We start from the raw sequence: 56,563 nt of genomic DNA, 5'->3' as shown, positions 1-56,563 counted from the left end.
GCCGACGCGACTGAGCCGGAGGTGGAAGTCGCCGGGCGCGATGAGGATCTCGCCGGGACGCACCTCCTCACCGTCGGCCGCTTCCCGCACGGTGAGCGCGGAGAGCTTGTCGAGGCGTTGGGCCAGCATCGCGGTGAACACGGGAGGCATGTGCTGGACGACCAGTACCGGCACTCCGAGGTCGGCGGGAAGACGAGGAAGGAGGCGGGCAAGGGCGTCGGGTCCGCCGGTGGAGCAGCCGATGAGGAGCGCACTGACCGGCTGCACGGCATGCGGCTGACGCTCCCGGCGAACGATGGGGCGCGAGGTGCCCGGGGTGAGCTTCCGCATGCCGGCCAGGGCCCGGATCCGCGGCACCAGCTGGTCGCGGATCGCGGCGATGCCGTCGGCGATCTGGCCGGTGTTGGAGGGCTTGGTGACGTAGTCCGACGCCCCCCGCGACAACGCGTCCAGGGTCGCGGTCGCCCCGCGTTCGGTCAGGGTCGAGAACATGATCACCGGCAACCGGGCGTGCTTCTCCCGGATCTGCGTGAGCGCGCCGAGGCCGTCGAGGTTCGGCATCTCGATGTCGAGGGTGACGACGTCGGGCTTGAGCTCATCGACCATGCGGACGGCTTCCACGCCGTCCTTCGCCACGCCGGCCACTTCGATGTCCGGGGCCTGACTGAGCGCAGTGGTGACCAGTCGTCGTACCAATGCCGAGTCGTCCACCACGAGCACCCTGATCTGAGTCACGGCCAAGGCATCGGCCACACATGGCTCGTCATGAGATCTCAGGAACCGCAGTTCCCCGCCGAAGAACCGGACATGACCACGCCCACCGCCTTCACGTCTGTCTCCGCGCTCATCCGGCGCGAGACGTCGATGGTGTACGACGAGGGCAAGGAGTATCTCGTCGAGGCGCGCCTTGCTCCCCTGGCCGCAGCGAAGGGCCTCACCCTCGAGGCGTACGTCGCCCGGCTGGCCTTCGAACCCGACGAACGCCGCAAGGTGATCGACGCGCTCACGATCAACGAGACCAGTTGGTTCCGCGACCACACGCCCTACCAGGCGTTCACGGACGAGATCCTGCCCACGCTCCTCGAACGCCGGTCGACGACCCGGAAACTGCGGATCTGGAGCGCGGCGTGCTCGAGCGGCCAGGAGGCCTACTCGATCGCCATGCTGCTCGACCAGCACCTGCCGGCCGGGTGGGAGTACGAGATCGTCGCCACCGACATCGCAACGACGATGCTCGAGCGGGTGAAGGCCGGCCGGTACAGCCAGGTCGAGGTCAACCGTGGCCTCCCCGCGACCAGCCTGGTCCGCTACTTCACCCGTGTCGGTCGCGAGTGGGAGATCGCCGAACGACTGCGCCAACGGATCACCGTCCGCCACCTCAACCTCGCGGCGCCGTACGTCGGCCTCGGGACGTTCGACATGATCTGGCTGCGCAACGTCCTCATCTACTTCGATGCCCCGACGAAGCAGGACATCCTGCGCCGGATGCTGCCGATGCTCGCCCTCGACGGCTACCTGTTGCTCGGTTCGACCGAGACCACGCTCGACCTGCCGGAGGATCTCGCCGCTGCCTGGCGGCGCGAACCGATCGGCCGGGTGCAGGTGCATCGACGCGCCGGCGCACCCCCACCCAGCACCGCACCCGCTGTTTCGACCACTCCCCTGACCATGACAGGAGCCTGATCGTGCACGCCATGATCATCGACGACTCCCGCGCCATGCGGAGCATCCTGCGCCGCATCCTGGCCGGGCTCGACTTCGAGACCTCCGAGGCCATCCACGGCCAGGACGCCCTCGACCAGCTGCGGTCCGGCCCGGTGCCCGACCTGTGCCTGGTCGACTGGAACATGCCCGTGATGGACGGCTACACGTTCATCACCACCGTTCGTGCGAACCCCGAGTGGCGCGATGTCACGCTGATGATGGTGACCACCGAGAGCGAGCAGCGGCAGATCGTGCGCGCCCTCGCCGCGGGTGCCCACGAGTACGTCATCAAGCCGTTCACGCCGGATGCGATCGTCGAGAAGCTCGAGATCCTCGGCCTGCTCACCGCGGGCTCCACTGCGACGTACGGAGCCCTGACGTGAACGTGCTGAGTTTCTTCGACCCCTCCGCTGCCGACGTCGAGGCACCCGACCTCGACGACGTCCGTTCGGTGACCGAGGACATGTGGATGGCGCTCCTCGGCGAGGGCGAGGCCCTCGTGACCCGCCCGGTGCCAGCCGGATCCCCGTTCGACGCCGCCGGTGCGTGGTCCGCAGCCGTCACCGTGACCGGTGGCTGGCAGGGCGTGGTCACCCTCGAACTCGACGAGGCCATTGCCCGCGAGGTGACCGCCCGGATGCTCGCCATCCCGTCCGTGCACGACGTCCACGACGGCGACGTCGCCGACGCCGTCGGTGAGCTCGTCAACATGGTCGGCGGGAGCATCAAGAGCCTGATGCCCGGGCCCAGCACGCTTTCCCTCCCCTCGGTCGCCGCCGGTCGCGCCGCGTTCGCCAGCGACGTCCGCGAGGTCTGTCGCGTCGACGTCGCCTGGCACGACGGCCCCGTCCGCGTCTGCGTCCACGTCCCCGGCGCCTGAGCGCCCTCCCTGCCCCCACTGGAAGGTCCCGATGAAGATCCTGATCGCTGACGACAGCCGCGTGATGCGGCAGATCGTGATCCGCACCCTGCGCCAGGCCGGCCACGGTGGCCACGACATCGTCGAAGCCGAGAACGGCCGCCAGGCACTCGAGATGGTGCAGACCGAGTCCCCCGACCTGGTCCTGTCGGACTGGAACATGCCCGAGATGAACGGGATCGACTGCCTCGACGCCCTGCGCGCAGCGGGTTCGACCGTCGCGTTCGGGTTCGTCACCTCCGAGGGGTCCGAGGAGATGCGCCAGCGTGCCGCAACCTCTGGTGCCGCCTTCCTCATTGCCAAGCCGTTCACCCCGGAGGCGTTCGACGACGCCCTCCGCACCGTGATCTGAGGTCGCCGTGGTCATTCACCTGCCCCAGCCCAAGCAACTCAAGGACCTGCTCGCCGATCTGCTCGGCCGCGACGTCACCCTGAGTCCCACGACGCCCTTCGCCCCGGCACCCGACACCGCCGCCTCGATCGCCGTGTACGTCGACGACCAGCTCCGGATCAGTGCGCTGATCCTGTGCGACCTGGCCTTCTCGGCCCACGCCAGTGCGGCCATCGGGCTGATCCCCGTCGGTGGCGCCCAGGCCGCGATCGACGACCGCAAGATCACCGATGCGATGGCGGAGAACCTTTATGAGGTGCTCAACATCGCCGCCTCCATGTTCAACGTCGCGGGCGCCGATCACCTGCGCCTGCACGCGCTCCACCCCGCCGGTCCCCCGCTCGACCCGCAACTGCGGATCAGCGCGCTGACCCTGGGTCGCCGCGAGGACCTCGCGGTCGACATCGCCGGGTACGGATCGGGAGCGGTCTCCGTCGTACTCCTCTGACGGCTCCTCTGACGGATCGTCGGACGGGGTTGATCGAACGGTCGGGATAGTCGGGATCAAGTCCCAGCGATCCGGACTCAGGTCGTTCAACGCTCAACCGATGATCCCCGTGAGCACGGAATGCTCAACCCCGCCGAAGGACCGGCACCGACCGTCGCACTCTTCCTGACTTGCTCGATCAGCCAGGAGCGGTGCCTCTCGAGGAGAACCTCGTGTCCTTCGCAGCCACCGACGCCATCGGCTTCGTGTTGCACTCGGCGATCAACGGCCTGTCCACGCGGCAGGAAGTCATCGCGGACAACATCGCGAACGTCGACACCCCTGGGTTCCGCGCCCGCGCCGCCGACTTCGAGTCGACGCTGTCGCGCGCCATCGAGCGTGGCAAGGCCACTGACGTCGGTGTCACCGTCTCTGCGACCGACACCCCCGTCGGCGCCAACGGCAACAACGTCGACCTCCGCAAGGAGTCGATCGCGGCCATCCAGACGCAGTACGAGTACGAGGTCATGGGCCGCGCCATCAGCGACCGGGCCACCCGGATGTCCCTCATGTCGGGCGGTAACGGCTGATGGGCGCGTTCGACACCCTGCGCATCGCGAACACCTCGCTCGGTGCCCACCAGGTCTGGCTCGACGCGCTCGCCGGCAACATCGCGAACGCCAACACCGTCAAGGGCACCGACGACGACGCCTTCCAGGCCAAGTACGTCGTCATGGACCCGCGCGCGGACGGCGGTGTGGACGTCGAGGGCTTCGCCCAGTCCAGCGCCGAGGGCCGGCTGGTCCACAACCCGTCGCACCCGCTCGCCGACGAGGAGGGCTACGTCCGGATGCCCGACATGGACATGGCCTCGCAGATGAGCCAGCTGGTCATGGCGCAGCGCGGCTACCAGGCCTCCGTGCAGGTCACGAAGTCCGCGCAGGACACCTACACCGCAGCCCTGCAGATCGGCCGGTGACCACGATGAGCATCTCTCCGATCAGCTTCCCGCAGATCCCGAACCTGCCCGGCGTCGACGGCATGACGTCGATCGCGAACGCAGCGCCCACCGCCGGCACCTCCGGCGTTGCGGGTCCCACCGGGCCCTCGGGCACCGACACCGAGTTCGGCTCGATGGTCCTCGACGGACTCGACCGGCTCGAGGGGCTGACCGACAAGGCCGACAACCTCGCCGTCCAGGCCGCGACCGGGAAGCTCGAGAACATCCACGACTACACGATCGCCGCCAGCGAGGCCTCGGTCGCCAGCCAGATGACGGTTGCGCTCCGCAACAAGGCCGTCGAGGCGTTCAACGAGATCATGCGGATGCAGGTCTGAGGACATCGAGATGCAACAGAAACTGAACCGCTTCCTGTCGCGCGGATCCGACGCCTTCGCGTCCTTCACGGCCGGCCAGAAGGCCGTCGCCGTCGTCGGTACGGCCGCGCTCCTCATCGCCGCCTTCATGGTGTTCCGCTGGGTGTCCGCCCCGAGCTACTCGCCGCTCTACTCGAACCTCTCGGGCGAGGACGCCAGCGCCGTCATCGAGGAACTCGACGCGTCCGGCATCCCCTACGAGATCTCCGGCGGAGGCGGCACCATCTCGGTGCCCCGCGCGGACGTCTACGGCACCCGGATCACGTTGTCCGGCAAGGGTCTGCCCACCAGTAGCGACTCGGGCTACAGCCTGCTCGACGGCCAGAGCCTGTCGACCTCGGAGTCGCAGGAGCAGACCAACTTCAAGCGCGCGATGGAGGGTGAGCTCAGCAAGACCATCGAGGCGATCGACGGCGTCGACACCGCGGTCGTCCACCTGGCGCTGCCCGAGAAGCAGGTCTTCAGCGACGAGCAGGACCCCGCCACTGCGTCGGTCCTCGTCGACACCAAGGCCGGCGTGACCCTCGACGACGAGCAGGTCCAGGCGGTCGTCCACCTGGTTGCCTCCAGCATCGACGGCCTCGAGCCGAAGAAGGTCACCGTCGCCGACTCGACCGGCAAGGTCCTCACCACCGAGGGCACCGAGGCCGGCTCCGGCGCCGCCACGTCCCGCACCAAGCAGGTGCAGGCCTTCCAGAAGTCCCTGCAGGGCGAGATCCAGGCCGTGCTCGACCGCGTCGTCGGCGTCGGCAACTCCAAGACCGCCGTCACCGCCGACCTCGACTTCGACAAGTCGGTCACCGACTCCCTGAAGTTCGACGTCCCCGAGGGGACCCCGGCCCTGTCCGAGTCGAAGACCAACGAGACCTACTCCGGTGCCGCAGGCGGCACCGACGGAACGGGCGGCGTCGTCGGACCCGACGGCCAGATGGACCCCGCTGCGGCCGGTGCCGACGGGGACTCGTCGTACAAGAACGGCAGCGAGACGCGCGACAACGCCGTCGACAAGACCGTCGAACACCGCGAGACCGCACCCGGCTCGGTCAACAGCCTGCACGTCGCTGTCGTCCTGGACGCCACTGCGGCAGCGGCCATCCAACCCGAAGTCATCAAGGACCTGATCAGCAGCGCGATCGGCATCAAGGCGACGCGCGGCGACACGATCGAGGTCTCCGCTCTTCCGTTCGACCGCAGCGCCGACGAGGCCGCAGCGAAGGAGATCGCGGCAGCGCAGAAGGCCGACGCAGCCGAGGCGAAGAACGCACTCCTGCGCAACGTCGGGATCGGCGGTGGCATCGCGCTCATGGTGCTGCTGGCCTGGTTCCAGGCACGACGCCGGGCCCGCGCTCGCGAGGACGCGACGTCGTACGTCGTCGAACAGCTCAAGCTCGACGCCGCCAGCCGGATGCCGCAGATCGACAGCCCCGCGGTCGCCGTACTCGAGGCAGCGGAGGCGAGCGAGGAGGACGGCTTGCGTGACGACCTGATCGCCCTCGTGGAGAAGCAGCCCGAGGACGTGGCGTCGCTGCTCCGTGGCTGGCTCGTGGAGCCGCGGTCATGACGATGCTCGCCAGCGGCAGTGCCGTGACCGGACTGGGTGTCCGCAAGGCCGCGATCCTGCTCATCCAGATGGGCAAGGACCGCGCCGCCCAGGTGATGTCCCACCTCAGCGACGCCGAGGTCGAGGGCATCTCCGCCGAGATCGCCCGCCTCGACTCGGTGTCCGCCGCCGAGACCGGTCTGGTGCTGTCGGAGTTCCACGACCTCGCAACGGCACACGCCCACATCACGCAGGGCGGGTTCAACTTCGCCAAGCAGCTCCTCGAGCAGTCGCTCGGTCCGGAGCGGGCCAAGGAGATCATGGACCGGCTGCACGCAGCCGCCGTCCAGATGCCGTTCCAGTTCCTGCACCGCGCAGATCCCGCTCAACTGCGGGGATTCATCGCCGACGAGCACCCGCAGGTGATCGCGTTGGTGCTCGCCTACATGGCCCCCGACAAGGCGTCCCTGCTGCTCAGCGGGCTGCCCGCCCACCAGCAGGCCGTGGTCGCCCACCGGATCGCGGTCATGGACCGGACCTCCCCCGAGATCGTCCGCACCGTGGAGACCGTCCTCGAGCGGAAGCTCTCCTCGATGCTCCAGCCCGCCGAGATCTCGCGGGTCGGTGGCGTGGATCCCCTCGTCAACATCATCAACCGCTCCGACCGGCCCACCGAGCGCCAGATCGTCGAAGGTCTCGAGGGCCTCGACGCCGCACTGGCCGACGAGGTCAAGAGCCGGATGTTCATGTTCGAGGACATCATCGGCCTCGACGACCGTTCGGTGCAGCAGGTGCTGCGCCAGGTCGACACCGCCGAGCTCGCCCTCGCCCTCAAGGGCGTCAGCGAGTCGGTGCGGTCCAAGATCACCAGCAACCTGTCCGAGCGCGCCGCCGAGAATCTCCTCGACGAGGTCGAGATGCTCGGCGCCGTACGTCTGGCCCAGGTCGAGGAAGCCCAGCAGGGCGTCATCCGGACCATCCGCCAACTCGAGGAGCAGGGCCAGATCATGGTTCGGCGCGGGAATGACGATGAGTTCGTCACCTGACCTGGTCCGCCCGGAGCTGCCTGAGCTCCGGGTCGGACGCTGGACGCGCCTGGGTGGGCAGAGCGTGCTCGGCGACTCCATCACCGAGACCCTGCTCGACGGCATCGCTGCCGAGGCGCGCGATGCCGCGCAGGCCCAGGGGTACGCCGTCGGGTGGGCCGCCGGTCGTCGGGCCGCTGCCGAGCAGGCGGCTGCGAGCGAACTGCTGCGGGCTGCACGCCACGCCGAGGACGACACCCGGCGGGCCGCCGAACACCGGGCCGCCGTCGAAGCGCTGGCCCAGGCAGCCGAGCAGGTCAGGGGGTTGCTCGGCGACCTGGCCGGTGCCGTCGAATCGCAGGCCGCCGGCCTGGCACTCGCCCTGACGGCCGAGATCGTCGGCATCCGGGTCGAGGCCATGGGCCCGGCCGACGTGGTCGCCCGCGTACTGCAGGTTCTGCCCGCCGCCCCGGTCGGACGGGTCCGCCTGCACCCCTCTCTCGTCTCTGCCGAAGCCGTTCAGGACCTGGTGTCGCGCGGCCTCGAGGTCGTCCCCGACGCCTCGCTCGGCCCCGCCGACGCCCTCGTCGAATCCACCGATGGAGCCGTCGTCGACCTCCGCATCGACGAGGCACTGGCCCGGGTCCGCGAGGTGCTGTCATGACGCGCGACTTGGGGTTTGTGACGCGCGACTTGGGGTTTGTCTCCGCCGAGTCGGGGTTTGTTGACCGCGCTCGCGTGGCCGCCCGTCCGCTGCACCTCGGCACCGTCGCCGAACTGGTCGGCCTGCACCTCGAGGTCCGTGGCCTTGGTACGGCGGCCGCAGGCGACATGCTCGAAGTACAGGCGTCCGCCGGCCCGCTGCTCGTCGAGGTCGTCGCGCTCCGCCACGGTGCGGCGATCTGTCTGCCGCTCGGCCCCACCACCGGCGTACGCGTCGGAGACCTCGTCCGGTCCACCGGTGGTCCGCTGAAGATCCGGGTCGGCGACGCCCTGCGGGGGCGCGTGCTCGACGGCCTCGGCCGACCCGTGGACGACGGGCCCTCCCTGGACCTGGTCGACGGACTAGAACTCGTCTCGACCGAACACACCACCCCGAGTGCCCTGTCCCGACCGCGCATCAACCAACCGCTCGGCCTCGGCGTCCGCGCCATGGACGCACTCGTCCCGGTCGGTCGCGGCCAGCGCCTCGGCATCATGGCCGGCTCCGGTGTCGGCAAGTCGTCGTTGCTGTCGATGATCGCCCGCGGTACGGACGCCTCGGTCAACGTGATCGCCCTGGTGGGCGAGCGTGGCCGCGAGGTCCGGGAGTTCATCGAGGCCGACCTCGGTCCCGAGGGCCTCGCCCGTTCCATCGTCGTCGTCGCGACCTCGGACGCTCCGGCCGTCGAGCGCCTGCGCGCCGCCTTCACCGCCACCCGGATCGCCGAGTGGTTCCGCGACTCCGGCCGCGACGTCCTGCTGATGATGGACTCGCTCACCCGCGTCGCCATGGCCCAGCGCGAGATCGGCCTGTCGGCCGGCGAACCGCCCGCGACCCGCGGCTACCCGCCCAGCGTCTTCGGTCTCCTACCCCGTCTCCTCGAGCGGGCCGGCACCGCCAGCAACGGCTCGATCACCGGTCTCTACACGGTCCTCGTCGAAGGCGACGACCTGCAGGACCCGATCGGAGACACCGCCCGTTCCATCCTCGACGGCCACGTGGTGCTGTCCCGCGAGCTCGCGACGTCCGGGCACTTCCCCGCCATCGACGTCCTCGAGTCGATCTCGCGGGTGCACCGCGCGGTCACCACGCCCGACCAGCAGGCCGCCGCTGCCCTGCTGCGCCGAATGATGGCCGCGCACCGCGGGGTCAAGGAACTCGTCGAGATCGGTGCGTACGTCGGCGGGGCCGACCCGTACGCCGACGCAGCCCTCGAGCGGTTGCCGCGGATCGAGGACTTCCTGCGCCAGGACATGGACGACGTCACGCCGACCGCCGAGACCTGGGCCCGACTCAACGAGCTGGTCCAGTCATGAGCACCCGCCGCCCACACCCGGAAGACCGCGGCCTCGCCGCCGTCGCTCGCGTCCGCTCCGTCCGGGAGACCGACAGCCGGATCGGCCTGACCCAGGTGCTGGCCGAAGAAGCCGCCATGACTGCCCGGCTCACCACGCTGCAGAACCAGCTGACCGCAGCGCCGGTCGTTGACCTCACGACCCCCGGCGAACTGATCGCGCACCGCACCGCACTGACCCACCTCGGCTCCCTCATCCAGGAGACCCGCGCCGACGTGGCAACCGCTGCGATGGTCTCCGCCGAGGCCCGCGCCCGCTGGATCAGCGACCGCGCCCGGCTCGCCGCGGTCGAGCACCTCCTCGAACAACGTGCGGCAGGTCGTCGTACCGAAGCACGCCGGAAGGCGGACCGCGAGGCCGACGACCTGGCTGCCCAGCGCTGGTCCCGCGCCCACGGGGGTGTCGCATGAGCATCGACAATGTGACTGCCCGGATCGGCCAGATCCAGTCCCAGCTGGCGCAGTTCGCGCAGCAGGCGACGGCACGGACGTCCGCGACCGGGTTCGCGAACCAGCTCACGACCGAGACCGCGACCGCCTCAGCTGCGGGCATGCCGACCGATGCCGCGGGCGTCAGTGGCGACGACGTCGTCGCCGAGGCGAAGAAGTACCTCGGTCTCCCCTACGTGTGGGGCGGCACCAACCCCGAGAAGGGGATGGACTGCTCCGGTCTCGTGAAGGTCGTCTATCGCAACCTCGGCTACGACCTGCCGCGCGTCTCCAACCAGCAGGCGCAGGCGGGCCGACCGGTCGCGAGCATGGCCGACGCGAAGCCCGGTGACCTGATTGCGTGGGACAACTCCAGTCGCAACAACGGCGTCGACCACATCGCGATCTACATCGGCGACGGCAAGATGATCGAGGCCCCGCGCACCGGGCTGGACATCCGAATCGTCGACGTACCGTCCACGCCCGACGTGATCCGCCGGATCCTCCCCGACGGCGCTGCTGCTGCGGCGGCCCCGGCGAGCGGAGCTTCGGCGCGGGTCTCCGACGCGACACCGTACGCCGGCCTGATCAACGCCGCCGCGGCCCGGACCGGAGTCCCCGGCGAACTCCTCGCCGCCGTCGCGAAGCAGGAGTCCGGCTTCAACCCGAAGGCCGTCAGCCCCGCCGGCGCGCAGGGCCTCATGCAGTTGATGCCCGGCACCGCGCGCGGCCTCGGCGTGGAGAACCCGTTCGACCCGGCCCAGGCGATCGACGGCGCCGCCCGCCTGCTCAAGTCCCTGATCGACCGGTTCGGCCAGACCGACCTGGCGCTGGCGGCGTACAACGCCGGCCCTGGTGCCGTGGCCCGGTACGACGGCATTCCGCCGTACCGCGAAACCCAGAACTACGTCCGCAACGTGATGGCGATGGTGAACGACTGATGAGCATTGCGCCCTTCCTGCCCGGCCTCCTGGCCCCGGCACCCGCACCCGCTCCCGCTGAAGCCGGTACGACGACCGGGACCGCCAGTGGCCAAGCGACCGACGCACAGCCCGGCGCCGAGGGCGAGGTCGCGTTCATGGACGCCCTCGCCGCGGCGCTCGCCGTGCAACCAGCCGTGGCCATGGCACCGGCCGCGCCCGCCGCGCCCGCCGCCCCGGCCACCGCCGCCACCCCGGCCACCGCCGAGTTGGGGTTTGTGGCGCCCGAGTTGGGGTTTGTCACCGCCGAGTTGGGGGTTGTGACGCCCGAGTTGGGAGTTCCCGCCGTCGGTACAGCAGCCGTCGCGGCCGACCCGCGGTCCGTCCCTTCGGACGCCGCGCCCGACGTCGCGCCCGATTCCGCAGCGCCCGGCATCCCGACAGCCACCCCCGTCTCGACTGCCTCAACAACCGAGCCCCACCGTCCTGTCGGCCTTCCGCCGGCCCGGCCGCTCTTCGCCGCGACCCCGATGCCGGCCCTCCCGGCCGAGCACCCTGCGACAGGTACGCCGGTCCGGGACGACGTACCCGCCCTGCAACCGTTGGCCACAACACCCGAGCAATCGGCCACCGCCACCGAATCGGCGGTCACAAACCCCAACTCGGGCGTCACAAACGCCAACTCGGCGGTCACAAACGCCAAGTCGGTGGAGCGGGTGGTCGTGACGCAGGTGTTCCCGGAGGTGACCCGGCTCGCCAGCAGTGGGAACGGGACGCACCGGATCACGCTGACGCTCCAGCCGGAACAACTCGGCGAGGTCCGGGTGACGCTGGTCGTCCGCGACGGTGCGGTACGGGTGCGGATGTCGGGCGAGGCGGGTGACGGCGCGGTACGACAGGCGCTCGCCAGCGGCGCCCCCGAGCTCCAGCGGATGCTCGAACGGGGCGGTGCCACCGAGGCACGGGTCCTGGTCCGCGAGCTCAACGCCGCGCCCCTGCTCTTGCCCACCGCAGCACGCAACGACTTCGCCCAGGCCTGGAGCGGCCAGCCCGACCAGCAGCCCGACCAGCAGCCCGGCCAACAGTCCGGCCAGCAGCAAGCAGGCCCGTCCGACCACTCCGACCAGGGCAACCACTTCGGCCAGTCCCGCGGCGACACCCAGCCCGGCAGGTCCGGCCACCCCCACGAGCAGGCAGGACGTCACGCGGCAGCCGCGGACGTCGTACCCGGCTCGACCCCGACCCCCGGTCGTCTCGACCGGAACCTGTGAGGAGGCACCATGTCCATCGGCGCAACCGAAGGCGTGACGTACGGCGTCACGTCCGGAGCAACGAGTACCGCCCAGACCAACAGCTTCGGTGACCAGAAGGTCTTCCTGGAGCTGATGGTCGCGCAGATGCGCTACCAGGATCCACTCAACCCGGCCGACTCCAGCGAGTTCATGGCCCAGACCGCGCAGTTCACCGCGCTGGAGAAGATGCAGGCCGTCGCCGACCAGACGGCGATGCTCCTGAGCACTCAACTCGCGTTCGGCGCGAGCTCGATGATCGGCCAGACCGTCCGTTGGTACGACGCCAGCGGGGCCGAGCTCAGCGGCACGGTCCAGGGCACCACCTATCTGTCGACCGGGCCGATGCTCAGCGTCGACGGGCACCAGGTGCCGATCACCGGCGTGATCAGTGTCGGCACCGCGCCGACCATCACCGCGCCACCCCCGAGCGGCACGACGGGTACGCCCAGCGGCACACCCGCCTGATCTCGACAAGTTCGATCAACGGGCCTCGGGTCCGATCAACGTCCACCGCACCATCCGAGAAGGAGAACCACCATGCTTCGCTCGCTCTTCGCCGGCATCTCCGGCCTTCGCACCAACCAGACCATGCTCGACATCACGGGCAACAACATCGCCAACGCCAACACCACCGGCTTCAAGGCCAGCACCACGGTCTTCTCCGACACGTTGAGCCAGATGCTGACGGCGGCCTCCGGTGGCAACGCCGAGCGCGGCGGCACCAACCCCATCCAGATCGGGCTGGGCGTGCAGCTCGCAGCGACCACGACCAACTTCGGCCAGGGCTCGGCGCAGATGACCGGGCGTCCCACCGACCTGATGCTCCAGGGCGACGGCTTCTTCGTGGTCCGTGACGGCGCCGAGAACATGTACACCCGCGCCGGTGCCTTCACCTTCGACCAGACCGGCGTGCTGGTGACGCCGACCGGCACCCGCGTCCAGGGTTATGCCCTCGACGTCGCCGGCCTGCCGACCGGTGGCCTGATCGACGTCGACCTGAACTCGATCCCGCTGCCTCCGGGCGTCGACCTGACGTCGTACTCGATCGCCGCCGACGGCAAGCTCCGTGGCGTCTACTCCGACGGTGTGCAGCGCGACATCGCGCAGCTCGCGGTGGCCGACTTCGCCAACCCGATGGGCATGGACCGGGTCGGCGACACGTCGTTCCGGGAGTCGGCCAACTCGGGCGCGGTGCAGCTCGGCGTGGCTGGCCAGGGCCAGCGCGGCCAGATGACGGCCGGTGCCCTCGAGATGTCGAACGTCGACCTGTCGGCCGAGTTCACCAACCTGATCCTCGCCCAGCGCGGCTTCCAGGCCAGTTCGCGCGTCATCACGACCAGCGACCAGGTCCTCGAAGAGCTCGTCAACATCAAGCGCTGACGTCACTGCGGGGTGGCCCCCAGCCAAAAGCACCGTAAATCCGCGTGTCGCGGTGCTTTTGGTCAGGGACCACCCCGGGTGGCCGATGGAACCCATGAAGCGAGCCACGGATGGCTCCTGGAATCGATCCACGCACATGGAGGTGCCGCGGTGATTTCGTTGACCCGACTGTCAGGAACCGTGTTCCTGCTCAACGCCGATCTGATCGAGCGTGTCGACTGCACGCCCGACACGGTGGTGACGCTCGTCGACGGCACCAAGTATCTCGTGTCCGAGCCGCTGGACGCCGTCCTCGAATCGATCGTCCGCTACCGGGCCCTGATCGTGGCTCGCTCCGCGCTTCCGGACGCCGTCGTGATCCCGCCCGTGGGCTCCAGCGTCCCCCGACCTGCTCGTCTGAGCGCCGTCCCGTTGACCGACCGCCACCGTGGAGGAATCCAGTGAAGGACATCGCCACCCCGGTCGGAATCGTCGCCGGTCTGGTCATCATCGTCGTCGCCAACATGATGGAGGGCGGCAACCCGATGAGCCTGCTGCTCCTGCCGCCGATGCTGCTGGTGCTCGGTACGACGATCATGGTGACCGTCGCCGGCGGCACGATGGCGGACGCGAAGGCAGCCGGCAAGAACATCGGCCGCGCGATGAGCGGAAAGGTCGAGCCCGCCGACGCACTCGTCCCCCAGGTGGTCAGCCTCGCTGAGCGGGCCCGGCGCGAAGGTCTTCTGGCGCTCGAGGACAGCCTGCGCGACATCGACGACCCGTTCCTGGTCAAGGGCGTCACGATGGCGATCGACGGCACCGACCCGGACGACGTACGCGACATCCTCGAAGCCGAGCTGCGCGCGAAGAAGCGCGATGACAAGCAGGCTGCGAAGTTCTTCGGCGACGCCGGCGCCTACGCGCCCACCATCGGCATCATCGGCACCGTCATGGGCCTGGTCCACGTCCTGGAGAACCTCGCCAGCCCCGAGGAGCTCGGCCACCTCATCGCCGGCGCGTTCGTCGCGACGCTGTGGGGTGTCATGTCGGCCAACGTGATCTGGCTGCCGCTCTCCAGCCGGCTCAAGCGGATCGGCGAGCTCGAGTGCGCCCGGATGGAAGTCGCCATCGAGGGCGTCGCCGCCATCCAGGCCGGTGCCAACCCGCGCCTGGTCGCCGAGAAGCTCCGCTCGCTCCTGCCCACCGGAACGGCCGAGCGGGAGGCCGCCTGATGTCCGGACACGGGGCGCCGCGTCGGCGACATCACGAGGAAGACCACGAGGAGGGCCACGGCGGCGACGAACGCTGGCTGGTCACCTACGCCGACATGGTCACCTTGTTGATGGTGCTGTTCATCGTCATGTTCGCGATGTCGACGGTCGACGAGAAGAAGTACCAGCAGCTCAAGGAAGGCCTGGCCGTCGGCTTCGGTCGCGAGCAGTCGATCCTCAGCGGCGAGAGCCCGATCAGCAACTCCAAGGGCGCAAACGACCCCGCCGACGCGTCGTACCAGATGTTGCTGGCGCAGGTCCCCGAGTCACAACGCGACCAGGTCGTGCAGATCATGAAGGAGTCCGACCGCCTCCGCAATGAGCGGGCGTACGGCGACGCGACCACCGAGGTCGACCGGCTCCTGAAGGTGTGGAAGGAGATCGACAAGGCGCTGCGCAAGCAGGGCCTGCGTGACGACGTCCGGGCGACGGTCGACGAGCGCGGCCTCGTGGTCAGCCTGGTCTCGCAGCACGTCGTCTTCCAGCCCGACATGGCTGAACTCACCGACCGCGGCCGCCGGGTGGTCGACACCCTGGCGCCCGTCCTGAAGGTCCTGCCGGAGCCGATCGAACTGGACGGCCACACCACCCAGGAGAAGGTGAAGCCGCGGTTCTACCCGACCGACTGGGAGCTCTCGCTGGCCCGCGCCGCGCACGTGCTCCGCCGACTCGAGGAGGTCCACGGCCTCCCCGCTCCACGACTGCGCGCCACCGGGTTCGGTCACACCAAGCCGCTGATCGCCCCGGCCCTCGCCGACTCGCAGAAGATCAACAAGCGCGTCGACATCCTCGTGCTCAGCCAGGCGCCGGCCGAGACCCGTGCCCTGATGGGCGAGGCGTACGCCGACCTCCGCCGCGAAGCCGGGCTCGTCGACGACGAGGACGCTCCGCCGCCGCCCGCCAGCGACACCCCCACGACAGACACCGACCACCACCCGACGGCCTCCGGCCGACCCGGCAGTACCCGCCAGGAGGAACTCCCGTGAGCACGATGACCGCCAACGCCCAGAACGCCACCGCCGAGCCAGCGGCCAACTCCGGCAAGACGAAGAAGATCGGCATCGTGGTCCTTGCGATCGCTGTCCTCGCCGCCGGAGCCTGGTACTTCCTGCTCAAGCCGGAGGGCAAGGTCGAGCCGAAGCCGGGCGAGGTCGTACAACTCGAGTCGATCCAGGTCAACCTCGCGTCGGGCCACTACCTGCGGCTGGGCCTGGCCCTGCAACTGACCGAGACGGCGCACGAGGCGGACGGCAGCAAGGCGCTCGACGCAGCAATCGGTGTCTTCAGCGGCCGGCCGGTCGGCGAAGTGAACAAGCCGGAGATGCGCGAAGAACTGCGTGCCGAGCTGAACAAGGAGCTCGAGCACCGGTACCACGGTGACGTGATGGAGGTGTACTTCACCGAGTTCGTCACCCAGTAGAACAACGGTCCCGGGACCGTCCCCGGGACCCTTTGTAGTCACTACGGGCCACACAGACGTGGCCGCACGGCGTCCCCAAACTCCTCGGTGACCCCTCAGGTCACCCGTGGCGACGACGATGGGCCCTGCGTGACTCTCGCCCCGCAGCGGCCCCGCCGCCGTGCTCGTACGGCCGAACCGACGCCGTACGACTTCCGGCGACCGATCCAGCTCTCGCGGGAGCACCAGCGCACCCTGCAGCTCGGCTTCGACGGTTTCGCGCGCCAGGCGACGACGGTCTTCACCAGTTCGTTGCGGACGGTGTGCTCGGTGACGCTCGTGGGCATCGACCAGCGCACCTATGCGGAGTACGTCGACAGCCTCGGCCCGTCGACGTACCTCACCCTCTTTTCCGCCGACCCGATGCCGGGCACGGGCGTGCTGGAGATCCCGTTGTTCGCGACCATGTCGTGCATCGACCACATGCTCGGTGGACCGGGCTCCGACGAGCAGCCCGACCGGCCGCTGACCGAGATCGAGGACGGCGTGATCCGCGGGCTGGTCGAGCGCCTGCTCAGCGAGATGCGCTACTCCCTCGACGGCATCGTGGTCCTCGAACCGACGATCACCGGCAACGAGTACAGCCCCCAGTTCGCGCAGGCCGCCAGTGCCGCCGACGTGATGGTGGTGGTGAGCCTCGAACTGCGGATCGGTGAGCGGGCGCACAAGATGTCGATCTGCCTGCCGTTCTCCGGCCTGCTGCCGCACCTGGCCAACGCGTCCGGCAGCGGTGCCGTCTCCGACCGGGAACGCGCGCAGCGTGCGGAGTCGTCGCAGTTGCTGCACGAGCAGTTCAACCGGGTGCCGGTCGCCGTGTCCGTGCGGTTCCGGCCGATCACCCTCGACCCCGAGTTCCTCGCTGCGTTGCAGCCCGGCTCGGTGGTCCGCCTGTCGCACCCTGCCTCGGCGCCGCTCGACGTCACCGTGGCCGGCACCACCTTCGCCCATGCCACCCCCGGTGCTCGCGGCCAGCGTCTGGCCGCCCTCATCGTCACCACGCCCGAGGAGAACTCATGACCACCGCATCCGACCCGACCGAGCTGGCCCAGTCAGTGGCGGAGGCAGCAGCACAGTCGCTGCCGGCCGTCACGCCGCTGACCCTCGGCCCGGTCCAGCCCGGCTCCCCGCACGTCGCGGCTGCCTTCGCGGGTGGCGCGATCGCCGACCTCGACGGCGGCGTCCCCGGTTCGGTGGCCATCCTGATCGGCAAGGAACTGGTCGACGCGCTCGCCTCCAGCCCGCTCGGCGGACTCGACGTCGCCTCCGCGATCCAGCCGGCGATCGACGCGGCCGCACTGCGCCTGGGCGCCCGGGCTCGCAGCGCCCGCACCCTCGACCTCGACGCCGACGGCTTCGACATCACCACAGAGCTCGGCGCTGCGTTCAGCACCGTGCCCCTCATCGGCCTCGGCATCGCCGCGGCGGTGCTGGTCCCCGAAGCCACCCTGGCCGGCGCCCGGGAGCCCCTGGCGGCCGACGACGATCTCGCCGCCTTGCCCGGTGCGGCCACTGCCGACATCGCCGCGGTGGACGCCCCCTTCGTTCCGGCCTTTGGTACGACGGTCGTCCCCCCGCGTGGGCTCGAACTCCTGCACGGCGTGGACATGGAGGTGACGGTCGAACTGGGCCGCACCCGGATGACTGTCCGCGACCTGCTGGCCCTGACGCCGGGCGCCGTACTCGAACTCGACCGCGCGGCCGGCAGCCCTGCCGACCTGCTCGTCAACGGCCGGCTCGTCGCCCGTGGCGAGGTCGTCGTGGTGGACGAGGACTTCGGCCTGCGTGTCACCGAGATCGTCGACGCTGCAGCGGCGGTCTGATCACCATGTCCGGCGCTGACTCGAGCATCGGGGAGCTGGCCGTCCGGCTGGTCGGCTCGCTCGCGGTCGTCGTCGGGCTGATGCTGCTGATCGCCCGCACGGTGAACCGGCGGTTCAAGGCGCCCAGTGGCGCTGCGATCCAGGTCGTGCACCGCCAGGCACTGGGCCGCGGCATGGGCGTCGCGGTCGTCTCGATCGGCACCCGGGTGCTGGTCATCGGCACCACCGAGCAGCAGCTCACCCTGCTCGCCGAGGTGGAGCCCGACGAGATCGGCCTGGACCTCGCGGCCGAGGTGGAGAGCACGCCGGAGCCCGCGCGGCACCGACGGATGCTCGACGTGTCAGCCGAGGCGCCAGTGACGACGCCGGCGAAGACGCCGTCGAAGGCGACTGCTGCGACGGGTCCGCTCGCCGGATCCGTGCTGTCACCCCAGACCTGGAAGCAGACCCTCGCCGCGTTCACCGGCAATGCCGGCAACGCCGGGAACACCGCGGACCCAGCACCCCCTCGACGGCGCGCGTCATGACGGCCCTGCGTCGGCTGATCATCCTCGTGGTGGGGACGATCGGCCTGGTCCTCCTTGCCCCGATGGCCGCGATGGCCGAACCCGTCGGCCCCGACGGACCCAACGGTCCGGCCGGCGGCGGATCCGTCCAGATCGACCTGACCGGCATGACGGACAAGCCCAGCAACAGCCTGGTCGTGTTCCTCGCCCTGACCATGGTCAGCCTGCTGCCGGCGATCATGCTGACCTGCACGAGCTTCACGAAGATCCTCGTCGTGCTGGGCCTGACCCGCAACGCGCTCGGCCTCCAGCAGACCCCGAACAACCAGGTGCTCGCCGGCCTCGCCCTGTTCCTGAGCCTGTTCATCATGGCGCCGGTGCTGGGGCAGATCAACGACGACGGCGTGCAGCCCTATCTCGATGGCGACAAGAAGACGTCCGAGGCGTTCCACGACGGAATGGAGCCGCTGCGGGCGTTCATGCTCGACAACACCGGCGACGACGAGCTGATGCTGCTGACCAGCGTCGCCGACCGCGAGCTCCCCGAGAACCGCGACGACGTCTCGACGGCCACCCTGATCCCGGCATTCGTGCTGTCCGAGCTCAAGGACGCGTTCATCATCGGGTTCATCATCTTCATCCCGTTCCTGGTGATCGACATCGTCGTCAGCGGCGCGTTGATGAGTCTCGGCATGATGATGATGCCGCCGGTGATGGTGTCGCTCCCGTTCAAACTGTTGCTGTTCGTGATGGTCGACGGCTGGGCCCTGGTCATCAAGTCCCTGGTCGCCTCCTACGGAACCGGTTAGGTGCGCTTGCCATGACTGACACCGCGATCATCGAGATCGCCCTCAAGACGATGCTGGTGGCCCTCAAGCTGTCGGCCCCGATCCTCGCCACCGCGCTGGTGATCGGCTTCGTGATCTCGCTCTTCCAGTCGATGACGCAGATCCAGGAGTTCACGCTCGCCTTCGTGCCGAAGCTCGTCGGTGTCGGCCTCGCGCTGCTGTTCTGCGGCAACTGGATGCTGCACACGCTGATCGCCTTCACGCAGGAACTGTTCGACCTCCTTCCGGGCCTGCTCGTCTAGCGGCGCTGTCGTGATCCTGACCGTCGACGGTGCCCAACTGACCGCGCTGCTGCTCGCTTCCGTGCGCGTGGCGACGTGGCTCATCGTCGTACCGCCGTTCTCGACGCGGGGCATTCCGTCGATGGCGAAGGTGATCCTGGCGCTCGGCCTGTCGCTGTCGATGGCGCCGACGCTGGCCACCGAAGCCCTCCCGAGTACGACGCCCGGACTCCTCGTCGCGACCGCGTCCCAGGCCCTGATCGGCCTGGCAATGGGCTACGTGACGATGCTGTTGTTCTCGGCGATCGGCGCAGCCGGTGCGCTGATCGACCTGTTCGGCGGATTCGCGCTGGCCTCGGCGTGGGACCCGCTGGGCATGAACATGAACACCGTCTTCGGGCGGTTCCACCAGATGCTCGCGACCATCCTGCTGATGGCGTCGGGCGGCCACCTGCTGGTGATCGGCGGGCTGCTCAGCACGTTCAAGTACCTGCCGCTCACCAGCATGCCGGACATGTCGAACTGGGACGCCGTGCTGGTGACGGCGTTCTCGATGTTCTTCACCGTGGCGGTACAGATGGCGCTCCCGATGATCGCGGTGCTGTTCGTCGCCGACCTCGCGCTCGCACTGCTCACCAAGGTCGCACCGCAGCTCAACGCCCTCAACGTGATGTTCCCGGCCAAGGTCGGACTCACCCTGCTGCTGCTCGGCCTGTCCTTCCCGATGCTGCCCGGCGCCGTCGACCACCTGGTCGAGCTGGCGAACGAGGCGATGGCCTCGATGGCGGGTGCCGGATGACAGGCAGCGAGGAGAAGACCGAGAAACCCACTCCGAAGCGCAAGAAGCAGGCGAAGAAGGACGGGCAGGTCCCCCGGACCCCAGAACTGGGCGGTTGGGCGGCGCTGTTCGTGGTGACCCTGGCGATGGGGCCCTTGCTGGACAAGGAACTCAACGCGATCCGGACGATGATGTCCGTCCACTTCCGCGCGATCGAGGACCCGTCGATCCCGCTGGCCCTGGACCTGCTCGCCGACGCATCTCAGCACGTCCTGCTGACCCTGGTGATCCTCGGCTCGATGGTGATGGTGGTCGGCGTCGTCGCTGCGCTCGCCCAGGGCGGCTTTTACCTCTCCCCCAAGCTGGTCAAGCCGGACTTCAAGAAGCTCGACCCGATCAAGGGCGCGAAACGGGCGTTCGGCCCGCACGCACTGTGGGAGGGCGTGAAGGTGCTCGGCAAGAGCAGCGTCGTCGCGTTCCTCGCCTACGGCGCCGTACGCGCGATGATGCCGCTGGTCGGCGACGTACTGCCGATCGAGACCGTGTTGGGCCTGCTCGCCGACGAGGTCTCGCACCTGATCCTCAGCGTCGCCGTGGCCGGTCTGGCCATGGCTGCCGCCGACTACGCGATGATGCGCCGCCGGATCGGCAAGCAGACCCGGATGAGCCACAGCGAGATCAAGCAGGAGCACAAGCAGGCCGAGGGCGACCCGATGATCAAGAGCGCGATCCGCAGCCGCCAGTTGGCGATGGCGCGCAACCGGATGATGGCCGATGTCGCCACCGCCGACGTACTCCTGGTGAACCCGACCCACGTGGCCGTCGCCCTGCGCTACGACCCGTCGCGAGGAGCGCCGCGGGTCGTCGCCCGGGGCGCCGGGGCGATCGCCGCGAAGATCCGCGAACGGGCCGCAGAGGAGCGCATCCCCCTCGTCCAGGACGTCACCCTGGCGCGCGCGATCTACCGCAACTGCGAGGTGGGCCAGGAGATCCCCCGCGAACTCTGGGCCGCGGTCGCGCAGGTGCTGGCCTTCGTCCTCAGTCGCCGCAACGCCGGTCAGTACGGCGGAAAGCACCGCTCCCCCCGTCGTACCGAGGACGTGCCCGAGGTCCTCACTGCGGCCGGGCGGCGGCGGGCGATCAGCACCTGACTGCGGGTGCAGGCCCGGAACCGCTCAACCCCACGCCCTCCCGACCGATGAGCAGTACGACGCCAGGACGGCGTCCCCCATTTGCAGTGCCACGGACGGCGCTCGGCTGTCGACCCCGGTCGACCCGCGAGAGGCTGATCCACCCCATGGACATGAAGTCGCTGACGAAGCTCGGTGTCCCCCTCGGCATCGTGATGATCGTCGTGATGCTCGTGGTGCCGCTGCCGGCCGTGCTCCTCGACGTACTGATCGCCCTGAACATCACCGGTGCACTGCTGGTGCTGATGGTCGCGATGTTCATCCACAAGCCGCTGGAGTTCGCCGCTTTCCCGTCGGTGATCCTGGTGATGACCCTGTTCCGGCTGGCGCTCAACGTCAGCGCGACTCGGCTGGTGTTGGTCGACGGGTACGCCGGCAAGGTGATCGACACGTTCGGGCACTTCGTCGTCGGTGGCTCGCTGATCGTCGGACTGATCGTCTTCTCGATCCTGCTCGTCATCCAGTTCCTGGTGATCACCAACGGTGCCGGTCGCGTCGCTGAGGTAGGGGCGCGGTTCGCACTCGACGCCATGCCCGGCAAGCAGATGGCGATCGACGCCGACCTCAACTCCGGCCTCATCGACGAGGACGAGGCGCGCCGACGGCGGGCCGAGGTGCACGCCGAGGCCGACTTCCACGGTGCGATGGACGGCGCCTCGAAGTTCGTGAAGGGTGACGCGATCGCCGCGATCATCATCACCCTCGTCAACCTGCTCGGCGGTTTCGCGATCGGCGTCGCCCAGAACGGGATGCCGTTCGGCGAGGCCATCCAGACGTACTCGCTGCTCTCCATCGGCGACGGCCTGGTCTCCCAGGTCCCCGCCCTGTTGCTGTCGGTCGCGACCGGCCTCATCGTCACCCGCTCGGTTGCCGACTCCGACATGGGCTCGGACATCGTCGGCCAGGTGTTCGCGCGCAAGATGCCGTTGCGGGTGGCGGGTTTCGGAGCCCTCGGGATGTGCCTGATCCCCGGCCTCCCGAAGATCCCGTTCCTGCTCGTCGGCGGCCTCTTCCTCCTCGCCGCCAGCCGGGTCGACGAGGATGCCGCCGAGACGGAAGCCGCCGCCAGCGGTACGACGACCGGCGAACTCGTCGAAGCACCCGACTCCCCCGAGGCCCTGGCTGCCGAGATCCGCGTCGACCCACTCGGCCTCGAACTGTCCGCCGACCTGATCGATCTCGTCGATGCCCGCGCGGGCGGCGACCTGCTCGACCGGGTGAAGGCACTGCGCCGGAAGGTGGCCGGCGAGCTCGGCATCGTGATCCCGCCCGTGCGCACCCGCGACAACCTCGAACTGCCGCCGAACACCTACGCCATCACGCTGTACGGCGCCGAGGTGGCCCGCGGCGAAGCGCCTCGCGGCACGGTGCTGGCCATCGGCGATCACCTCAGTTCGCTGCCCGGAACGCCCACTCAGGAGCCGGTCTTCGGCCTCGAGGCCAAGTGGATCCCGGCCGAACTGCGCCACCAGGCGGAGATCGGCGGCGCCACCGTTGTGGACCGGGCATCGGTCGTCACGACCCACCTTTCTGAAGTCGTGCACCAGCACGCCAGCCGGTTGCTCGGCCGCGAGGACGTCCGCCTGCTCACCGACATCGTCAAGCGCTCGCACCCCGTCGTCATCGAGGAGCTCACCCCGGTGCAGCTGCCGCTGGGTGAGGTGCAGCGCGTCCTGCGGGCCCTGCTCGACGAGCGGATCCCGATCCGCGACCTGGTGCGGATCTTCGAGGCGCTGTCCATCCGCGCCTCGGCGTCCAAGGACCTCGACGGTCTCGTTGAAGCAGCCCGCGCCTCCCTCGAACCGTCGCTCGCGTCGTCGTACGTCTCCGACGGCGTGCTGCACGCCATCAGCTTCGACCCGATGCTCGAGCAGCAGATGCTCGAAGGCTTGCGGCCCACGGAGCAAGGAGCCGTCATCGTGCTCCAGCCCGATGTTGCCCAGAACGTCCTGCTCGGTCTGGTCCAGAGTGCGCAGAACGCCGAGAATGCGGGCCTTCGGCCGGCACTGGTCTGCGCACCCCAGCTCCGTGCCGCCGTACGACGACTGGTGGCGCCGGCCGTCGAACGACTCCCCGTGCTGGCCTACTCGGAGCTGGGCGCGGCCCGCCAGGTGCGTTCGGTCGCGGTCGTCGGCTCCAACGGCGCCGTCGGCGCCCACGCGGCCCTCACCACGGCAGGTGCCTGATGGCGCGCCGCGCACGCCGACCGGCACCCGAGACGCCCGCGTTGATCGATCTGCGCGTGCTGTTCGTGGCCGCGCTGGTGGCCTCCCCGGCGGCCTACCGCGCCAGCCAGGGCCTGCTCACGATCGACCAGGCGTTGACGCGGTTCCTGCTGGTGGCGCTGGCCTGCACCGCGGTGAGCATGCTGTTGCGGGCCGTCTGGCCTGTCGTGGCGGGCCCCACGCCCGAACCCGTCCCCGTGGAGACCGGCGAGATCAGCCCACGGCCGGAATGACCCACTCCAGCGTGGTTCCTTCGCCGGGCGCCGTCGTCACCGTCAGGTGACCGCCGAGTTCGGCGGCCCGCGCTGCGAGGTTGCTCGAACCGTGGCCCGGGGTCACGACGGACTCGTCGAAGCCAACTCCGTCGTCCGCGACACCGAGCCGGAACCAGGCCGACGACGCGGTCATCTCGACGACCACCGACGAGGCGTCGGCATGGCGAGCGATGTTGGAGAGCGCCTCGCGAAGCGTGGTGAGCACGTGGGTGCTGGCCTCCGGCACGAGCGCCCGGTCGACGGGACCGGTGATCCGCAGCACCGGCTGGAAGCCCAACACGACGGCGTACTCGCTCAGGAGTGACCGGACCTCTTCCAGCAGCGGCTTCACCGGCCCGGCACCGAGCTCGAAGATCGCCGCGCGCAGCTCCTTGATCGCGATGTCGAGGTCCGTGATGGCTCCATCGACGCGGCCGCGCAACTCGCTGGGGTCCAGTCCGCGCGCACCCTGGAGCTGCATGCCGGTGGCGAACAGTCGCTGGATGACGAGGTCGTGGAGGTCGCGGGCGATTCGGTCGCGGTCCTTGGCGACCAGCAGCTGCGCGCGATCGCGCAGTGCCTGGTCGCGATCGAGGATCAGGCCGAGCTGCAGGGCGGTCACGCCGACGAGGTCGAGCATGACGCCGCGCAAGGACGGCGTCTCGTGGGCGTTCTCCACGACGATGGCCCCGGCGCCGCCGGCCAGGCGCGTGTGGACAGGAACGATGAGGGTCGCGTTGCCGGGCGATTCCGGGATCCGGGTCGGCATGCGGGTGTCCACGACGGCGCGGATCTCGGTGTTCAACCGCTCGATGACCTCGGGGGCAGCCGCCTGGTCACCGGCGACCTGGAGGATCTCGATCAGTCCGTCGACACGGCGCACGTAGGCAACCACCCGTGCGTCGCAGAGCTCACGCAACGAGGTGACGAGTTCGTTGAGCGCGTCCTGCACGCGGGCGCGCCCCGTCAGGTCGCTGCCGACATCGCGGGTGCCGACCAGCCAGCGGCGACGCCACTCGACCTGTTCGTAGGCCCGGGCGTTGTCGATCATCACGCCAGCCGCGCGCGCCAGCGCCTCGACCAGCGCCTGGTCGCGGGCCGTGAACGGCGCGCCGCCCCGCTTGTTGCCGAGGTAGAGGTGGCCGAAGGCCTTTTCGTCCACGAGCACCGGCGCTCCGAGGAAGCTGTCGATCTTCGGGTGCCGGTCGGGGTAGACCCCGGTCGCATCCGGATGCGTCGTGACGTCGTCGATGCGGATGGCCCGGCGTTCGCGGGGCACCAGGCCGAGCAGGCCCGACCCGGTCGGCAACACCTTGATGTGCGCGAACTCCTCGGCCACCGCAGGGTTCGGGACCAGTTCGGTGAAGGCACCGTCGTCGTCGACGATGCCGAGGACGCCGTACTTCGCGTCGGTGAGTTCACAGGACGCGACGACGATGCGCGTCAGCACACCGCGCAGGTCGCGGTCCGACCCGATCGCGACCACGGCGTCGAGCAGTGCCCTGGCTTCGGGCGGCAATTCGAGGTCCATCAGAACGCGCTCCCTCCACGGATCGTTCAGACCTCAGGCTAGCGCTGTTCTTTACCTTCGGCAGACGATGACACGATCCCTTCGGCATCGGAATCGCGGACCTGAGGTCAGGCTGGTCAGAAGCGACGCAGCTGATAGACCCCGCGGGTGCGCGCCACGACCGTTCCGGCCTCGTCGGTGACCTCGGCCAGGAGCTCGAAGTCGGACTTCCCGCGTTCGGCGTACTCCGCAAGAACACGGGCGATCTCCTCGTCACTGAGGGTGACCCGGGCGACGACGTCGGTCATGGCGGGACGCAGGAAGTCGATCTCCACCCGCTTGACCAGGGGCACGCCTCCCTCCGCAGCGAGCGAGGTGCGGGCGAAGACGCCACCCAGCACCTCGGCCACGGTGAACAGCGATCCGGCGTACGACGTCCCGAAGTGGTTCACGTTCGGTGCGGCAGGGAGCCGCGCGGCCGCCGAGTTCGGCTCGGCCTCGATGATCTCGACCTGCATGGCGGCGACGATCGGGATCAGGCCGTGCAGGCCTGCGGTGATCTCCTCAGTGGTGCTCATCGGGCCAACCTAGTGGCCCGATGAGGTCACCGGAGTCAGGCGACGTCGTACGTCGCGAGGCCCAGGCGCGGGTGCGCCGAACCCTCGAGGAGTACGTCGACCACCAGGTCGATGTCGTCGATCATCGGGACGTGCCCGCACTTGGGCAGCGTGACGTGGGTGGCGTTCGGGAGCGCCTTGCGCGCCCGCGCCGCCTGGTAGGGCAGCAGCACCAGGTCGCGCGTGCCCCAGGCGACGGTGACAGGGATCGAGGGATCGATCGGCCGGTCGAAGGTCGAGGGCCCTTCGATGATCGTCTTCAGTGCGGGTCGAGCGTGGACCAGACCGCGCAGGTCGCCGATCGCGAGCTCGGGGGTCAGCCGGCCACCGTGGGTCATCAGCAGACCCATGGCTGCGGCGCGACCGGGTGCCGTCCGCATCAAGGCCGGGGCCACCGGCTGGACCAGGGTCGCGGCGCCGGTCAGGGCGGTGAAGACCGCGCGGATGTAGGCGAAGTCGACCTGGTTGCGCCAGAAGCCCGCCGGAGCCAGCGTGGTGGCACTGCTGACCAGGTCGTCTGCAGCAGCCTCGAGGGCGATCCGGCCACCGAGCGAGTTGCCGGCGATGTGCGGCCGGTGGATGTCGAGCTCGTCGAACAACTCGATGAGGTCGTCGCGCAGGATCTCCTGCACCGGACGTCCGTCCTTCACCAGGCTCGGCGACTCACCGTGACCGGGCAGGTCGAGCAGGATGACCTCGCGCTGCTCCGCGAGCCGATCCGCGATCGGGTACCAGGCCTGCCTGCGATGTCCGATCCCGTGGACCAGGACGAGGGGCTCTCCCGAACCGAAGCGTTCGTAGGCAAGCATCACGACCTCGCTTTCGCACACCGACGCTGGCGTGCAGTTAGGTGCAACTAGTAGTTGCGCATACCGACAGTAGGCAAAGCGCTAACTGCGCGCAAGCATTCAGGCCAACCAGATTCCTGTGGCCCACGTCACACTCGGGCGTGGGCCGTCGTCACTCGACGACCAGCACCGTGCCCGCCGTGCCGTCCACGGTGACCCGCGTGCCGCTGGGCAACAGGCCGATCGCGCCGTCGAGACTGGTGACCGTCGGGATGCCGTACTCCCGGGCCAGGATCGCGCCGTGCGACAAGATGCCGCCCGTCTCGGTGATCAGGCCGGACAGCAGCGGGAACACGCTGGTCCAGCCCGGGTCGATGTTGGAGGCGACGAGGATGTCGCCCTCCTCGACCTGCGAGAGCTCGGACAGCGACGCGACCGACCGGACGGTGCCGGTGACCGTCCCGGAGGAGGCACCGAAGCCGACCAGCGAACCGTCGGCGGATGCCATCGGAGCCTCGACCCGGCCCTCGGTCGGCACCTCGTCGAAGAGGTACGCCGCCGGGAGCCGGCCCTCGTGCTTCGCACGGTGCTGGCGGGACTGCTCGACGTCCTCAGCCAGTCCGGGTACGTCGCCCTCGATCGCCGCAAGGAAGGTGTCCCCGGTCAGCAGGAAGACGTCCGCCTGGTCCAGCAGCAGACCACGCTCGACGAAGCGGCGCCCCTGTTCGAGCAGCAACAGGTGGAGGTGGTTGAGGATGTGGTCCAGGTGATAGCGCTGGTTCTCGCGGTAGACCGTGAGGGCCTGCACCTGTCCGAGGACGTGCACGAGTGCCTTGCGTCGTACGACGCCCAGGGGGCCCTTGCTGACAGCGACGAGCACCTCGCGCTCGGTCTCCAGACGACGCGCCTCGGCGCGCTCCTCGAACTCGGCGGGGCTGGTACCCGGGGTCTCCGGCCGTACCTGCGCCCGGATCAGGCCGAGGACGACGTCGGGCTGCTCGTGCCAGCGGTGCGCCGACACCTCGCGGCTCGCGGAGCGGTGCCCGTGCTGCACGAGGAAGGCATCGAACGCGGCCCAGAAGCCCGCGCCGGCGGTGCGGGTGCGCACGTCGTCGTACGACCGGTCACTCCGCAGGCCTTCGAGCACGTCGGACTCGGTGCGGGCGAGCAGCGCCAGGTCCCAGAGGTCGCGGTTGATCGCAGCCGTCATCGTGCCGGGCAGACCACTGATGAGTGTCTGCAGTTGCTGGTCGGCGTCGGCTCCGACCCATCTGGTCAGCAGCTTCGAGAGCACGCCCTGGAGGAGCGGCCCGTGGTGGCCCATGCCCCAGCGGATCACCCGGAAGTGGTCCTCGCCGAAGGCCTGGACCTCGTCGTACTGGCGACGCCATTCCTCCCGGCTCAGCGCGGTGTAGTCCTGCTTGCGCTTCGGCAGCAGGCTGGCGTCGATGGCCGCACTGTGCCGCGCGAGGGCAAGGATGTTGGCCTTGACCGGGCCACGACCCCTGTCTCGCCTGGGGGCACGCAGCGCGTTCAGCAGCAGGCGCCGCTCGAACGGCACGGCACGGATCCGCTCGACGAACGTCTCGTCGAACCACGCCGCCAGCGGGCCCTCGCGCGAGTCGAGGGGCAGACCGCGCACGAGCTCGAGCACGTACGCGCCGTTGAGGTAGGCGTACCCGTCATGGCGACGGATCTTGTCGATCTCGACGATCTCGGGCCGACGCTGGAGGACGGCGACCTCGTCGATGTTCGGGCCGATCAGCCACGGACCCATCAGGTCGAAGCCGAGGGGCGACATGTAGTCGGCGAGGTACTCGTCACCGAAGCGACGGGTCCACACCTCCTTGGGGTCGCGCGGCGGCAGACCCGTGATCGGCCGGTCCTGCAGGACCCGGAGCCGACCGTCCTCGATGGCCCACTCCAGGTCGCGGCGCTGGCCCAGGGCCTCGCCGACCTGGGCGGCCAGTGCGTGCAGGTTCGCGATGTCCTGCTCGCTCAGGCTGGACTCCTTGCTGCGCTCGACCGAAACCGCACGCTCGGCGATCCCGCCGTCCCAGACGATCTCGAGCTCCTTGGCGCCGATCCGGGTCGAGACGACCTCGCCGGTCCCGCGGTCGAGCACGATGGTGTCGGGGTCGGTGCGTCCGGAGACGACCGCCTCGCCCAGGCCCCACGAGGCGTTGATGACGATCTGGTCGTCGAACGGCCGCATCGGGTTCTCGGTCAGCATGACGCCGGCGACGTCCGCCTCGACCATCCGCTGCAGCACCAGGGCGATGCCCGCCTCACTGGTCATGCCCTGCGTGGCGAGGTAGCTCACCGCCCGGGTGTCCTCGAGTGCGTGCCAGCAGGTCTTCACGGCCTGCAGGAGGGCCTCGGCGTTCTCGACACCGAGGATCGTCTCGTAGACGCCCGCGAAGGACGCGCCTTCGAGGTCCTCGGCGACAGCGGAGGACCGCACGGCCCAGCGGCTACCGGGGAACTGTGCCTCGACGTCGGCCCACCACGCGGTGAGTTCGTGGTCCAGACAGGCCTGGCGCTGGGCGGTGTCGAGGGAGACCGCGGCCGGAATGACCCAGGCCTCGGGGACATCCAGCCCGGCGTTGATCAGCCGGACGAGGCCGCAGGCCTTGCCGCCGTACCGGGTGAGTTCGGGGGCCGTGTCAGCAGTGAGACGCTCGATCACTTCGAGTCCTTCCGGGCCTGCGCGACGACCTTGAGCAGTCGCGGAAGCCGCGAGACGAGCGCGGCCGGGCCGGTGTGGAACGCATGCTCGACGACGCCGACGCCCTCGTGGCGCACGCCGTCGATCTCGCACTCGAAGCCGAACTGGGTCTCCTCGATGAAGAGGCCTTTCTTGTAGAGCGGGACCCGGGCTCGCGCCTTGCCCGTCACGACGTACGTGCGGTCGCCGTCGACCGTGATGTCGATCTTCACGGTCTCCGGGCAGTGTCCACCGGTGTACTCGATCCGGACGCCGCACACGATGTGCGCGGTGCCGTCGTGGAAGAAGAAGCCGGCGGGGCTGCGGACGTTGTTGACGTCGGTCAGGGTCGCGTTGAAGCTGAGGTTCTCGTTGAACTGGCCAGCGATCCACTCCCAGCCGTTGATGCCGGACCAGTCGCGCACCCCCCACGACTTGTCGCGCTGTCCGAGGCCCTTCACGTCCGCGACATGGGTGCCGACGACGACCGAGCCGGCGACATGGCCCGACTGCTCGAAGTGCGCCTGGAGGTCCTCGACGTCGCCCGGGAAGGACTCGTGGAAGTCAACGGCGGGCGTGAACGCCGTCCAGGTCAACTCGACGTGCTGGCGCCCGGCGAGCTCGATCCGCCAACTCCCCAGCGGGTCGAGCATGGTGTAGGTCAGGCGACCGATGGTCAGGCCCTCGGCAAGGGAGGTCTCCAGGACGCGCGCCGGAATCGGCTCGCCCACTGCGGCGTAGACCAGTTCGGCCGCACCGTCGTGGAGCATCACCATGACCGCGTCGGCGGTGCCGGCGGCGTGGTTCAGGCCGATCCGCGTCAGGCCGAACGAGCGGCCGTCGTCGCTGGACCAGTTGAAGTAGAAGCTCTCCTGCCAGTTGGGGTGATCCCCCGGCGCGTGAAGCTCTTCGTCCTTGACCGTGATCATGAGATGTTTTTCCCTCCCTCATGCCACGACGAGCATCACCGTGACAGTCGTCACGCTAGGGTGATGCAAAATTCGAGTTCAACTCGCATTTCTTCGACGCCGGAGGAGAACTGGATGGCCGGGACACGCCACGCCCACACTCGTAAACCGCCGCAACAGCAGCGTTCCGAGGAGATGGTCGACCGCATCATTGATGCAGGTGCTCGCATTCTGCTCAGGTACGGATACGACGGCGCTTCCACCAACAAGATCGCCAGCGAAGCAGGGGTCAGCCCCGGGTCGCTCTACTACTACTTCAGCGACAAGGACGGCGTGCTGCGCGCCGTCCTCGACCGCTTCCTCAAGAACCTCGGCACGGCCGTCACCACACGTACCAGCGGGGCAACAAAGCTCGACCGCGCGGCGTTCATCGCCGCCGCCGACACCCTGATCACCCTCCTCGAGGAGAACCGCCGCTACCTCGAGGTGCTCATCAACGAAGCACCCCGGCTGGTCTCCCCCGACTCCCGGGAAAGTGTCGAGCAGCGACTGCACGACCACATGCGACTCGGATTCCTGCTCGCCGGTTCGACCCTCACCGGGGCCGAGCTCGAAGCGCGCTGCTGGCTGGCCACGCAACTGTGCCTGGCCGTTCCGGTGAAGTACGTCCTGACCCACGGACCGATCCCGCGGGACCTGTTCCTGGAGGGCCTGGCCGACCAGGTCGACGCGCTCGCTGGACTCGCCTAGCGGGCAAACGGCTCCGTCATGCCGTCGCCGGCGATCAGTCCGGGCCGTCCGTGATGTGCATCGCCGCTTCCTCGGCACTGGCGCCCGCACCGTCGATCCCGACATCGCGCGCCACCCAGTCCTGCTCGATGTCGCCTGCCGCTCCGTCGGCGGGAGCCACGAGCCGACCCGCCCGTTGATCACCGACCTCGCCGGGCAACGACGGGTCGTCCTCCATCTGATCGAGGTCGACGTCCGCCTCGGGCTCCTCCTGACGAAGTCGCTCCTCGATGGTTTCGCCCTCGAGCTCCTCGCGGGCGGTCACCCCTTTGGCCGTCGAGCCGCGCAGTCGCTCGGGCGGTGAGTACCCCTCGTCCAGGACGTCATCGACGCCGCGGTCGTCCAGGGGCTCGTGGGGCTGAAGTTGTCCGCTTTCGTCGCTCATGAACCTGCAGTACCCGGATGCATCATCCGCACACGGGTACGGCGCGGCCCGACAGATGTCGGACCGCGCCGGGCTTGCGGGACGCGGAGGTCCCTTCGTGCAGATCGATCAGAGGATGTCGTCGACCTTGTCCTTGACCTTGTCCTTGACGTCGTCGATCTTGCCCTTGATGCCGGCCTTGGCCTGGTCGGCCTGGCCCTCTGCCTTCAGGTCGTCGTTGTCCGTCGCTGAACCGGCCGCCTCCTTGGCGCGCCCCTTCAGGTCCTCTGCCTTGTTCCGGACATCGTCGTCGAAACCCATCAGTACCTCCGGATACTCGGAATGGTCGGGCCCCACAGCACTGGGCCCTCCTGTCGCCATCGCCGGTACCCCCATCGATGCGTTTCATCCGTCCTTGAGGCCGAATCGATCGTGCAGCCGGCGGAGCGGACCGGGTGCCCACCAGTTCGCCTCCCCCAGCAACCGCATCAGCGACGGCACCAGCAGGGCGCGCACGATGGTCGCGTCGATGATCACGCCGAGCGCCATGCCCACCGCGATCTGCTTCATGAAGAAGACCGGGCTGACGGCGAAGGCCGCAAACACGACCGCGATCATCAGGGCCGCGGCGCTGATGATCCGCCCCGTCTTCGCGACACCGTGGGCGACGGCGTCCTCGTTGGACATCCCGCCGTCGCGCAGTTCCTTGACCCGCGCCATCACCAGGACGGCGTAGTCCGTTGCGAGCGCGAACGCGACGGCGAACAGGAAGACCAGGCTGGTGACCTCGACGGCGTACGGCCCCGGGTAGTCGAGGACTCCGACGAGGAACTTGTGCTCGAAGACGATCACCAGGATCCCGAGGGACGCCGCCAGGGTCATCGCGTTCATCAACAACGTCTTCAACGGCAGCAGGACCGACCCGGTCAGCAGGAACAACAGGCCGACCGTGAGCACGATGACCAGACCGATCGTCAACGGTGCATTGGCGACCAGGCTCTCCTTCTCGTCGACGAAGCTGGCCGTGTTGCCGGCCGTGAGGAGTCGGGCGCCTTCCGGTGCGGCCAGTTCCCGCACCTCTCTCAGCGCGTCCTGTGATCGGGCGGACAGGGCCGGTCCCTCGAAGGCTCCGATCGTGTAGGCCACCGTGTCCGAGACCCGTACGAACGGCGGGATCGTTTCGGCGACATGCGCGACCCCGGCGATCTGCTGGCGGAGTCCTTCGAGTTCCGCGTCGGTCGCCGGACCGTCCACGGTCAGTGACAGGCCCTCGGTCACGGCCCTGTCGTAGTGGTCATCCAGATACGCATTGACCTCGTAGGACTGCTGTCCCGGCGGCACGGCCTGCGCGCTCGGGCCGGTGAGATGGGTGCCGAGCAACGGTGCGGCCAGGGCGACCAGGACGACGGTCGTCGCGACCGCCACCAGCACCGGCCGCTTCATCACCGCCCTCGCGACCCGAAGCCAGCGGGTCGACGTGTCGGAGATGGCAGGTCCGCGGCGGATCGACAGCGCGTTGATCCGCGGGCCCAGCACCGCCAGCAGGGCGGGTACGACGATCACGGCCATCGCGGCCGACAGCACACCAACCACGGCCCCGGCTGCGCCCACCGAGTAGAGAAAGCGCTGCGGCATCACGACGAGCGCGGCCATCGCGCCGGCGACGGTGAGGCCCGAGAACACCGCCGTACGACCGGCTGAGGCGACGGTGCGTCGGTGCGCTTCCTCGGTGTAGCCGTGTTCGGCAGTTTCCTCGCGATGGCGCGACACGATGAGGAGCGCGTAGTCGACCGCCAGACCGAGGCTCAGTGCCGTCGCGATGTTGAGGGCGAAGAGGGACGTGTCGACGAGGCCCGCCATGATCCGCAGCGCGAACAGCGTTCCGATGATCGACAGCGCGCCGAGGAGCAGCGGGACGAAGGCTGCGACCACGCTGCGGAAGACGATCAGCAACAGGATCCCGAGCAGCGGGAACGCGATCAGTTCGGCGTTCTGGAGGTCCTTGCGGGTCTGGTCGTTGACCTCGTTGAAGCTGGGTGCGTAGCCGCCGTACCCGACATCGAGGAGATCGGAGGTGACGTTCTTGCGCACCGACTCGTCAGCCAGCCCGCCCTTGTCCTCGAGGTCGCTCGTCGCGAGCTGGGCGGGCAGCGCGATGGACTGCTGGTCGGCAGGGATCAGGCCCGGAGCCGCCGCGGGATCGTCGAGCGGGTTCACCACGTTCCCGACGTACGACGACTGCCGCAGCGCGTCCGCCAGCCGGTCGACCTCCGCGAGGATCTCGGGCGAGGCCAGGTCGATCGGCCCGCCGTCGGGGTCCCGGAGCAGGACGACGAGCCCGGGCTGTGCGGTGTAGCCGAGGGCATCGGACAGCACGTCGCCTGCCTGCTCGCTCTCGGAGGACGGATCGGTGAACCCGGCCGCCTTGAGGTGGTGCTCGACGTCGTGCCCGAAGAACCCGGCGACCAGTACGAAGCCGAACGCGGCCAGCAGGACCTTCTTCGGGTGCCGCCAGGTCAGGCGTGCGAGGCGATCGAACACGCTCGCACGCTAGCGCCTCGCGGCCCCCCGCGGGTCTCCCCCGGACGATGCTGCGTGCCCAGTCGTCGCCTGCGCCTCGCCGACCGTCGTGACGCCGGACAGCCGGAGAGCGGTGGCCGCGGACACCAGCATGCAAGCGGCGACGGCGTACCAGGCGTGAGTGAAGGCTGCTTCACGATCGGCCCCGCCGACGATCGTCACCAGCATGCTGACGCCGAGGACCAGGCCGACCTGACGGGCCATCGTCACGACTCCGCCTCCCGTGGAGGACTGAGCGGGCGGCAGGGTTGCAGCCGCCGCAGCCAGCAGGTTCGGCATGGCCAGCCCGACACCGATGCCGCCGAGCACCCAGGCGGGCAAGAACGTCGTCCAGTACGCCGGCGTCGGACTGAGTGCGAACGCCTGCCACAACGCCGACCCCGCGAAGAGAAGGCTGCCGGCCGCGATCATGTGGCCGGGTCGCGCACGGGGGAACAGTCGGTGCGCGAGGACCGAAGTGATCGGCACGGCGAGCGGGCCGAGCGCAATCGCCAGCCCGGTCTGCAACGCGTCGTACTCCCAGGCGAGCTGCAGCCAGAGGATCGCGCCGAGCAGTGCAGCGCCGAAGCCCGTGTTGAAGACCAGCGTGGCCAGGCTGGCCCACCGGAAGGCGGGCACGGCGAGCAGGGCCGGCGCGATGATCGGCGACGGATGCCGCGCGGTGCGCCGGGCAAAGACCGCCGTGGCGACGACGGACACCGCGAAGGCACCCAGCACGCGCACCGAGGTCCATCCCCAGTCGCCTGCCTGGACGAGGCCGAGAACCAGCCCACCCACGGCAACCACGAGCACCGCGGCGCCCGTCAGGTCGGGCAGCGGCGTGCCTTCGTTGTGCCGCACGTCGGGGACGTAGCGCACCGCGCCGTACACCAGCACCAGCCCGATCGGGAGGTTGATCCAGAACGCCCACTGCCACGACAACTGGACCAGTCCCCCGCCCAGCGCCGGGCCGAGGGCCGCAGCAACCGCGCCGGTCATGGCCCAGAGCCGTGCCGCCGATGCCCGCTTGTCCGGCGCCACCGCAGCGAGCAGCAGGCCAAGGCTCGCCGGCGTCATCGCGGCCGCTCCAACAGCCTGGAGCACGCGGAAGCCCACCAGCCACCAGATCCCCGGCGCGAAGCCACAGGCCAGGCTGGCCACGATGAACAGGATCATTCCGGCCACGAACCCGCGCTTCTGTCCCGCGCGATCCGCCAGTCTGCCCATCGGGACGAGCAGCGCGGCGTACACGACGGCGTAGGCGTTGAGGATCCAGCTCAGCTCGGAGAGGTTCGTGCCGGCGAAGTCGCTGCCGATCTCGTCGAAGGCGACGTTGACGATGAAGAGGTCGACGCCGGCAAGGAACGCCGCACCGATCAGTACTGCGGTCACGATCCGCTGACTCTGGATTGCCATAGCCAGAGACTCTAGGTGGCTGACTATGGTTTCGGCAAGTTAGGCTGTGGTCATGACTGTTCGTCTGACCGGCCGGCTCGCACAGCGCGGAGACGTCGCGCTGGGCGATCGCTGTCCCATCGACCGCACACTCCAAGTGATCGGCAACCGCACCACGCTGCTGCTGCTGCGCGAGGTCTTCTACGGCGCCGGGCGCTTCGACGCACTCGTCAAACGCGTCGGCGTGACGGAGGCCGTGGCTGCGCAGCGGTTGCGCCAGCTCGTCGATGCGGGAGTCCTGACCAAGGAGCCGTACCGCGAGCCCGGCCAGCGCACCAGGCACGCCTACGCACTGACCGAGTCCGGACACGACCTGCTTCCCGTCGTGCTGTCGCTGCTGCAGTGGGGCGACTCGCACACCCGCGGCGGCGGACCCGCGGTCACCCATGCCAACTGCGGCGAGCCGGTGCGGGTTGAGGTCCGATGCGCAGCCGGTCACGCCGTTGCCGAGGATGACGTGGTCGTCGGCTCCGGCCGCTGACGGTCACAAGACGTGGGGAATGACTCGCCGCGTGCGTGCCTTGTAGGCCGCCCACTCGGGATGACGGCTCATGCTCGCTTCCTTGGCCATCATGTTCGAGGCGAAGAGGCCACCCCACACCCATGCCAGTACGACGAACGGCAGCCAGTGCCAGACCAGCAGGGCGAAGCCGAGGTAGATCATCATCTCGCCGGTGTAGTTGGGGTGGCGAACGAAACGGAACATGCCGTGGCACTTCTGGAAGTTGATCACCGTCGCGAAGGTGACCACGCGTGGTCCGCCGGGCATGTCGAGCACCAGGCGCTGCTGCAGCCCCCGGACGATTCGTGCGTAGCGTGGAACCGGTCGCGCCACACCCAGCACCGGCACTTCAGGCGTCGTAGTCAACGTGGACCTCTTCGCTGGTGGGGTGGGACTGGCAGGTGAGGACGTAGCCGGCTTCCACGACGGCCGGCGAGAGCGCGAAGTTCTGTTCCATCGCGACCGAGCCCAGGAGCACCTTCGCCTTGCAGGTGCCGCACGCCCCACCGAGGCAGGCGTACGGCGCCTCGAGGCCAGCCTTCAGCGCTGATTCCAGGACGGTGTCGCCCGCGGCGAGTGAGACCTCGTGCTGCTGGGCACGCAGGCTGACCGTGACCTTCGCCGGGGCGAAGCCGTCGGCAACCCTGGGCTTCTGGAAGCCATGGAAGAGCTCCACGTGGACACGGTCCGGCTTGGTGCCGCGCTCGAGGAGCAGGTTGCGAAGGTCGGTCACCATCTCGACCGGTCCACACAGGAACCACTCGTCCACCGGTGCGGCCAGGTCAGAGGCGAGCAGCTGCTCGAGCTTCGGGCGATCGATGCGACCGCGGAGGTGCTCGGGGTGATGCGGGTCGCGAGAGCGGACGTGGATGATCTCGAGCCGGTCGGCGTAGCGGGCTTCGATGACCTCGAGCTCCTCGCGGAACATGGTGCTGTCGGCGTCCCGGTTGCCGTAGACGAGGGTGAAGCGGCTCTCGGTCTCGACGGCAAGGGTCGTCTGCAGGATCGACAGTGCGGGGGTGATGCCGCTCCCGGCAACCACCGCCACGTAGTTCTTCGTGGCCAGCGGGCTGAGCGGCGTGCCGAACGACCCGGTGGGTGTCATCAACTCGAGGGTGTCGCCAGCACGGAGCTGCTCCATGGCAAAGGTCGAGAAGGCACCGCCGGGGATGTGCTTGACCGCGATGGCGAGGGGGTCGGAGATGGCCGACGAGCAGATGGAGTAGTTCCGCCGTACGCCCTGGCCGCCGAGGTCGGTGCGGACGGTGACGTGCTGACCTGCCTCGAAAGCGAACTCCTCACACAGGTCGTCGGGAACGTCGAAACGGATCAGCACGCTGTCATCGGTCAACCGGTCAACGCTGGCGACCGGGACCGGGTGGAACATCGCGGCGTGGGCAGAAGATCGCTTCGGCACCCGCACGGGCAGGAGTCGGGCCAGCTTGCCGTTCAGTCGCTTCCAGTCGCGGTACTCGTCGGCGTCGAGCTGCTGGCCGAAGACGGTGCCGATCGCGGCATCCCGCTCCAGGTAGGCCTCTTCATTGCGCCGCCAGGTCGCGACGTACCGGTGGAACGGGATCGACGGGTGCAGGTGATGGACGAGGTGATAGTTCTGCGAGAGGAGCAGCGGCGTGAGAACCCATTCGGAGCCCACGCGGTTGCGGGTGGCGCGGTAACGGTTCTCCTGCTGGGTGTCCTCGAGGTCGTGGTGCGGCAACCAGTCGAACCACCAGGCCAGGACGAACATGGCGATTCGCTCGGGGATCAGATACAGCACCGCAAACATCCACAGGTGGCCAGTGAGCGCGCAAGCGACGATCACCGCGACCGTGGTCGCCATCAGGAACGCGGTCTCCAGAACCTCGGCAAGCGGACGGCGCCGCACGTTGCGCACCAGGAATCCCAGGTACGGGAAATCCATCAGCGGGAAGCGGAACGGAAGCTGCCACACGGGAGCGCCGCTGACGAAGTGGTCCGGGTCGTTCTCGCCGTCATTGGTGTTGCGGTGGTGCTCGATGTGGATGAACGCGAACGACTTGAACGAGATCAGCGGCGAGACGAACAGCATCGCGACCCGACCGAAGGCCACGTTCACCCAGCGATGTGTGCTCACCGAGTAGTGCGCCGCGTCGTGCAGCACCGTGAACAGCACGAAGATCGCGGCTGCGCTGAGCGGCACCGTCAGCAGCGCCGTCAGCGTGTCGGTCACCGCCGCCCACGTGGAGAACACGAAGGTCGCGATGGCGCCGAAGAAGATGCCGACCACGGGCCACGAGATCGTCGGGACCCGCTCGCCCGGGTCGGGAAGCGCATGACGAGTCGCTGCGGGTGCGGGTTGCGCGGTCGTTGCTGACATGCCGGCAATCTATGAACCGCGAGTGCCCGCTGCCAGTGGTGCCGAGCCCACGCCGATGTGCGCGCAGCACATCGCCTCAGGGGCTGGATTGCTGAGCTGGATTACTGAGGGAGTACGACCCGACCGAGCACGTGAACGAGCCGTAGCGCGGCGTGAAGTTCGGCGACCCTCTCCGTCGCAGGGCGCCCTCGACGCTCCTCGGCCCGACGCATGCGTTGCAGCACGGTGTTGCGGTGAATCCCCAGCGTCTCCGCGGCGGCCGCCAGCCCTCCTTGTGCGTCGAGCACGGCCAGCAGGGCCCGCCGCTCCTCGTCCTCGCGCGGCCCCACGGCGGCCAGTGCGCGCAGTTCGTTCGCGACGAAGTCACGGGCGATGTCGAGGTCCCCGCTCATCGCGTCGACGAGTGCGACGTCGGCGTACGACGTCACCGGATCTCCGCGGCCCGAGAGCTCGACGATGCGGGCGCCCCGCTGGGCCTGGGCGTGGGAGTCACGAAAGCCGCCTGGACCCTGCGCCGGCGTACCGATGGAGATCCGGACCTTCCCGGGGACCTGGTCGGCCAGGGGCACGAGGTCCGCCGCGGCCACCGCGGGAGCGTGCGTCGTGGAGACCCAGCCCCACAACGCCCGGACCCCGTCCGGCACGAGGAGCGGATGGGTCGAACCCAGGTGGGCGCCGACCAACGCCCCCACGCGCGCCAGGTCGGAGTCGTCATGCTCGGCGCGGCAGACGAAGGCGGTCTGCCATCCGGTGAGCCGGTGCGACAAGGCGCGTTCGGCGTGCCCGAGGTCGAGCTGGTCGCCAGCGATCAGGGCGCGGACCGCATCGGTCCGGGCCGCGCGGGCGCGGTTCTGCATGCGGTCGAGCTCGGCGACGTACTCGGCAGCGACCTCGCTGGCGATGCGGTCGGTGTAGGCGAAGGCGTAGCGCTGCAGGTCGGCGACCACCGCGAGGGCGAGGGTCCGATCGACCACCAGGTCGGAGATCGCCGCCAGGATGCGCTCGCTGAAATAGCTGTGCCCGACGCGGTAGAAGCGCAGCATCACATCGACGCTGTAGCCACGGGCCGCCATCGCGCGCGCATGCTCGAGGGCGGTGACCGGCGCGGTCGCGGCGCTCACGTCGATGCCATGGCGAACCATCGACAGCGCCGCCTCGAGGTTCGATGAGCACGACCCGAGGGTCAGACCACGGAGGTCGTCGTCCGCACTGGCCTCCGGGATCCGTTCGACGATGTACGCAAGCATCTCGTCGGCGTGCGTCGACACGTTCCCCAGCAGCTCCGTGGCGGTACGGCGCAGCTCAGACACCAGCGCCTCGGGAACGCCGGCCGACCCGTCCGTATTCAGGACCATGTCGCGAGACTACGACCATCCAGCCCGTCCGGGACCTTGTCCGTCTCGTACCCGCCGGGCGGCACGAAGCCCCGTCCCGGCAGCGCTGCCAGTGCCGCGACTGCCCCCGCGATGCAGAGGATGCCCACCACGACACAGCCGAACGCCAGTCCATCGAGGAACGCAGCGTCGACGGCGCTCGCGATGCCGGGCACGCGCGTTGCGACCGCGTCGGCGTAGCCGACCGACTCGAGAGCCCTTTCGACATGGGTGGCATCCACCCGCCCCTCGAGCGCCGGTCGGAGCCCATCGGCGTAGGCGGACGCGAACAACGAGCCGACGACCGCGACGCCGAGCGTGCCACCGAGCTCACGCGTGGCGTCGTTGACGGCCGATCCGACCCCGGCCCGCGAGGGTGGCAGCACCTGCATGATCGACTCGGTCGCCGCGGTGCTGACCAGGCCGATCCCCAGGCCCAGCATCACCATCTGGGGTACGACGACCGTGGCGTAGGAGACGTCGACCGTCAGACCGGAGATCCAGAGGAACGCGGAGCCCAGCAGGGCCAGCCCGGAGGCGACGACCGCCTTGGTCCCGATCAGCGGAGCGAGCCGACCGCCGACCAGGGACGCGACGGCGATGGATCCGGCCACCGGGAGGAACCGCAGGCCCGTGTCGAGGGCGGAGTAGTCACGCACGAACTGGAAGAACTGCGTGATCAGGAAGATGAAGCCGAAGAGCGCGAAGAAGGCGATGGTGACCGCGCCGCAGGCCGCGCTGAAACGCCGATCCAGGAACAGGGTCACATCGATCATGGGCTCGGCGACCGCTCGCTCGACGAGCACGAACAGGCCGACGAGCGCGGCCGCCACTCCGAAGCCCGTGAGGATCAGGCCACTGCTCCAGCCGTGCTCGGGCGCCTCGATGATCGTCCACGTCAGGCTCCCGACGGCCGCCACCGAGATCACGAACCCGGGACGGTCGATCCGTGGCACGGACGGGTCGCGGGACTCGGGCACGAACGCGACGGCCAGAGCCGCTGCGGCGAGGCTGACCGGCACCAGCGCCCAGAACACGCTGTGCCAGCTGAAGTGGGTCACCAGGAACCCGCCGCCCACGGGGCCGAGCGCGACTCCGACCCCCACGGCCGCTCCCCACACGCCCAGCGCGGTGGCGCGCTCGCGCCGCTCGGTGAAGGTGTTCGCGATGATCGACAAGGTGGTCGGGAAGATGAGAGCCGCGAAGGCGCCCATGACGAACCGGATCGCGATGAGCGACCCGCTGCTGTCCGCGAGCGCCGCAGCACCGTTGCTCGCAGCGAATCCCACGAGGCCGATGATCAGGGCCGGACGGCGTCCGAACCGGTCCGAGAGGCTGCCCATGGCCAGGACCAGGGCCGCGAACGCCAGGTTGTAGCCGTCGACGATCCAGAGCAGGTCCTTCGTCGTGGCGTCGAGTTCGACCGCCAACGTCGGCAGCGCGATGTTCACGATCATCGCGCTCATGTTGATCGTGAGCGTCGCAAGGCACACCGAGAAGAGAATCAGGGACTTGCGTGGCACGGGCAGCTCCTTAAGTTGCTGTTGTCAACATTGACCTTGGCGGTCGGATGTTGACACTGTCAAGATCGAGCAATCAGGATTGGCCTGTGACGCTGCCCACCGCCCCCTACCACCACGGCGACCTGCGGGAGGCCCTCATCGAGGCGGCCGTCACGTCAGTCCGCGAGAACGGACCCGACGGGCTCGCACTTCGGGACCTGGCACGACGGGTCCACGTCTCGCACAACGCCGCCTACCGACACTTCGCTGACCGGGACGACCTGGTCGCCGAGGTCGCAGGAAGGGTCATGGGCAAGATCGTCGACTCCATGCAGGCCCGGCTGGCACAGGTGCGCACGCGCGACCCGGTCCTGCGCGCCCGACGTCGCCTTGCCGCCACAGGGCGCGGCTACGTCGACTTCGCCATCACCGAGCCGGGCCTCTTCCGTCTGGCGTGTGCATCGCTGTCGGCGGTCTCGTCGACGATCGCCGTCCCCGGGCGCGACCCTCTCGTACTCCTCGGCGAAGTGCTCGATGACCTCGTCGGCGTCGGCTTCCTCACGGCGGCAGCCCGGATCGACGCCGAGATCACGTGCTGGTCCGCCGTGCACGGCTTCTCGGTCATCAGCATTGACGGCCCCTTGCAGGGCTCAACAGCGAAGGAGCGCACCGTCGCCCTCGATCGCGTGCTGATCGCCATCGACCGGTCCTACGCAGCAACGACCGGCTCGGCCATCGGCGTACGGGACCTGCTGGGTTGAATCAGCGCAACTTGCGCAGCATCCCCTCACCGACGACATCGCGGAAGTAGGGATGCTCGTCGTTCAGTTTCTCGAACACCTCTCGACTGAGATGCAGCACGCGGACGGTGTCCTTGGCCACCACGGTCGCCGACCGGAGACGGTGCTGGAGGATGCCGATCTCTCCCAGGATGTCGCCTGGGCGACACGGTCCGAGATCGTCTCCGGCGCGGCGGACGTCAGCCAGGCCGTCGAGCAGGATGTAGGCCCGTTCCGGAGCCGTCCGTTCGGCGAGCAGCGTCCACCGCGGCCGAACCCGAAAGATGTAGCCAGCTTGAACCATTGCCTTCAGGGTGGCGGCTGGCGCATCCGCAAAACTCGGCACCGATCCGAGGTCCCTCATCTCCTGCTTCACGTTCCCGCGCGGGGGCGGGCCACCAGTGCTCATTCCGCGGTTCACCATCGTGGGACTCCTCTTGGTTCCGAACCGGACCGGGCCACAGCCCTCGGGCTGCGATGTGCTCAGCATGATTCGGTCGGCCTCGGCGGTCTGTTCCGTCGGTGACACAAGAAGGAACCGCATTCGGCGGCTTTCAGGGATCGTCCCGGTGGAGCAGGCGCGGGCGATCCACGATGGTGAGCTTGCCTCGACCGAGCTCAACGACGCGGTCCGTCACCAGCCGTTGAAGAATCTCGTTGAGCCGAGGTCGGACGCAGCCGACAAGGTCCGCCAACTGGGTCTGGGTCACGGGTATTTCTGTACGCGTTCCATCAGCCACGTAGATGTTGGCCAGCCGATCAAGGGTGGCGCAGACCCGACGGTCCAGGCCGACGTACCGGGCCTCCAGCAGGTCGGTGCCGAGCTCGCGAATTCTTGCGGCCATCAGGGCAATCACCAACCGCTCGATACGCGGGTGCTCCTCGCAGAGGATGTGGAACGCCGAGCGGGTCAGGACCAGGGTCTCTGCCGGATCGAGGGCAAAGACGTTTGCGGACCGTGGCGTGGGGATCTGGCCCGGCATCAGCGACAGCTCTCCGAACCAGGCCCCCGGCCCGAGGACGCTCAGGGTGGCCAGGTCGCCGTCCGGGGTCGAGACCTGAACGGCGAGGTGCCCACTCGCCACGAGCTGGACCGAATCGGCAAGGTCCCCTTCGCTGAAGACGATGTCGCCCTTGGCGAAGGAGCGCCGCTTCGCCGCGGCGAGGACAGCGATCCACTCGCGCTCGTCGAGAGCTCCCAGCAGCGGCCACTCCATCGCATGTTGGTAGCACACCCAGCGTGCTGGCGCGATCGGTCTGCTCGCTATCGGATCCGCTTGATATTTCCATTCTGGTCGACAGGTCACTGAAACGTCGCTTGACTAACTTGACTGGACGAGGGACGCAGGCGAAGGCATCAGGAGTGGCCGATGATCTGGCCTCAGCACACACCGCGTTCGACACGCCTGTTCGGTCTACGTTTCGCGCAGCGCGAGACCGAGCGGGACTACCAGCGCTGGCGAGTCAGCTACACCACGCCTTTCGCCCGCATCGGCTACATCGGGTCCACGCCGAGCTGGGTCCTGCTGCTGGTGGCTGTCGTCGTGCTCGATCCCGATGCGGCCGACCAGGCTGCCTTCTGGGTCGTCGGCTGGATCGTGCTCCTGGTCGTGCTGACCGGCCTGACCTTCCACCCGGCCCTGCAGAGAATGGTGACGCCCCTCTCGGCGGCAGCGAACTGCCTGGCTGGCTTCCTCATCGTCTGGTTGCTGTCCGAGGTCACCCTGGCCGACGAGGCGAGCCAGTCGCGGGCCGGGGTCATGACCGCTGGCCTCATCGTGGTGATGTTCTTCGGGTTCGCCGTCTTCCGCAATCCGCCCGGCGCCGCGACGGTCGCGATCACTCCCTACGTCGCCTTCGGTTCCTACCAGCTGCTCGAGGCCTACAACGACGGGGAGCTCAACGCCGTCGAGGCGAGCTCCTTCGCTGCAGCCCAATGGATCGCCTTCCTGGGCTGCCTCCTGGTCTGCATCGTCACCGAGATCGTCGATCGACGGACGTTCTCGAAGGACCAGATCATCGCCGCTCAGCAGCAAGAGCTGCGCAGCACCCGCGAGACGATCCGCCGCTACGTTCCCCGTCCTGTTTTCGAGCACGTTGCCCGTGGTGAGACTGCTGAGATCGACGTACCGGTGCGCAGGCGGCTCACCGTCCTGTTCGCCGACCTCGTCGGGTTCACCGCTCTGGCAGACCGCGTCGAGCCCGAGGATCTCACCCAGGTGATCAACGACTACATGACAGCAATGAGTCAGTTGATCGATGAGCACGGCGGAATAGTGAACGAGTTCGCCGGCGACGGCCTGATGGCGCTCTTCGGCGCTCCAGACGAGATGGACGTCGACCAGCAGGTGGCGAGCGCAGTCCGAGCCGCGCACGCGATGCACACACGACTCGATTCCCTGAACCGCCACTGGCAGGGGCTCGGCATCGCCGAACCGATGCAGACCCGCATCGGCATCGACACCGGCATGCTCAGCGTCGGCAGCTTTGGTTCCGCCGGGCGGATGACCTACACCGCGATCGGAATGCACACCAACATCGCGGCGCGGCTTCAAGCCGCCTGCGACCCGGGCCAGATCCTGATCAGCGAGGCCAGTTGGTACCTGGTGAGGGACCACGCGCCGTGTGAACCCCGAGGCGAGGTGCACTGCAAGGGCGTGCACTACCCCGTACGGTCCTACTCCCCGATCAGCGCTTTCACCAGCACGCGGCCTGACGACCAGGTCGTCTGAACCCGGCGATGGTGCTCCGCATCCGGGAAGATCCCGCCGTGGCCGGAGTCGGGGTTCAGTACTTGTAGGCGACGCGGTCGGTCACGCTTCCGCCCGTGTGATAAACGGTGGTGGAGACAGAGGTCCGGTCCGGGGTGTAGTAAACGCGGCTCCGAGGAATGCGCACCAACGTGTAGTTCCCGGAATCCGAGCGGGAGATTCGTGCATCGGTGTACGTGCGCTCATATCCGGTGACGTAGTCGAAATAGGAGACAACACTCGAACCGTCTGTGTAATAGCGCGCATAGACCTTCACGCCCTGCGAGCTGTAGTTGCCGTTCAGCAGGTTCTCGACGTGAATCCCCAGCTGTTGACCCTCACGGGGATAGAGATTGCGGACGTAGACCTTGACATTGAGGTACGTCGCATCGGAGTACGTCACCACCTTGGTGATGTCGGCGCTGTACTTCTCGTAGGCGGTCACCCCCGAGCCGTTCACATACACATCGCCGATGGGGTCCGCCTTGGCGTAGGAGTAGGCGAAGGCACCGCTGGCGGTGACCAGCACGATGACCAGCGCCCCCACCACCGGGGCGAGCAACCTGCTGGCGACGCGCGAGCTCCTGATTCCTCCGGGACGGCGATCGAGCATTCTGATTCTCCTCACGCGTGGGCGGCCGCCACGACAAGCACGTTCATTCCCGCGCGACAGCCACGCAAACTCGTGAGGTCCTGCTGGCACCGCAGCCGATCCTCGAAAGCCCCACTCCCCACTGGCCCTCGCGCACGGGAGAAGCGGCGCTGTTCGCAGAAGCGCAACACTTGTCCCATGCGACTGCTCAACCTCACCGGCGCGGCCGGGGACTTTCACGGGCGCCCCTTTCCCCCGGACCTCACCGAGGGCGAGGTGTGGTCGTTCGAGCCGACCCGGTCGGCGCTGGTGCTCGGCAGCGCCCAGGACCATACGGTCGCTGACGCGCACGCGACGGCCGCGGCGGGAGTGGACGTCGTACGTCGGCGCAGTGGCGGGGGCGCGGTGTACGTCGACCCGGCGCGGTCCGTGTGGGTGGACGTGGTCCTGCCGACCCATGACCGCCGATGGAGCAACGACGTCCGCGAGGCGACGTACTGGCTGGGCGGGGCCTGGCAGCGAGCGCTCGACGGAATCGGCCTGGAGTCCCGGCTCTACCGCGGCGGGCTGGAGCAGACGCCGTGGGGACGGCTGGTCTGCTTCGCGGCCCTCGGCCCGGGCGAGGTGCTGATCGGGGACCGCAAGGTGGTGGGTATTTCGCAGCGACGGACACGCACAGGTGCGCGCTTCCAGTGCATCGCCTACGACCGCTGGGACCCGGCTGACGTACTTGACCTGCTCGACCTGTCCGCCGAGGACCGTCGTACGGCGGCCGCCGACCTTGCGGGACGCGCCACCGGGGTCGGTGAGGTACTCGACGACCTGCGCGCCGCGATCATCAGCGAACTGCTGGCCTCCTGATCCATGCGCTGACAGCATGGCCGAGTGGATCTGGACACCATTCGCGCATTCCTCGCCGTCGCCGACGGACACACCGTCACGGAGACCGCCGAGCTCGCCCACCGTACGCAGCCGGCAGTGTCCCGAGCGCTGGCCCGTTTGGAGCGCGAGGTCGGTACGCCGCTGTTCCAGCGCGTGGGTCGCGGGCTCGTGCTGACGCCGGCTGGGAGGGAGCTCGTCCGGCACGCTCGCGACACCCTCGACGCGTACGAGCGCGGGGTGCGATCGGTCCAGGACGCGACCGCGCCCGACGGCGGCTTCGTCCCACTGGCCTTCCTGCACACCCTGGGGACCTGGCTGGTTCCCGAGTTGATCCGCGAGTTCCGCACCGAACGTCCACACGTCCGTTTCGACCTGCGCCAGCACGGCGACGCCGGGCTGGTCGATGACCTCCTCAACGGTGTCGTTGACCTCGCCGTCACCGGCGACCGCCCCACGGCAGGCGCCCTGGACAGCCGCCGACTCTTCCTCGAGCCGCTGCGGCTCGTCGTCGGACCGGACCACCGGCTGGCCTCTCGTCGTACGGCGCGGCTGGGCGACATGGCTGAGGAGCAGTTCATCCTGCTCAAGCCCGGATTCAGCCTGCGCGCGGTGACCGAGGAACTGTGCGCGCAGGTCGGTTTCGCTCCGCGGATCGGGTTCGAGGGCGAAGAGGTCGAGACCCTGCGCGGCCTGGTTTCCGCCGGCCTGGGCGTGGCGCTGCTGCCCGAACAGCGGGGCAGCGCCGCGCCTCTCGCGCCCTCGCTCCGCGTCACGGACGTGCGGGCCTCCCGCGAGATCGGGCTGGCGTGGGTCAGGGATCGCAGGCTGCCTCCAGCCTCCGAGCACTTCCGCGAGCACGCCCTCCGCACCAGTCGAAAGATCCATGTCGCTGACGCATGAGTTGTGCCCAATCTAGGCATTGGACGCATTGCTAGGAGTCCCGCAGGCTGGTGACGCCCATCACCACCGATCGGAAGACGCGGATGACCGACATCGACCCTGCCGAGACGCAGGAGTGGCGCGACGCGCTCGCCGCCGTCCTCGAGTTCGAGGGAGAGGAACGCACGAAGTTCCTCCTGGACCAGGTCATGGACGAGGCGCAGCGCCTCGGCTCACGCGTGCCCTTCGTCGCCACGACGCCGTACGTCAACACGATCACGGTGGGCGACGAGCCCACTCACCCGGGAGATCGCGAGATCGAGCACCGCATCAGATCGGTGATCCGCTGGAACGCGCTGGCGATGGTGCTGCGCGCCAACAAGGAATCGACGGAGCTCGGTGGGCACCTCTCCAGCTTCCAGTCCGCCGCGACCCTCTACGACGTGGGCTTCCAGCACTTCTGGCACGCCGCCTCCGAGGAGCCGGGCAAGGAGCACGGCGGCGACCTCGTCTACGTCCAGGGCCACCTCTCCCCCGGCATCTACGCCCGCGCCTTCCTTGAGGGCCGGCTCACCGAGGCGCAACTCGACAACTTCCGCCAGGAGACCGGGGGCGACGGGCTCTCGTCGTACCCGCACCCCTGGCTGATGCCCGACTTCTGGCAGTTCCCCACGGTCTCCATGGGCCTGGGCCCCCTGATGGCCATCTACCAGGCCCGCTTCCTCAAGTACCTCCACGCCCGATGCCTGGCGGACACCGCGACCCGCAAGGTCTGGGCCTTCCTCGGCGACGGCGAGACCGACGAACCCGAGTCGCTGGGCGCGATCTCCATGGCTGCCCGCGAGAAGCTCGACAACCTGGTCTTCGTCGTCAACTGCAACCTGCAACGACTCGACGGCCCGGTGCGCGGCAACGGCAAGATCATCCAGGAACTCGAGGGCGTCTTCCGCGGCGCCGGGTGGAATGTCATCAAGGTCGTCTGGGGATCGGGCTGGGACCAGCTGCTCGCCCAGGACACCTCCGGTGCGCTGAAGCGCCGCATGATGGACTGCGTCGACGGCGAGTACCAGACCTTCAAGTCCAAGGACGGCGCCTACGTCCGTGAGCACTTCTTCGGCACCGACCCCGAGCTCAAGGCGCTGGTCGCCGACTGGAGCGACGACGAGATCTGGCGCCTGACCCGCGGCGGCCACGACCCGCAGAAGGTGTACGCCGCCTACGCAGCGGCCAACGCCCACACCGGCTCACCGACCGTCGTCCTGGCCAAGACGGTCAAGGGCTACGGCCTCGGCGCCGCCGGCGAGGCCCAGAACATCTCGCACCAGGCGAAGAAGGTCGCCGACCCGGCGCTGCGCGCCTTCCGCGACCGCTTCCAGATCCCGGTCACCGACGAGCAACTCCCCGACCTCCCCTACGTCTCGTTCCCCGAGGGCTCGACCGAGCACACCTACCTGCACGCGCGACGCAAGGAGCTCGGTGGCTACCTCCCCGAACGCCGCCGCACGTCCCAGGCACTGGCAGTGCCGGGGATCGAGGCCTTCGCTGCCCAGACCGCCGGGTCGAACGGCCGGGCCATCTCCACAACCATGGCGTTCGTCCAGATCCTCACCAAGCTGCTGCGCGACCCCGAGGTCGGCAAGCGGGTCGTGCCGATCGTCCCGGACGAGGCGCGCACCTTCGGCATGGAGGGGCTGTTCCGCCAGGTCGGGATCTTCTCGCAGAGCGGCCAGCTCTACACGCCCGAGGACGCCGACCAGCTGATGTTCTACAAGGAGGACACCAGCGGCCAGATCCTCCAGGAGGGCATCAACGAAGCCGGTGCCATGTCGTCGTGGATCGCGGCCGCGACGTCGTACTCCAGCAACGACACCGCGATGATCCCGTTCTACATCTACTACTCGATGTTCGGGTTCCAGCGCATCGGCGACCTCGCCTGGGCCGCCGGAGACATGCGCGCTCGCGGGTTCCTCCTCGGCGGCACCGCCGGCCGGACCACGCTCAACGGCGAGGGACTGCAGCACGAGGACGGCCACAGCCACCTGCAGTCCGCGCTGATCCCGAACTGCGTCTCCTATGACCCGACGTACGCCTTCGAACTGGCGGTCATCGTCGCCGACGGGATGCGTCGGATGTACGTCGACCAGGACGACGTCTTCTACTACCTGACCCTGATGAACGAGAACTACGAGCACCCGCCGATGCCCGACGGCGTGACCGACGGGATCCTCAAGGGCCTCTACCGCCTGCAGCCCGGCAAGGGGCGCGGCAAGGCGAAGGTGAACCTGCTCGGCTCGGGCACCATCCTGCGCGAGGTGCTCGCCGCTGCCGACCTGCTCGCCAGCGACTTCAAGATCAAGGCCGACGTCTGGAGCGCCCCCAGCTTCACCGAGCTGCGTCGCGACGGCCTGGCCACCGAGCGGTGGAACACCCTGCACCCGCTCGAGGAAGCACGCACGTCGTACGTCGAGGAGTGTCTCGGGGACCGGGTTCCCGTGGTCGCCGCGACCGACTACATGAAGTCGTACGCCGACCAGATCCGCCGCTTCGTCCCCGGCCGCTACACGGCGCTGGGCACCGACGGCTACGGCCGGTCCGACTACCGCCGCAACCTGCGCCGCCACTTCGAGGTGGACCGCCACCACATCACGGTCACCGCTCTCAGCAGCCTCGCCGCCGACGGCGTCGTCAGCAAGGACGTCGTCGCGCAGGCGATCGAGAAGTACGGCATCGACCCCGACCGGGCCGACCCGGCACACGCGTGAGGACAGACTGATGGCTGGAACGATGGAGAGCACCGTGGAGATTCGCGTACCCGACATCGGCGACTTCGCCGACGTACCCGTCATCGAGATCCTGGTCAGCGCCGGCAGCGTGGTCCGGGCCGAGGATCCGCTGATCGCGCTGGAAACCGACAAGGCCACGATGGAGGTGCCGTCCCCGATCAGCGGCACGATCGTGTCGATGTCGGTGCAGGTCGGTGACACCGTCAGCAAGGGCACCGTGATCGCGATCGCCACGACGGCTCCGCTGGTCGAGGAGGCCGCCGAGCCGGCTGCCGCTCCTGAGGAACCCGTCCCTGCTCCCACACCGGCGGCGCCCCCGGCCCCTGAGCCGTCCGCACCGACACCCGCCGCGGAAATCCCGACACCTCCTTCAAGCAACACATTGCGCGCCACTCCCCTCGTCCGCCGCCTGGCCCGAGAACTCGAGGTCGATCTCGTCGCGGTCGCCGGCACCGGTCCGCAGGAGCGGGTGACCAAGCAGGACCTGCTCACCCACTACGGGCGATCGATCGCGCCCGCGGGCGCCACCGGCACCAGTGGCATCCCGCCCATTCCGGAGATCGACTTCTCGAAGTTCGGGCCGATCCGGAAGGTGCCGGTCTCGCGGATCAAGAAGCTGTCCGGTGCCCACCTGCACCGTTCGTGGCTCAACGTCCCGCACGTGACCCACAACGACGAGGCCGACATCACCGAGCTCGACGCCTTCCGCAAGGAGCTGGACGCCACCGCGAAGTCCGAGGGCTACCGGGTCACGTTGCTGAGCTTCCTGCTCAAGGCCGCGGCCGCAACGCTGCGGAAGTACCCAGAGGTCAACAGCTCCCTGGCCGGCGACGAGCTCGTGCTCAAGGACTACGTCCACCTCGGCGTCGCAGTCGACACCCCCGACGGCCTCGTCGTGCCCGTCGTGCGCGACGTCGACCGCAAGGGCGTGCTGGAAGTCAGCCGCGAGCTCGGCGAGCTGTCGGCCCGAGCCCGCGAAGGCAAGCTCACCGCCACCGACATGCAGGGCGCGACCTTCACCATCAGCAGCCTCGGTGGCATCGGCGGCACTGCCTTCACACCCATCGTCAATGCCCCCGAAGTGGCTATCCTCGGAGTCGTACGCTCGGCAATGGCGCCGGTTTGGAACGGCGAGACCTTCGTCCCCCGGCTGATGCTCCCGCTGTGCCTGTCCTACGACCACCGCGTCATCGACGGCGCCCTGGCCGCACGCTTCACCGCCCACCTCGCCCACCTGGCCGCCGACGTACGACGACTCGCACTCTGAGGTTTGTCGACTGACCCCCGCAGGAGTTCCGATGTTCAGCAAGGTGCTGGTCGCCAATCGTGGCGAGATCGCGATCCGGGCCTTCCGGGCAGCGAACGAGATCGGCGCCCGCACGGTGGCCGTGTTTCCGCACGAGGACCGGTGGAGCGAGCACCGGTTGCGGGCGGACGAGGCGTACGAGATCGGGGAACGCGGTCACCCGGTCCGGGCGTACCTGGATCCCGAGGCGATCGTCGCGGCTGCGGTCGCGTGCGGTGCCGACGCGGTCTATCCCGGCTACGGATTCCTGTCGGAGAACCCCGCCCTGGCCGAGGCATGCACCGCGGCGGGGATCACGTTCGTCGGGCCTCCGTCGTCGGTGCTGGAACTGACCGGCAACAAGGCCCGGGCGATCGAAGCTGCCCGGGCGGCGGGTGTACCCACGCTGAGGAGCGTCGACCCCTCGACCGACGTGGAGGCCCTGGTCGCGGCTGCCGAGGCGATCCCGGCACCATTGTTCGTGAAGGCCGTCGCCGGCGGTGGCGGGCGCGGCATGCGCCGGGTCGACGACCGGGACCAGTTGCGCGAGGCCATCGAGACCTGCATGCGCGAGGCCGACGGTGCGTTCGGCGACCCGACGGTCTTCATCGAGCAGGCGGTCGTCGACCCGCGCCACATCGAGGTCCAGATCCTCGCCGACGCCACCGGCGAGGTGATCCACCTCTTCGAGCGGGACTGCTCGGTCCAGCGCCGCCACCAGAAGGTCGTCGAGATCGCCCCGGCACCGAACCTGGATCCCGAGCTCCGGGACCGGATGTGCGCCGACGCCGTCCGTTTCGCCCGCGAGATCGGCTACACCTGCGCGGGCACGGTCGAGTTCCTGCTGGACCGCGAGGGCAACTACGTCTTCATCGAGATGAACCCCCGCATCCAGGTCGAGCACACGGTGACCGAGGAGGTCACCGACGTCGACCTGGTCCAGTCGCAGCTGCGGATCGCTGCCGGCGAGACGCTCGCCGACCTCGGCCTCGCGCAGGACACCATCCGCCTGCGGGGTGCGGCCCTGCAGTGCCGGATCACGACGGAAGATCCCGCCAACGGGTTCCGCCCCGACACCGGGAAGATCACGACCTACCGATCGCCGGGCGGTCCGGGCGTCCGCCTCGACGGCGGTACGACGTACACCGGTGCCGAGGTCTCGGCGCACTTCGACTCGATGCTCGCCAAACTCACCTGCCGTGGTCGTACCTTCGACAAGGCTGTGGAGAAGGCGCAGCGGGCGCTGGCGGAATTCAAGATCAGCGGGGTCTCCACCAACATCGCCTTCCTGGAGGCGGTGTTGCGCGACCCGGACTTCGAGGCCGGGCGGGTCACGACGTCCTTCATCGAGACGCACCCGTGGTTGCTCGCCACGAGGTCCTCGGGTGATCACGGCAGCAAGTTGCTGGCGTTCCTCGCCGACGTCACCGTCAACCAGCCCAACGGCCCGGCCCGGGTGAGTGTGGACCCCGCGTCGAAGCTGCCGGTCCTGGACACCACTGTCCCGGTGCCCGATGGTTCGCGTCAGCAGCTGCTCGCCGTCGGGCCGGAGCAGTTCGCCCGCGACCTGCGCGTCCGCACGGGTGTCGCCGTCACCGACACCACCTTCCGCGACGCCCACCAGTCGCTGCTCGCGACCAGGGTCCGCACCATCGACCTGCTCGGCGTGGCCGACCACGTCGCCCGGCTCACCCCCGAGCTGTGGTCACTGGAGTGCTGGGGCGGGGCGACGTACGACGTCGCGCTGCGCTTCCTCGCCGAGGACCCATGGGAGCGGCTGGCCTCCCTGCGCGCTGCGGTGCCGAACATCTGCCTGCAGATGCTGCTCCGTGGCCGCAACACGGTCGGCTACACGCCGTACCCGGAGGCCGTCACTCAGGCCTTCGTGCAGGAGGCCGCCGAGACCGGCATCGACGTGTTCCGGATCTTCGACGCCCTCAACGACGTCGACCAGATGCGGCCCGCGATCGAGGCCGTCCGCGCGACCGGAACCACGGTCGCGGAGGTCGCGCTCTGCTACACCGGCGACCTCTCCTCACCCGACGAGAAGCTCTACACGCTCGACTACTACCTGCGCCTGGCCGAGCAGATCGTCGACGCCGGCGCACACGTGCTGGCGATCAAGGACATGGCCGGCCTGCTGCGCGCCCCGGCTGCCCGGACCCTGGTCACCGCACTGCGCGACCGGTTCGACCTGCCGGTGCACCTGCACACCCACGACACACCCGGTGGCCAGCTCGCCACCCTGCTCGCGGCGATCGATGCCGGGGTCGACGCGGTCGATGCCGCGTGCGCTTCCATGTCGGGCACCACCTCGCAGCCCGCGCTGGTCGCGACCACCGACCACTCGGACCGTGAGACCGGTCTGTCCCTGGCGAACGTGAACGCCCTCGAGCCCTACTGGGAGGCGACGCGTCGCCTCTACGCACCGTTCGAGTCCGGCCTGCCGTCGCCCACCGGGCGCGTCTACACCCACGAGATCCCCGGTGGTCAGCTCTCCAACCTGCGCCAACAGGCCATCGCACTGGGCCTCGGTGAGAAGTTCGAACAGGTCGAGGACATGTACGCCGCCGCGAACCGGATCCTCGGCAACGTCCCGAAGGTCACCCCGTCGTCCAAGGTCATCGGCGACCTCGCACTGCACCTGGTCGCCGTCGGCGCCAGCCCCGAGGCGTTCGAGGAGGATCCCGGGAAGTTCGACATCCCCGATTCAGTCATCGGGTTCCTCTCCGGGGAACTCGGCGACCCGCCCGGAGGCTGGCCCGAACCGTTCCGCACCAAGGCACTGGCCGGACGCACCTGGCAGGCCACCGAGCCGACTCTCACGTTCCAGCAGCAGGACGCGCTCGCCACCGACCGTCGTCGTACCCTCAACCAGCTGCTGTTCCCCGCGCCCACGAAGGCCTTCGACGACGTTCGGCAGACGTACGGCGACGTGTCCGTGGTGCCCACCCGCGACTACCTCTACGGCCTCACCCAGGGCGAGGAACACGAGGTCGCGCTCGCCGAGGGCGTGAAACTGCTCCTCGGTCTCGAGGCGATCGGCGAGCCCGACGAACGCGGCTACCGCACCGTCATGTGCACCATCAACGGCCAACTCCGACCGATGTCGGTGCGCGACCGCTCGGTCGCTGCCGAGGTCGCCAGCGCAGAGAAGGCCGATCCCACCAAGCCCGGCCACGTCGCCGCCCCCTTCCAGGGCGCGGTCACACCTGTCGTCGCGGCCGGTGACACCGTCGCGGCCGGCGACGTCGTCGCCACCATCGAAGCCATGAAGATGGAGGCCTCGATCACCGCACCGGTCGCGGGAACCGTGAAGAGACTGGCCTTCTCCGACACCCAACCCGTCGACGGCGGCGATCTGGTCATGGAGCTCGACTGACACCCGACGAACTCGCCAACGCCGAGCCGAGCCGGGTCAGGCGATGGCGATGGCGATGGCGATGGCGATGGCGATGCACCTCGACCGGTTGGGTGCCATGATTTCCACCTTTGAGTGTACGACCGTACACTCAAACCATGGTGGGATACGTCGCGATCGCACCGTGTTCCGGCTCGCGATGAACACGGTTCGCCCATGACGCGGCGAAGGCGGATGGGGCGAGTCGGTGCGTGGTGGCTGCGCGCGGCCACGGTCTCCAGCATCGTGGTCATCAACATTGGCGGCGCGTGCGCCATCTTGCCGATCGCGTCGTTCGTCGTACCGCTCCCGACGATTCGGCACGAAGATGCCGTGAAGATCGCGAACCTCTGGCTCACGGTCGGCTACGTGACCGTCGCCATCGCCTTCGGTGTGTGGCGAGGACTCTCGCTGAACCGCAAGTCGATGCGCTGGTTCTACGAGCACCGGGAACCGACGGACGCCGAGCGTCGGGCCGTCCTCACACTCCCCCAGCGTGTCTTCCGCATCCAGGGCAGCCTGTGGCTGATCGCAGCCCTCGTCTTCGCTGCGTTCAACGCGCGCTACGACATCACGCTCGGCGTGCTCGTCGGAATCAGCGTCTCGATGGCGGGGATGCTCACCAGCTCGCTGAGCTATCTGGTGACCGAACGACTCACGCGGCCCTTCGCCCGCCGGGCCCTCGCCAGCGGAGTGCCCCGCCGCGTGGGGATGCGCGTCGGCGCACGCACCTTCCTCGCCTGGCTGCTGGGTTCGGGCACGCTCATCCTCGGCATGTGCCTGTCCGCCATCACCGCGCTCGGCCTGAGCGGGACCACCACCGTCGAGCAGCTGGCCGTGACTGTGCTGGTTCTCGGCGGCATCGCGTTCGTCCTGGGAGGCTTCACCATCTGGATGGCCGCCAAGGCCAGTTCGGACCCCATCAAGGCGCTCCGCAAGGCGGTGTACGCCGTACAGCGAGGACACCTGTCGACGGAGGTTCCGATCTACGACGGCACCGAGGTCGGCGTCCTCCAGGCAGGCTTCAACGAGATGGTGCACGGGCTACGCGAACGGGAGCAGATCCGCGACCTGTTCGGCCGACACGTCGGACCCGACGTCGCCAGGGCTGCCCTCGAGAACGGCGTCCGGCTCGGCGGCGAGGTCCGCAACGTCGGTGCCCTCTTCGTCGACATCATCGGATCGACGACGATGGCGACCAACCGCCCACCCGAAGAGGTCGTCGCGCTGCTCAACCAGTTCTTCGCCGTGGTGATCGACGTGGTGCACACCCATGGCGGCCTCATCAACAAGTTCGAGGGCGACGCCGCCCTGGCGGTCTGGGGAGCGCCTACCCCCGCGGAAGGCCTTGAACAGTCTCTGCTGACAGCCGCGCGAGTGATGGGCGAGCGACTTCGCGCCGAGGTCCCCGAACTGCGGGCGGGCATCGGCGTGTCCGCCGGCCCTGCGGTGGCCGGGAATGTCGGCGCGGCCGAACGCTACGAATACACCGTCATCGGCGACCCGATCAACGAGGCAGCCCGACTGACCGACCTCGCCAAGGACGTGCCCTTGCTCGTGCTCGCGCGAGGCGACCTACTCGACGCGGCCGGAGACGAGGCTGCGTACTGGACGCAACTCGAGCCCGTCGTCGTGCGCGGCCGCACCGAACCCACGCCGATCGCCACACCCACCTCGGGCGACGAGCGCAAACCTGGCCACCACACGTGAGCCGAGACTGATTGCCCCGCCCCCAGTTCATGATCTCCGACTTTCGGTGGTCCGTGGACTC

The 56,563-nt window shown here is 68.9% G+C and carries 57 protein-coding genes (1 of these 57 cut by a window edge); 40 read left to right on the top strand and 17 right to left on the bottom strand.

The window, feature by feature from the left end:
• Positions 1-753, bottom strand: partial view of a chemotaxis response regulator protein-glutamate methylesterase gene (locus HRC28_RS07740; RefSeq protein ID WP_237111740.1) — the 5' portion only. 330 nt of this gene lie to the left of the window's left edge; 753 of the gene's 1,083 nt are visible here — the first part of the coding sequence; the start codon lies at positions 751-753; its stop codon lies off the left edge, out of view.
• Between the two features lie 54 nt (positions 754-807).
• Here HRC28_RS07740 and HRC28_RS07735 point away from each other — a divergent pair, with 54 nt between their 5' ends.
• From HRC28_RS07735 to HRC28_RS07590, 30 genes are all read left to right on the top strand, one after another.
• Positions 808-1,683 (top strand): protein-glutamate O-methyltransferase CheR, encoded by an 876-nt coding sequence (locus HRC28_RS07735; RefSeq protein ID WP_182379547.1) that lies wholly within the window; start codon positions 808-810, stop codon positions 1,681-1,683.
• Positions 1,684-1,694: 11 nt separating this feature from the next.
• Positions 1,695-2,087 (top strand): response regulator, encoded by a 393-nt coding sequence (locus HRC28_RS07730; RefSeq protein WP_202033387.1) that lies wholly within the window; start codon positions 1,695-1,697, stop codon positions 2,085-2,087.
• A complete protein-coding gene (locus HRC28_RS07725; RefSeq protein ID WP_182379545.1) occupies positions 2,084-2,584 on the top strand; it encodes a chemotaxis protein CheX in 501 nt (166 codons plus the stop codon). Before HRC28_RS07730 ends, HRC28_RS07725 begins: the two co-directional genes overlap by 4 nt.
• Before the next feature lie 31 nt (positions 2,585-2,615).
• A complete protein-coding gene (locus HRC28_RS07720; RefSeq protein WP_182379544.1) occupies positions 2,616-2,975 on the top strand; it encodes a response regulator in 360 nt (119 codons plus the stop codon).
• Between the two features lie 7 nt (positions 2,976-2,982).
• Positions 2,983-3,462, top strand: a complete 480-nt coding sequence (locus HRC28_RS07715) for a hypothetical protein (protein ID WP_182379543.1) — start codon at positions 2,983-2,985, stop codon at positions 3,460-3,462.
• A gap of 212 nt (positions 3,463-3,674) precedes the next feature.
• Positions 3,675-4,031, top strand: a complete 357-nt coding sequence (locus HRC28_RS07710) for a flagellar basal body protein (RefSeq protein WP_182379542.1) — start codon at positions 3,675-3,677, stop codon at positions 4,029-4,031.
• Entirely contained in the window at positions 4,031-4,420 is a 390-nt protein-coding gene (locus tag HRC28_RS07705; protein WP_182379541.1) for a flagellar basal body rod C-terminal domain-containing protein, read from the top strand. The genes HRC28_RS07710 and HRC28_RS07705 overlap by 1 nt, the downstream gene beginning before the upstream one ends.
• 5 nt (positions 4,421-4,425) lie before the next feature.
• A complete protein-coding gene (fliE, locus tag HRC28_RS07700) occupies positions 4,426-4,779 on the top strand; it encodes a flagellar hook-basal body complex protein FliE (RefSeq protein WP_237111739.1) in 354 nt (117 codons plus the stop codon).
• Between the two features lie 10 nt (positions 4,780-4,789).
• Entirely contained in the window at positions 4,790-6,379 is a 1,590-nt protein-coding gene (gene fliF, locus HRC28_RS07695; protein ID WP_182379540.1) for a flagellar basal-body MS-ring/collar protein FliF, read from the top strand.
• A complete protein-coding gene (gene fliG / locus HRC28_RS07690) occupies positions 6,376-7,404 on the top strand; it encodes a flagellar motor switch protein FliG (RefSeq protein WP_182379539.1) in 1,029 nt (342 codons plus the stop codon). The genes fliF and fliG overlap by 4 nt, the downstream gene beginning before the upstream one ends.
• Positions 7,388-8,047 (top strand): FliH/SctL family protein, encoded by a 660-nt coding sequence (locus HRC28_RS07685; RefSeq protein WP_182379538.1) that lies wholly within the window; start codon positions 7,388-7,390, stop codon positions 8,045-8,047. Before fliG ends, HRC28_RS07685 begins: the two co-directional genes overlap by 17 nt.
• A gap of 74 nt (positions 8,048-8,121) precedes the next feature.
• On the top strand, positions 8,122-9,402 hold the full coding sequence (locus HRC28_RS07680) for a FliI/YscN family ATPase (RefSeq protein ID WP_237111738.1): 1,281 nt from the start codon (positions 8,122-8,124) through the stop codon (positions 9,400-9,402).
• Positions 9,399-9,851, top strand: a complete 453-nt coding sequence (locus tag HRC28_RS07675; protein WP_182379536.1) for a flagellar export protein FliJ — start codon at positions 9,399-9,401, stop codon at positions 9,849-9,851. Before HRC28_RS07680 ends, HRC28_RS07675 begins: the two co-directional genes overlap by 4 nt.
• Positions 9,848-10,810 carry a transglycosylase SLT domain-containing protein gene (locus HRC28_RS07670; protein WP_182379535.1) on the top strand — a complete coding sequence of 321 codons (963 nt, stop codon included), beginning with the start codon at positions 9,848-9,850 and terminating at the stop codon, positions 10,808-10,810. The genes HRC28_RS07675 and HRC28_RS07670 overlap by 4 nt, the downstream gene beginning before the upstream one ends.
• Positions 10,810-12,060, top strand: coding sequence for a flagellar hook-length control protein FliK (locus HRC28_RS25590; protein WP_182379534.1), 1,251 nt, complete (start codon positions 10,810-10,812; stop codon positions 12,058-12,060). The genes HRC28_RS07670 and HRC28_RS25590 overlap by 1 nt, the downstream gene beginning before the upstream one ends.
• 9 nt (positions 12,061-12,069) lie before the next feature.
• On the top strand, positions 12,070-12,546 hold the full coding sequence (locus HRC28_RS07660) for a flagellar hook capping FlgD N-terminal domain-containing protein (protein ID WP_182379533.1): 477 nt from the start codon (positions 12,070-12,072) through the stop codon (positions 12,544-12,546).
• Between the two features lie 72 nt (positions 12,547-12,618).
• Positions 12,619-13,461: a flagellar hook-basal body complex protein gene (locus tag HRC28_RS07655; RefSeq protein ID WP_182379532.1), complete on the top strand. Its 843-nt coding sequence runs from the start codon at positions 12,619-12,621 to the stop codon at positions 13,459-13,461.
• 150 nt (positions 13,462-13,611) lie between these two features.
• The gene (locus HRC28_RS07650) at positions 13,612-13,905 is read left to right on the top strand and encodes a flagellar FlbD family protein (protein WP_182379531.1); all 294 of its coding nucleotides are present in this window, start codon (positions 13,612-13,614) and stop codon (positions 13,903-13,905) included.
• Positions 13,902-14,672 (top strand): MotA/TolQ/ExbB proton channel family protein, encoded by a 771-nt coding sequence (locus HRC28_RS07645; RefSeq protein WP_237111737.1) that lies wholly within the window; start codon positions 13,902-13,904, stop codon positions 14,670-14,672. The genes HRC28_RS07650 and HRC28_RS07645 overlap by 4 nt, the downstream gene beginning before the upstream one ends.
• The gene (locus HRC28_RS07640) at positions 14,672-15,697 is read left to right on the top strand and encodes a flagellar motor protein MotB (RefSeq protein ID WP_182379530.1); all 1,026 of its coding nucleotides are present in this window, start codon (positions 14,672-14,674) and stop codon (positions 15,695-15,697) included. Before HRC28_RS07645 ends, HRC28_RS07640 begins: the two co-directional genes overlap by 1 nt.
• A gap of 5 nt (positions 15,698-15,702) precedes the next feature.
• A complete protein-coding gene (locus HRC28_RS07635; protein WP_237111837.1) occupies positions 15,703-16,131 on the top strand; it encodes a flagellar basal body-associated FliL family protein in 429 nt (142 codons plus the stop codon).
• Between the two features lie 129 nt (positions 16,132-16,260).
• Entirely contained in the window at positions 16,261-17,187 is a 927-nt protein-coding gene (locus HRC28_RS07630; RefSeq protein WP_237111736.1) for a flagellar motor switch protein FliM, read from the top strand.
• Positions 17,184-17,990 (top strand): flagellar motor switch protein FliN, encoded by an 807-nt coding sequence (fliN, locus tag HRC28_RS07625; RefSeq protein ID WP_182379527.1) that lies wholly within the window; start codon positions 17,184-17,186, stop codon positions 17,988-17,990. The genes HRC28_RS07630 and fliN overlap by 4 nt, the downstream gene beginning before the upstream one ends.
• A gap of 5 nt (positions 17,991-17,995) precedes the next feature.
• Positions 17,996-18,517, top strand: coding sequence for a flagellar biosynthetic protein FliO (locus tag HRC28_RS07620; RefSeq protein WP_182379526.1), 522 nt, complete (start codon positions 17,996-17,998; stop codon positions 18,515-18,517).
• Entirely contained in the window at positions 18,514-19,305 is a 792-nt protein-coding gene (gene fliP / locus HRC28_RS07615) for a flagellar type III secretion system pore protein FliP (RefSeq protein WP_182379525.1), read from the top strand. The genes HRC28_RS07620 and fliP overlap by 4 nt, the downstream gene beginning before the upstream one ends.
• Before the next feature lie 11 nt (positions 19,306-19,316).
• Complete coding sequence (gene fliQ, locus HRC28_RS07610; protein WP_182379524.1) at positions 19,317-19,586, top strand: flagellar biosynthesis protein FliQ; 270 nt, start codon at positions 19,317-19,319, stop codon at positions 19,584-19,586.
• Between the two features lie 10 nt (positions 19,587-19,596).
• Positions 19,597-20,364, top strand: a complete 768-nt coding sequence (locus HRC28_RS07605) for a flagellar biosynthetic protein FliR (protein ID WP_182379523.1) — start codon at positions 19,597-19,599, stop codon at positions 20,362-20,364.
• Entirely contained in the window at positions 20,361-21,494 is a 1,134-nt protein-coding gene (locus tag HRC28_RS07600) for an EscU/YscU/HrcU family type III secretion system export apparatus switch protein (protein WP_182379522.1), read from the top strand. Before HRC28_RS07605 ends, HRC28_RS07600 begins: the two co-directional genes overlap by 4 nt.
• 152 nt (positions 21,495-21,646) lie before the next feature.
• Positions 21,647-23,719 (top strand): flagellar biosynthesis protein FlhA, encoded by a 2,073-nt coding sequence (gene flhA / locus HRC28_RS07595; protein ID WP_202033265.1) that lies wholly within the window; start codon positions 21,647-21,649, stop codon positions 23,717-23,719.
• Positions 23,719-23,991, top strand: a complete 273-nt coding sequence (locus HRC28_RS07590; RefSeq protein WP_182379520.1) for a hypothetical protein — start codon at positions 23,719-23,721, stop codon at positions 23,989-23,991. The genes flhA and HRC28_RS07590 overlap by 1 nt, the downstream gene beginning before the upstream one ends.
• Here the strand turns inward: HRC28_RS07590 and HRC28_RS07585 are convergent.
• From HRC28_RS07585 to HRC28_RS07565, 5 genes are all read right to left on the bottom strand, one after another.
• Positions 23,972-25,543, bottom strand: coding sequence for a GAF domain-containing sensor histidine kinase (locus tag HRC28_RS07585; protein WP_182379519.1), 1,572 nt, complete (start codon positions 25,541-25,543; stop codon positions 23,972-23,974). The genes HRC28_RS07590 and HRC28_RS07585 overlap by 20 nt on opposite strands.
• Positions 25,544-25,659: 116 nt before the next feature.
• Complete coding sequence (locus HRC28_RS07580) at positions 25,660-26,100, bottom strand: YiiD C-terminal domain-containing protein (RefSeq protein ID WP_182379518.1); 441 nt, start codon at positions 26,098-26,100, stop codon at positions 25,660-25,662.
• Between the two features lie 35 nt (positions 26,101-26,135).
• Positions 26,136-26,948 (bottom strand): alpha/beta fold hydrolase, encoded by an 813-nt coding sequence (locus tag HRC28_RS07575; RefSeq protein ID WP_182379517.1) that lies wholly within the window; start codon positions 26,946-26,948, stop codon positions 26,136-26,138.
• Between the two features lie 151 nt (positions 26,949-27,099).
• Positions 27,100-29,616 (bottom strand): PEP/pyruvate-binding domain-containing protein, encoded by a 2,517-nt coding sequence (locus HRC28_RS07570; RefSeq protein WP_182379516.1) that lies wholly within the window; start codon positions 29,614-29,616, stop codon positions 27,100-27,102.
• Positions 29,613-30,563, bottom strand: a complete 951-nt coding sequence (locus tag HRC28_RS07565; RefSeq protein ID WP_182379515.1) for a hypothetical protein — start codon at positions 30,561-30,563, stop codon at positions 29,613-29,615. Before HRC28_RS07565 ends, HRC28_RS07570 begins: the two co-directional genes overlap by 4 nt.
• A gap of 114 nt (positions 30,564-30,677) precedes the next feature.
• Here HRC28_RS07565 and HRC28_RS07560 point away from each other — a divergent pair, with 114 nt between their 5' ends.
• The gene (locus HRC28_RS07560) at positions 30,678-31,292 is read left to right on the top strand and encodes a TetR/AcrR family transcriptional regulator (RefSeq protein ID WP_182379514.1); all 615 of its coding nucleotides are present in this window, start codon (positions 30,678-30,680) and stop codon (positions 31,290-31,292) included.
• Between the two features lie 34 nt (positions 31,293-31,326).
• Here HRC28_RS07560 and HRC28_RS07555 read toward each other — a convergent pair whose 3' ends face one another.
• The 4 genes from HRC28_RS07555 to HRC28_RS07540 form a co-directional block, all read right to left on the bottom strand.
• The gene (locus tag HRC28_RS07555) at positions 31,327-31,716 is read right to left on the bottom strand and encodes a DUF5709 domain-containing protein (RefSeq protein ID WP_182379513.1); all 390 of its coding nucleotides are present in this window, start codon (positions 31,714-31,716) and stop codon (positions 31,327-31,329) included.
• A gap of 108 nt (positions 31,717-31,824) precedes the next feature.
• Complete coding sequence (locus HRC28_RS07550; RefSeq protein WP_182379512.1) at positions 31,825-32,016, bottom strand: CsbD family protein; 192 nt, start codon at positions 32,014-32,016, stop codon at positions 31,825-31,827.
• A gap of 84 nt (positions 32,017-32,100) precedes the next feature.
• Complete coding sequence (locus HRC28_RS07545; protein ID WP_182379511.1) at positions 32,101-34,236, bottom strand: MMPL family transporter; 2,136 nt, start codon at positions 34,234-34,236, stop codon at positions 32,101-32,103.
• Between the two features lie 9 nt (positions 34,237-34,245).
• Positions 34,246-35,670, bottom strand: a complete 1,425-nt coding sequence (locus HRC28_RS07540) for an MFS transporter (RefSeq protein WP_182379510.1) — start codon at positions 35,668-35,670, stop codon at positions 34,246-34,248.
• Positions 35,671-35,722: 52 nt separating this feature from the next.
• Here HRC28_RS07540 and HRC28_RS07535 point away from each other — a divergent pair, with 52 nt between their 5' ends.
• Entirely contained in the window at positions 35,723-36,190 is a 468-nt protein-coding gene (locus tag HRC28_RS07535; protein WP_182379509.1) for a helix-turn-helix domain-containing protein, read from the top strand.
• A gap of 3 nt (positions 36,191-36,193) precedes the next feature.
• Here the strand turns inward: HRC28_RS07535 and HRC28_RS07530 are convergent, their stop codons facing one another.
• The 4 genes from HRC28_RS07530 to HRC28_RS07515 all read right to left on the bottom strand — a co-directional run bounded on the left by HRC28_RS07530 (position 36,194) and on the right by HRC28_RS07515 (position 41,463).
• Positions 36,194-36,577, bottom strand: a complete 384-nt coding sequence (locus HRC28_RS07530; RefSeq protein WP_202033264.1) for a methyltransferase — start codon at positions 36,575-36,577, stop codon at positions 36,194-36,196.
• Entirely contained in the window at positions 36,561-38,567 is a 2,007-nt protein-coding gene (locus tag HRC28_RS07525) for a fatty acid desaturase (protein WP_182379508.1), read from the bottom strand. The genes HRC28_RS07530 and HRC28_RS07525 overlap by 17 nt, the downstream gene beginning before the upstream one ends.
• Positions 38,568-38,668: 101 nt before the next feature.
• Complete coding sequence (locus tag HRC28_RS07520; RefSeq protein ID WP_182379507.1) at positions 38,669-39,922, bottom strand: helix-turn-helix domain-containing protein; 1,254 nt, start codon at positions 39,920-39,922, stop codon at positions 38,669-38,671.
• Positions 39,913-41,463, bottom strand: coding sequence for an MFS transporter (locus HRC28_RS07515; protein WP_182379506.1), 1,551 nt, complete (start codon positions 41,461-41,463; stop codon positions 39,913-39,915). Before HRC28_RS07515 ends, HRC28_RS07520 begins: the two co-directional genes overlap by 10 nt.
• A gap of 86 nt (positions 41,464-41,549) precedes the next feature.
• On the opposite strand from HRC28_RS07515, the gene HRC28_RS07510 reads away from it, so the two are divergent.
• Positions 41,550-42,203, top strand: a complete 654-nt coding sequence (locus HRC28_RS07510; RefSeq protein ID WP_182379505.1) for a TetR/AcrR family transcriptional regulator — start codon at positions 41,550-41,552, stop codon at positions 42,201-42,203.
• A gap of 1 nt (position 42,204) precedes the next feature.
• Here HRC28_RS07510 and HRC28_RS07505 read toward each other — a convergent pair whose 3' ends face one another.
• Positions 42,205-42,645, bottom strand: a complete 441-nt coding sequence (locus HRC28_RS07505; RefSeq protein WP_182379504.1) for a cyclic nucleotide-binding domain-containing protein — start codon at positions 42,643-42,645, stop codon at positions 42,205-42,207.
• Between the two features lie 130 nt (positions 42,646-42,775).
• On the bottom strand, positions 42,776-43,438 hold the full coding sequence (locus HRC28_RS07500; protein ID WP_182379503.1) for a Crp/Fnr family transcriptional regulator: 663 nt from the start codon (positions 43,436-43,438) through the stop codon (positions 42,776-42,778).
• A gap of 153 nt (positions 43,439-43,591) precedes the next feature.
• Between HRC28_RS07500 and HRC28_RS07495 the strand changes: the two genes are divergently transcribed.
• The gene (locus tag HRC28_RS07495) at positions 43,592-44,953 is read left to right on the top strand and encodes an adenylate/guanylate cyclase domain-containing protein (RefSeq protein WP_182379502.1); all 1,362 of its coding nucleotides are present in this window, start codon (positions 43,592-43,594) and stop codon (positions 44,951-44,953) included.
• 55 nt (positions 44,954-45,008) lie between these two features.
• On the opposite strand, the gene HRC28_RS07490 is transcribed toward HRC28_RS07495, so the two are convergent.
• The gene (locus HRC28_RS07490; RefSeq protein ID WP_182379501.1) at positions 45,009-45,584 is read right to left on the bottom strand and encodes a hypothetical protein; all 576 of its coding nucleotides are present in this window, start codon (positions 45,582-45,584) and stop codon (positions 45,009-45,011) included.
• A 177-nt stretch (positions 45,585-45,761) separates the two neighbouring features.
• On the opposite strand from HRC28_RS07490, the gene HRC28_RS07485 reads away from it, so the two are divergent.
• The 6 genes from HRC28_RS07485 (at position 45,762) to HRC28_RS07460 (ending at position 56,502) form a co-directional block, all read left to right on the top strand.
• A complete protein-coding gene (locus HRC28_RS07485) occupies positions 45,762-46,424 on the top strand; it encodes a hypothetical protein (protein ID WP_182379500.1) in 663 nt (220 codons plus the stop codon).
• A 24-nt stretch (positions 46,425-46,448) separates the two neighbouring features.
• On the top strand, positions 46,449-47,345 hold the full coding sequence (locus HRC28_RS07480; RefSeq protein ID WP_182379499.1) for a LysR family transcriptional regulator: 897 nt from the start codon (positions 46,449-46,451) through the stop codon (positions 47,343-47,345).
• Between the two features lie 83 nt (positions 47,346-47,428).
• Positions 47,429-50,086, top strand: a complete 2,658-nt coding sequence (gene aceE / locus HRC28_RS07475; RefSeq protein WP_182380509.1) for a pyruvate dehydrogenase (acetyl-transferring), homodimeric type — start codon at positions 47,429-47,431, stop codon at positions 50,084-50,086.
• Positions 50,087-50,096: 10 nt separating this feature from the next.
• The gene (locus tag HRC28_RS07470) at positions 50,097-51,374 is read left to right on the top strand and encodes a 2-oxo acid dehydrogenase subunit E2 (RefSeq protein ID WP_202033263.1); all 1,278 of its coding nucleotides are present in this window, start codon (positions 50,097-50,099) and stop codon (positions 51,372-51,374) included.
• Positions 51,375-51,405: 31 nt separating this feature from the next.
• Positions 51,406-54,774, top strand: coding sequence for a pyruvate carboxylase (locus HRC28_RS07465; RefSeq protein WP_182379498.1), 3,369 nt, complete (start codon positions 51,406-51,408; stop codon positions 54,772-54,774).
• 195 nt (positions 54,775-54,969) lie between these two features.
• Complete coding sequence (locus HRC28_RS07460) at positions 54,970-56,502, top strand: adenylate/guanylate cyclase domain-containing protein (RefSeq protein ID WP_182379497.1); 1,533 nt, start codon at positions 54,970-54,972, stop codon at positions 56,500-56,502.
• Positions 56,503-56,563: the final 61 nt, after the last annotated feature.

Source organism: Nocardioides sp. WS12, assembly GCF_014108865.1.
Lineage (GTDB): Bacteria > Actinomycetota > Actinomycetes > Propionibacteriales > Nocardioidaceae > Nocardioides.
The sequence above is the reverse complement of the archived record's forward strand: the minus strand, read 5'-3'. Positions and strand labels throughout refer to the sequence as shown.

Bases quoted from the DNA above. Each gene is read 5' to 3' on its own strand.
- HRC28_RS07705 (WP_182379541.1), top strand. From the start codon at position 4,031: ATGGGCGCGTTCGACACCCTGCGCATCGCGAACACCTCGCTCGGTGCC.
- fliF (WP_182379540.1), top strand. From the start codon at position 4,790: ATGCAACAGAAACTGAACCGCTTCCTGTCGCGCGGATCCGACGCCTTC.
- HRC28_RS07565 (WP_182379515.1), bottom strand. From the start codon at position 30,563: ATGATCACGGTCAAGGACGAAGAGCTTCACGCGCCGGGGGATCACCCC.
- HRC28_RS07560 (WP_182379514.1), top strand. From the start codon at position 30,678: ATGGCCGGGACACGCCACGCCCACACTCGTAAACCGCCGCAACAGCAG.
- HRC28_RS07640 (WP_182379530.1), top strand. From the start codon at position 14,672: ATGTCCGGACACGGGGCGCCGCGTCGGCGACATCACGAGGAAGACCAC.
- HRC28_RS07460 (WP_182379497.1), top strand. From the start codon at position 54,970: ATGACGCGGCGAAGGCGGATGGGGCGAGTCGGTGCGTGGTGGCTGCGC.
- HRC28_RS07685 (WP_182379538.1), top strand. From the start codon at position 7,388: ATGAGTTCGTCACCTGACCTGGTCCGCCCGGAGCTGCCTGAGCTCCGG.
- HRC28_RS07675 (WP_182379536.1), top strand. From the start codon at position 9,399: ATGAGCACCCGCCGCCCACACCCGGAAGACCGCGGCCTCGCCGCCGTC.
- HRC28_RS07495 (WP_182379502.1), top strand. From the start codon at position 43,592: ATGATCTGGCCTCAGCACACACCGCGTTCGACACGCCTGTTCGGTCTA.
- HRC28_RS07635 (WP_237111837.1), top strand. From the start codon at position 15,703: ATGACCGCCAACGCCCAGAACGCCACCGCCGAGCCAGCGGCCAACTCC.
- HRC28_RS07500 (WP_182379503.1), bottom strand. From the start codon at position 43,438: ATGGAGTGGCCGCTGCTGGGAGCTCTCGACGAGCGCGAGTGGATCGCT.
- HRC28_RS07670 (WP_182379535.1), top strand. From the start codon at position 9,848: ATGAGCATCGACAATGTGACTGCCCGGATCGGCCAGATCCAGTCCCAG.
- HRC28_RS07730 (WP_202033387.1), top strand. From the start codon at position 1,695: ATGATCATCGACGACTCCCGCGCCATGCGGAGCATCCTGCGCCGCATC.
- fliQ (WP_182379524.1), top strand. From the start codon at position 19,317: ATGACTGACACCGCGATCATCGAGATCGCCCTCAAGACGATGCTGGTG.
- HRC28_RS07540 (WP_182379510.1), bottom strand. From the start codon at position 35,670: ATGGCAATCCAGAGTCAGCGGATCGTGACCGCAGTACTGATCGGTGCG.
- HRC28_RS07555 (WP_182379513.1), bottom strand. From the start codon at position 31,716: ATGAGCGACGAAAGCGGACAACTTCAGCCCCACGAGCCCCTGGACGAC.
- HRC28_RS07490 (WP_182379501.1), bottom strand. From the start codon at position 45,584: ATGCTCGATCGCCGTCCCGGAGGAATCAGGAGCTCGCGCGTCGCCAGC.
- HRC28_RS07590 (WP_182379520.1), top strand. From the start codon at position 23,719: ATGGCGCGCCGCGCACGCCGACCGGCACCCGAGACGCCCGCGTTGATC.
- fliP (WP_182379525.1), top strand. From the start codon at position 18,514: ATGACGGCCCTGCGTCGGCTGATCATCCTCGTGGTGGGGACGATCGGC.
- HRC28_RS07600 (WP_182379522.1), top strand. From the start codon at position 20,361: ATGACAGGCAGCGAGGAGAAGACCGAGAAACCCACTCCGAAGCGCAAG.
- HRC28_RS07585 (WP_182379519.1), bottom strand. From the start codon at position 25,543: ATGGACCTCGAATTGCCGCCCGAAGCCAGGGCACTGCTCGACGCCGTG.
- HRC28_RS07470 (WP_202033263.1), top strand. From the start codon at position 50,097: ATGGCTGGAACGATGGAGAGCACCGTGGAGATTCGCGTACCCGACATC.
- fliG (WP_182379539.1), top strand. From the start codon at position 6,376: ATGACGATGCTCGCCAGCGGCAGTGCCGTGACCGGACTGGGTGTCCGC.
- fliN (WP_182379527.1), top strand. From the start codon at position 17,184: ATGACCACCGCATCCGACCCGACCGAGCTGGCCCAGTCAGTGGCGGAG.
- HRC28_RS07525 (WP_182379508.1), bottom strand. From the start codon at position 38,567: ATGTCAGCAACGACCGCGCAACCCGCACCCGCAGCGACTCGTCATGCG.
- flhA (WP_202033265.1), top strand. From the start codon at position 21,647: ATGAAGTCGCTGACGAAGCTCGGTGTCCCCCTCGGCATCGTGATGATC.
- HRC28_RS07535 (WP_182379509.1), top strand. From the start codon at position 35,723: ATGACTGTTCGTCTGACCGGCCGGCTCGCACAGCGCGGAGACGTCGCG.
- HRC28_RS07505 (WP_182379504.1), bottom strand. From the start codon at position 42,645: ATGGTGAACCGCGGAATGAGCACTGGTGGCCCGCCCCCGCGCGGGAAC.
- fliE (WP_237111739.1), top strand. From the start codon at position 4,426: ATGAGCATCTCTCCGATCAGCTTCCCGCAGATCCCGAACCTGCCCGGC.
- HRC28_RS07720 (WP_182379544.1), top strand. From the start codon at position 2,616: ATGAAGATCCTGATCGCTGACGACAGCCGCGTGATGCGGCAGATCGTG.
- aceE (WP_182380509.1), top strand. From the start codon at position 47,429: ATGACCGACATCGACCCTGCCGAGACGCAGGAGTGGCGCGACGCGCTC.
- HRC28_RS07580 (WP_182379518.1), bottom strand. From the start codon at position 26,100: ATGAGCACCACTGAGGAGATCACCGCAGGCCTGCACGGCCTGATCCCG.
- HRC28_RS07660 (WP_182379533.1), top strand. From the start codon at position 12,070: ATGTCCATCGGCGCAACCGAAGGCGTGACGTACGGCGTCACGTCCGGA.
- HRC28_RS07520 (WP_182379507.1), bottom strand. From the start codon at position 39,922: ATGGTCCTGAATACGGACGGGTCGGCCGGCGTTCCCGAGGCGCTGGTG.
- HRC28_RS07550 (WP_182379512.1), bottom strand. From the start codon at position 32,016: ATGGGTTTCGACGACGATGTCCGGAACAAGGCAGAGGACCTGAAGGGG.
- HRC28_RS07465 (WP_182379498.1), top strand. From the start codon at position 51,406: ATGTTCAGCAAGGTGCTGGTCGCCAATCGTGGCGAGATCGCGATCCGG.
- HRC28_RS07620 (WP_182379526.1), top strand. From the start codon at position 17,996: ATGTCCGGCGCTGACTCGAGCATCGGGGAGCTGGCCGTCCGGCTGGTC.
- HRC28_RS25590 (WP_182379534.1), top strand. From the start codon at position 10,810: ATGAGCATTGCGCCCTTCCTGCCCGGCCTCCTGGCCCCGGCACCCGCA.
- HRC28_RS07575 (WP_182379517.1), bottom strand. From the start codon at position 26,948: ATGCTTGCCTACGAACGCTTCGGTTCGGGAGAGCCCCTCGTCCTGGTC.
- HRC28_RS07485 (WP_182379500.1), top strand. From the start codon at position 45,762: ATGCGACTGCTCAACCTCACCGGCGCGGCCGGGGACTTTCACGGGCGC.
- HRC28_RS07655 (WP_182379532.1), top strand. From the start codon at position 12,619: ATGCTTCGCTCGCTCTTCGCCGGCATCTCCGGCCTTCGCACCAACCAG.
- HRC28_RS07735 (WP_182379547.1), top strand. From the start codon at position 808: ATGACCACGCCCACCGCCTTCACGTCTGTCTCCGCGCTCATCCGGCGC.